Here is a 42703-nt window from a genome sequence, read left to right as displayed (position 1 = left end):
TGTGACTGTCGAAATTCAATTCTCGATAAGGCATTAGGTGTCTCCTTTGTGGGTCGTTGAAAACTCTAGGATACACCTTTTGTCTTTTACACACTTCTAAAGATATTACCCTTGCTTGGTGTGTCGTGGATGCCTATTGACAAACGACTATTGAGCCAGTAGATTTCTTTTCGAATGTAAAATAGTCGGCGGGCGTAATTCAGTGGTAGAATGCAAGCTTCCCAAGCTTGACGTCGGGAGTTCGAACCTCCTCGCCCGCTGTATTTTTATGGGTTGTACGAGATGAGAATTGTTGCCATAGATCGGTTATCACCACTGTTCGGACACATCGAGGTGGGAGACAAAGTAGTGGCTGTCAATGACCATGCTGTGTTCGATCCTATCGATTTTCAATTCCGTACCTCTGAGGAAGAAGTAACGATTCGATTTTCAGACCAGGATAATCTGGAATTGGAGTTCGAATTCGAGGATTTCGAAGCGTCCCAACTGGGACTAACCTTCGAACAACCGAAGGTCCGCACCTGCCAGTGTAATTGCATCTTCTGCTTTGTACATCAGCAGCCCAAAGGGATGCGGCGGTCGTTATATGTCAAGGACGAGGATTACCGGCTGTCTTTCACGCACGGTAACTTCGTTACTTTGGCCAATACGAGCGATAAGGAACTTAAACGGATAGCAGCCCAGCGTCTGTCCCCACTATATGTATCGGTACACACAACAGATGATGACCTGCGGCGTCGGATGCTGCGCAACCGTAAACTGGAACCGATTCTTTCGCGCCTGAAGTTTCTCGCTGAAAACAACATCACTCTGCATACACAAGTTGTCCTTTGCCCCGGCATCAATGATGGTGATAATCTGGAGGAGACAATTGTCGATCTGGCGAATCTTCATCCGGGCGTCTCGTCCCTGGCGGTGGTCCCGGTCGGCCTGACGAAGTATCGTGAGCGACTATCGCCGTTGGACCGTTATACGCCGCAACTGGCCGAGAAGGTTTTGGCGCAGGTAGACGATTTTCAAAGGTCTTTTCTGGATCGACTGGGAACGCGCTTTATCTGGGCGGCAGATGAATTTTATGTGCTGGCAGATCGGTCTTTCCCCAGACGATGTGAATATGAGGAGATGCCTCAGTTTGAGAACGGTGTTGGAATGGTTCGAGAGGCAATAACGATGTTTAATCGTCGCCGAGCGCAACTTAAGAATGTGAAATCCAGAAAGAGCGTCACATTCATGACGGGCCGATCAGCGATTTCCTCTCTTGTGTCACATGTACACAAGTATGTGAGGGAAGAAGTAGGTCTGGCTCTCGATATACTTCCAGTGGATAATCGATTCTGGGGCAAGGGTGTTACCGTATCCGGGCTATTGACAGGTCAGGATTTGTTGCGTGAAGCAAAAGCTGTTCAGAAGAAGTGTGACACAATTGTCTTGCCGCCGAATTGTCTTAATGAAGATGACCTTTTCCTCGACGATCTTACCCTGAGGCAGTTTCGCGAGTGTCTGGACCGACCGGTGCTGGTGGGACAGTACGATATCGCCGCCACCGTCAAGGAGGCTTTTTCATGAGTATGCCGATCGTCGCGATTGTAGGCCGACCCAATGTAGGCAAGTCGTCGTTATTTAACAGACTTCTGCAGAAGAGACTTGCGGTCGTCCATGAACAGCCGGGGGTCACGCGGGATCGTAACTATGCCGTCTGTGACTGGAACGGAATCAACTTTCGACTGGTTGACACTGGTGGAATGGTTCCCAATGCCGAGGCGGAGATGGATCGCTCGATATTCGATCAGGCTGAGTTTGCTTTGAATGAGGCCGATCTGATTATGTTCATGGTGGATGTTAAGACCGGGGTCGATGCGGCTGATCGGACTCTCGCCAACAGCCTGACCAGATCGGACAGAAACTGCATTTTGGTGGCTAACAAGGTCGATAGCGATTGGGACGAGGCGGAGATCTACGATTTCATGGCCCTTGGGATGGGGGAGCCTGTGCCTGTTTCGGCCACTGTGGGACGCGGTATCGGTGATCTTCTGGACATTGTCGTGAGCAAATTATCGACCGAGGATAGGATCGGGACGGAACAAGGGGAAGCTATCCGTGTGGCAGTTGTGGGACGGCCGAATGTTGGCAAGTCATCGTTTATTAACAAGCTCATCGGCCAGGAAAGACTCATTGTCACACCGATAGCGGGAACTACGCGCGATGCTGTTGATACACCGTTCGAGTATGATGGACAAGAGTATATTCTGGTGGACACGGCTGGTCTCAGACGGAGTTACAAGGTTCAGGAAAACATAGAGTTCTACACCACGTTACGAACCAGTCGAGCGATTGAAAACTGCGATGTGGCCATCGTTCTCATTGACGCTCAGGACAAAGTCACATCACAGGATCAGAGAGTGCTTGAGGAGGTTGTCTCCGCACGCCGACCAGCAATCCTGGCGGTTAACAAGTGGGACCTTATTGAGAAGGATTCCCGAACGGCCGATGAATTCACCGTCGCCATCAAAGATACACTTGCGAAGTACGCCTATCTACCGTTGGTATATATCTCAGCGCTTTCAGGCCAGCGTGTTCCCCGGGTGTTGTCTCTTGCCTCCGACACTCACCGCGAGAATCTGAAACGCGTTCCGACATCGGAACTCAATGTTTTTCTGCAGAAGATTGTCGGTCGTCAGCATCCGCCAGCTCGTCGCGGGAAATACATCAAGTTTAACTACATCACGCAATCCGAAGTGGCACCGCCGACTTTTATTATCTTCACTAACCAGCCCAAACTGATCGAAAAAGCATACATCAGGTATATTGCCAATCAGATACGCGCCGAATTTGGTTTTGAGGGTGTGTCGTTCCGACTCAAGTTCCTTCGCAAATAATTCCAACAGTTTAGAGTATATTTTCAAGCCACAGATGCGGTTGCGCCGACACAGTGGTGTGTGATAGCGTGTTAATTATTAGTGCTCGCTGACGATAACAGGGACGTATGTCTTATTCGTCAATAGTTAAGCGCGAGCTCGATTTGACGCCCGATGAACTCGAAGCAAAGCTTGCATCTAAGAAGGCCGAGCTAAGAGACCTGGCGACAATGGGAGCGGTGATCACGTCGATCCACGAGATAAATTCCGTTCTGTCGGTTGTCATGGATATGGCTATCAGATTAGCTGATGGCGAAGTCGGATTGATCATGCTGGAGGAGGAGGACAAACTTGTCCTGAAGATTTCCTGGGGTGTCCAGGAGAGTTTCGTGCGATCGCTCGTTTATCGTAACAACACTGATCTTCCAACCTACTGTTATCAGAATCGCGAGACAGTCATACTAAACGATCTGGGGGTCAGGGATGAAGGAGGTATTGCCATTGATTCCATCATCTGCCTTCCCATTCAAACTGCAGATCATTGTCATGGCGTGATGTTAATGATCAACAAGGCTAATGGCGGGGGATTTGACGACGAGAATCGGGAAAGCCTCGAAATGCTTCTAAACTTCGTGGCGGTTGCTATCGACAATTCACTCCTGCTGGAGGAACAGCTGGGTAGACAGAAGATCGAGCAAGAAATGACAATTGCTCGCGAGATTCAGGGGACAATCCTACCACACGATATTGCCGAAATCCCAGGTTGTGAGATAGGCGCTGTATATTTTCCGGCGCGGGAAGTTGGCGGCGATTTTTACCAGACTCATCAAATCGATGAAAAGAGATTCCTGGTAATACTTGGCGATGTTTCGAATAAGGGAGTACCTGCGGCGCTGGTGATGGCGGCCGCGGCGGGAATCATGAAATCAATCGTGACCGAACGCCCGTCGATTTCAATCAGCGGCCTGGCCATGCGGCTCAATGATTTGCTGGTGGAAGAGATTATCAAGGAACGAGAGATGTTCATCACGATGTTTTTCGCCAAGTTTGATTTGGAAGATATGAAGATCACATATTGCAATGGTGGACACCTTCCCGGTCTGTTTTGGAGTAATGATGAGCAGAAGATCGTCGAACTTTCCGAGGGAGGGCCGATTGTAGGCCAGTTTGGTGGGGTAACATTTAAGGAAGGTAGTCGGTCTATTGCGTCAGGTGACAGGCTTTTTCTTTTCACCGATGGTCTGACTGAAGCGGAAGATGCCGAGGGACGTATGTTTGGTCGGGAGCGAGCAGAGCAGGTATTTTCAGCTGAAGTAGGCCTTGAACCAGCCGAATTTTGCATGAAGGTGAAAGAGTGGGTAGATCGTTTCAATGTGGGATCATCGGAAGACTCGCACGATGATTTCACAATTCTCCAGGTGAAGGTGGAATAGAATGGCGCGATACTGCTATACATACAGTTCAATCGCCGAGTCAGAGGAGCAAATGCTTAACCAACTGGAGGCAACTCTGGCCAAACACCAGATCAGCAGAGATGTTGGCAACGCTGTCATGCAGACAACCTCTGAAGCGTTTATTAACGCTCTGATTCATGGCAACAGACTGGATCCCAACAAGATAATCACAATCGAAATTGAGATAAACACAACCCAAATCAAAATTAGTGTAACCGATCAGGGAGAGGGAGGCACTGGCTTCTCGCGCAGTCGCGTGGCACCAGACCCGATGGCGGAAAGTGGTCGGGGTATTGGCCTTATGGAGCACTTTGCTAACAATATTAAATTTCACTGCACGAAGACAGGGGGACTTAAGGTATCGGCTACATTCGACCGACAAGAAGATTACAGTAAGATTTTACAAAACTAAGTATATGTGGAGGATGTCATGGATACTACTATGAAAGAAGAGGGTGGGATCATCATCCTGAGTCTTGAGGGGCGCCTTGACCTTGCCAGCGGAACTGCTCTGAAGGAAGAGATCAAGAGTTGCTTCGGACAGAACAAGACCTCGATTCACCTCAATCTCAAAGGGGTGGAGTTCATTAACAGTTCCGGATTGGGTTCGCTGGTTTCAATAATGAAAGAAAGTCGGCTTATTAAGGGGCGTCTGACCCTGTCTAATCTGGCCAGCTATGTCCAGGAGATTTTCGACATCACTCAGTTATCTCACATTTTCGAAATATTTGCTACTGAAGAAGAAGCCCTGAATTCCTACAGTACAGTTTCGGCCAGCTGAGGACATTCACTATTAGGGGAGCATGATTCATGACAAATGGATTCGATAAAATAGTGGAGTTGTTGGCTCAGTTGCAGTCGCCGGATTTCTTTGAACGCGAGGATGCCGTCAAGAAACTGGGTGAGCACGATCAGGACGAGGCCATTGCTGGCCTGGTGACCGCCCTTGATGATCCTGATATGGGGATACGCGAGTTGGCAGCCGACATGTTGGTCCAGACGAAGAGCCAAACAGGAGCCCATCTCTTGATACGCTTCCTGGGCCATGAAGACATTGGTACCCGCAATCTGGCCTCTGAGATACTGATCAAGATAGGCCAACCGGCAGTGCAGCCCCTTATCGACAACCTGGCCGACGATGACTATGACATTAGAAAGTTCATAGTTGATATCCTCGGCCTGATCAAGGATGAAACTGCGGTTGACGCTCTTTGTAAGTCTCTCTGGGATGATAATTCTAATGTTGTTGTTTCAGCCACTGAGGCCTTGGGAGAAGTTGGATCACCGAAGTGTATCCCGGAGTTGATAAAAGTCTACGAGCGGGTTGAGGATGCCAGGCTCCAGGCCGTTGAGGCCATGGGGAAGATCGGTGACCCTGGTACTCTGGACACACTCTTTGGCTATCTTGAGACCGATGATCCGATGATCAAATATGCTTCGATTGAAGCCATTGGTTTCACCGGTATGTTGGGGTCAATCGAAAAGCTTGTACCCATTCTTGACGATAACGACACGACTATTGCTGAGGTAGCACTGATGGCGATCATCAATATTAGTGCTGCCAACAACGGACGACTGGACTACGACCTGCCTCTCGATCGTTTTGTCGAGCACCTATTTGATGGTGTCAAGCGCAAGGACAAGCGGATTACCGACTTCATTCTTGCTCGTCTTTCTTGCTGGTATGGCAAGAACGTCGTTGAGTCCATAGTGGACGTCCTTGACTCAGTGGACGAGGAAAACTCGTGTCGCTTCATTGAAGCTCTCGGGCAGGCTGGAGCTTCAGCTTCCAGCGTTCTTCTCCAGAAATTTCCGAAAGCAACACCGCAAGCCAAAGTGATCATCCTTGACATTCTTAAGCAATACGCTGACGAGAATATCGCGGCCAGTTTGATCAAGTATGCCGACGATGAGGCCCCCGAAGTCCGGGCCAGGATTGCAGGTGTCATGGGTGGCTCCGGCAGCGACAAAGTTCTGCCGACGTTGAAAAAAATGGCACGTGATGAAGTGGGACATGTTCGTTCGGCCGCCTTCAGGTCTGCAGGTTGGCTCTGTAGTGAACAAGATGTCGACTTTCTTCTGACCGGACTCGACGATCCCTATCCGGATGTTCGTGAGGCCGCTGTAGGTGCTCTTATTATAGTAGGTGGAACCAAGGTTGTAGCCAAGCTTACTGCCGATCTCTACCACGAGGACATTGAACGGCAGCGCCTGGCTGTTATTTCACTGGGAATGATCGGTGAAGCCGAGGTAGTGGAACCGCTGCTGAAGGCCGCCAGTCATCCCGAGGCCAGTGTTCGACGTTCGGCCATCTGTGCTCTTACAAAGATAGGTCACGACGTTGATACCGACCTGCTACTACAGGCTCTTAACGACGAGAATAGCGGTGTGCGCAAGGCTGCGGTATCAGCCTTGATAGCCCTCAAAGGAGAGTCTGCTGTCGACAATATTCGATTCCTGCTGGATGATGGCGATGTCTGGGTTAGGTATCACACGATAATCACTATTGCAGGAACAGGTCAAAGCCAGTTTGGTGAATATCTGCGCCCGTACCTGCGTGACGATCAGGATATCATCAAGATTGCAACCACAAAGGCGTTGGCACAACTGGGTTGCCGCGAGGCACTTTCTGATATCCGCGAGCTTGATGGCGAGAAGAATGAGGATCTCATTTCGGCCGTCCGGGAAGCCGTCTCATCATTAGAAGGAGTTAGCTGATGCCAGAGGGATCAATTCTAATAGTCGATGATGAGCTACTGATTCGAGATCTCCTTTACGATTTTTTCGTGAGTCAGGGGTGGCAGACATCGGTGGCCGAAAATGGCCAGAAGGCACTCGAAATTCTAGGTAATCGAAAAGTCGATCTGGTGCTGACTGATCTTCGGATGCCGGATATGGATGGATTGGCGCTCACTTCCGAGATGCGCTCGTCCTTTCCGGATATCCCGGTGATCATAATGACAGCGTATCCGTCGGTTGATTCAGCGGTAGAAGCGCTTCGGAGTCGGGTTGCGGACTATGTAACGAAGCCGTTCAATATCAATCGGTTATATAAAACGATTAAGGCGCAACTTGAGGGCTCAAAGGGAGCAGTTAACGAATCGTGATGTTCGACCCTACGAGCGCTCGATTTTGGCTGCACGGCAAATAAGGATCACTGATGCTGGATAATACGACCGAAGAACTGAAGATGACGGATGAAGAGTTCGAGCTGATTCGCGACTTTATTCACGAAAAAAGTGGTATGTTCTTCGCCTCAAACAAGATGTATCTGGTCAAGAATCGATTGGATAGGCGTATGGCTGAGCTTTCATTCAAGACCTACAAGGACTACTTCTACCACGTTAAATATGACACCTCAATGAAAGAATTCCATCACCTTATGGATCTCATGACTACTAATGAGACCAGTTTTTTCCGCAACGAACCGCAGTTGCGCTGCTTTGCCGAAGAAGTGCTGCCGTCGATTATCAAGGAGAAAACGGAGGAGGGTAGACCAAAGGTCATCAAGATCTGGTCGGCGGGATGTTCTACCGGCGAAGAGCCCTACACTCTGGGAATGATTTGCATGGAACAACTTGCGGCCAAACCAGGGTGGAAGGTGGAGATTATAGCCAATGATATCTCCGAAGAAGTGCTCCAGAAGGCACGCCGGGGAGAATATAGTGGGATCACTTTGCGTAATGTGCAGCCCCAGCAACTGACCAAATACTTCGACAAAATTGACGATCTCTATCGGGTGAAACCTGAGATCAAGGCCATGGTTAAATTTTCATTCGTCAATCTCAGCGAATCACGTATGATCTCGCTCAATTCCAATTGTGATACGATCTTTTGTCGGAACGTTATGATCTATTTCTCCGACGAAGTGAAGCGACAGATTGTACGTGGTTTTTACAATAGCCTGAGGCCCGGTGGTAACTTTTTCATAGGCCACTCGGAGACTCTCCACGGCATCTCCAAATCATTCAAGCTGGTATATTTGAAGAACGCGTTGGTTTATCGGAAGGAGGCGGTCGGTGTTACTACAACCAAGCCGTCCACCGGGGCCGGACTTACTGCTAAGCGGCTGCCGACGACATCCAAAATATCCAGCATGGGGGCAACTAGTGGTGCGTCAAAGGCGATAGATCTTCTCCGCAAGATTAAGCCGATGACGGTTAAGAAGTGACGAACGATTACTGAGATAGGATAAGCTAAATGGCACAGACAATCCTTGTTGTTGATGATTCTACGACTGTTGTGAAGTTCGTCTCGTTCTCTCTGAAGAACAAGGGCTACAATGTCCTGACGGCAGGCGACGGTATGGAGGCAATTGAGACAATATCAGGGGCTCAAGAAGAGATCGCGTTGGTTATAACTGATCTCAATATGCCCAATCTGGACGGGTATAGTCTCATCCACACATTAAGGGAGAGCGAGGAGCACGCCCAGACACCGATAATAATACTCTCGTCTGAAGACTCGGAAGAGGACCGTGTGCGTGGTTTGGAGGTAGGTGCAAGTTCGTACTTGGTCAAACCATTCAAGTCATCTCTGTTACTGGACGAAGTATCCAAGCATTTGAAATGAACATCAAGCAAATAAACATGCGGAGGTAACGTGGCAGATCTGAAAATCCTCGCAGTCGATGACAGTCCGACCATGCGCCGCATCATCATCAATACGCTCAAAAGAGCGGGCTATGCTGATGTGGTGGAGGCTGGCGACGGTAAAGATGCCCTTGCAAAACTGAAAGTTGAAGACGTAAACTTCATCATCACGGACTGGAATATGCCCGAGATGGACGGCCTGACCTTTGTCACAACCGTGAGGGGTATGGATAAGTATAAGACTCTGCCGATCCTGATGGTTACGACCCGGTCGGTTAAGGATGACATCGTCGAAGCGCTCAAAGCTGGCGTCAACAACTATATCGTAAAACCATTCACCCCGGACACGCTCAAAGAAAAAATTGAGCAGGTTCTTAAAGCCTGAGTGAAGGCAACAAGGAGGCACTAATGGCTATCAGTGAAAAACTATATCAGAAGATGCAGTCTGAAGTTGTCGCACTTGCGTCTTCAATCACCGAAGTTGTTGACAAGTTCCGGCAGCTACAGAATCCGTTGGCAGAATCCAGGGAGACCGTTCCCCGGGCGACTGAACAGCTCGACAAGATCAGCGAACAGACAGAAGCAGCTGCTCATCAGATGCTCGATAAGGTTGAAGGTATTTCCCAGCGAGAGGAAGAGGTGATTCAGGGTCTGAAGGCCATCAAGGTGAAAGTGGTAGACGGCGATCTAGGCGACTTTGCTCCATCTGTGGATGCTTTGATCAAGAAGGTTCAGACGAACTACGAGGATGCCTTTCTGATTATGGATGCGCTTCAGTTTCAGGATATCACAGCTCAGCAAATGAATCATGCGGCAAGTTTACTTGAGAGCCTTGAGACTCGTTTGAACTCAATCGTCAGTGTCATTCAAGGTTCCAATGATGTGGCTGAAGCGACAGTCGAACATAAGGAACGAGTGTTTGATCCGAATGCTGAGTTTACCAACACTAAGACAACCCAGGCGGACATAGACTCGCTCTTCTCCGGCAAGTAACGATACTCCGAATATAAACGAGGCTAAACAATGTCCGACGCTTTTGAATTGGACCAGGATGAGATGAAGGAAATCATTGATGATTTCCTGGTTGAAGCAGACGAACTCATCGCATCACTGGACACGAACCTCGTCAAGCTCGAGACTACTCCCGACGACCTTGATTTGCTCAACGAGATATTCCGGGCAGCACACACGATAAAAGGAACATCCAGTTTCCTTGGGTTTGAGCAGGTTACTTCACTGACCCACAAGATGGAAGATATTCTTAATAAGCTTCGTAAGTCCGAGATGGTCGTTACTCCGGAAGTAATGGACATCCTGCTCGAATCGCTCGATATATTGAAGGTGCTCCTTGAAAACGTTCGCGAAGGCAACAGCGAAGAACTTGATCTTACCGATGTTACTAAGCGTCTGATCGTAATAATGGAGGGTGGCACTGACGGCAACGCTGATTCGTTGACAATGAGTCCCGAAGATGCAGCTCCCGATGCGCCCACCTTCGAAATACCTGAGGAATCCACAACCGCTGAAGCTGTTGCCCCGCCAAACTTCGACACGGAGCCGGCGTTTGTAGCAGAAACACAGGAAGCGGTAGCAGTTTTGGAGGTGCCAACCAAGTCGGCCCCTTCAGCACCGGCCAAGAGCTCCGGTAAACCCTCTCCTTCTAAACCGTCCCGGAAGTCAGGCGATCAGACGATTCGAGTTGATGTCGGGCGAGTGGATACGCTGATGAATATGATGGGTGAACTGGTACTGGGTCGCAATAGCATGCAACAGTCCCTCGGGATACTGAACCGGGATCATGAGGGAGACCAAAATTTTGAGGGTATCAACAATGCGGCGACCGCGATCAACTTCATTACGACTGAATTGCAAATGGCCGTGATGAAGATGCGTATGCAACCCATTGGCAAAGTGTTTGGTCGTTTTCCGCGTTTGGTGCGAGATCTCTCCCGCGATTCCGGCAAGCAAATCGAACTGAAGATATCCGGCGAAAGTACTGAACTCGATCGCAGTGTGATTGAAGAGATTGGCGACCCACTGGTTCATATTATTCGCAATTCCTGTGACCATGGCCTCGAATCTGCCGAGGATCGTGTCGCGGCCGGAAAACCGGCCAAAGGATCGGTACATCTTGAGGCCTGCCAGGAAGGGTCTCATATCATTATCAAGATTACCGATGACGGTCGTGGGTTTGCTCTGCAGGCAATCAAGGACAAAGCTATCGAACGCGGATTGACTACTGAGGACGCTCTGGCCAGGATGTCTGAGCGTGAAATTGTCAGGTATGTTTTCGAGGCAGGTTTCTCAACGGCCAAAGTGGTGACTGATGTTTCCGGTCGGGGCGTGGGAATGGATGTCGTGCGTTCCAATATCGAGAAACTAAATGGATTGATCGAGCTTGATACGAAGGAGGGCAAGGGTTCTTCGATTACGATCAAGCTGCCGCTAACACTGGCTATCATTCAGGGCCTGTTGGTGGAGAGTGATGACGAAGTATTCATCCTGCCGTTGGCGTCGGTGTTGGAGACAGTTAAGACCGAGCAGGCCGAAGTGTTCTACATTAACAAACGGCCCGTTCTGCGGCTGCGAGACGAGATCATACCGATCATCAATTTGGCCGAGATCCTCCGCGCCAATTCCCACGGGTTCATTATGACAGAGAAACCGTACATTGTCATTGTGGGCTTGGCTGAGAAGAAACTCGGAATCATAGTAGATCGTTTCCTGGGTCAGGAAGAGGTGGTCATCAAGTCGTTGGGCAACTACCTCGGGGCAACAGAGGGAGTGGCAGGTGCGACGATCCTTGGCGACGGACGCATTCGGCTCATTGTAGATATTGCCGGGATGTTCAGCGTGGCCAGAAAGATAAGCTAATTAAGCGGGTTTCGATGACAGTTAAATTACAACAGATTCGCATCCTCGTCGTAGATGACTCCGCCTTTATGCGCAAAGCGATCTCTATGATGTTGGAGTCCGACCCCGCGATCAAGGTCGTCGGCACTGCTCGAGATGGTGAAGAGGGTATCCAGAAAGTCCGTCATCTCAAGCCGGATTTGGTCACCATGGATATTGAGATGCCGCGCATGGATGGTCTGACCGCTCTCCGTGAAATCATGGCTAAGCATCCCGTCCCGGTGATGATGATTTCATCACTGACCACCGATGGCGCTCGGGCTACACTTGACGCCCTCGAAATGGGGGCGGTCGATTTTATTCCCAAGGAACTTTCCTACGTCAGTCTTGATATTGTCAAGATCAGGGAAGAACTGGTGGCCAAGATCAAGAATATTGTCAAGCGCAAATCGCTGCTGATGGCTCGCTTCCGAGGAACCCGATCAGCCGGGCGCATGAAAACGTCGCCGGGCAGGAGTGGAGTTCCCAGAAAATCTGTCTCGGTTGTCAAAACTATACGAAAGCGTAACCATCAGGTAGGTATAATAGCAATTGGTTCCTCTACAGGTGGACCGCCAGCTCTGGCTGAAGTCATTCCTCGGTTGCCACGCAATCTTCCGGCCGGAATCGTGATTGCGCAACACATGCCGCCCAAGTTTACGAAATCATTAGCGGAGCGTCTTAATGGGCTTTCAGAATTGCACGTCAAAGAAGCTGCTGACGGCGATCCGGTGGAAGCTGGTACAGTGCTTATAGCCCCGGGCGGTCAACAAATGACCGTGAACAAAGCTGGTGCCAAGGCTTACGTTAGAGTCTCATCAGAACCTTCGGATACATTATACAAGCCGTGCGTCGATGTCATGCTGGACTCAGTGGCGGCGTCTTATCACCGCGCTATCCTTGGCGTGATTCTAACCGGTATGGGCAGCAATGGTGTTACTGGACTGCGTAAAGTGAAATCAGGCGGTGGTGTCATCATCGCTCAGGATGAACCAACCTGTATTGTCTACGGAATGCCCCGCGCGGCTGCCGAGGCTGGTGTTTGCGATCATATTGTACCGATTGAGCAGGTCGCGCAGGAAATCGTATCCTACTTCTAATCCAAGTTTTTGTTGAAAACAACTCCTCGCTCTCTATTGTTTTTATTTATGGTGAATGGGTTATGTTATGGATGACGAACGGAGTGCGGTTCTGAAGGAATCGAGTACGGCCAACGAAGTTTCACGCTTTACCGAGTCCTACGCATCGTTTACTCGAGTGATCAATACCCTCCAGCGCAAGTATATTGAGCTGGAAGAGGGATTTTCGGCACAGAACCAGGAACTTGCGGAGGCCAATACTCTACTTGTCGAGTTGACTGAACGTAATCTTCAGGCTACCGAGTTCCTCAACGGGATACTTCACTCAATCTCGGCCGGGGTCGTAGCGGTGGACCGAGACGGCCGCATTACCCACTTCAATCTGGCAGCGGAGCGTATTCTTGGTTTGAAGGCAGAGGATGTTCGAGGGAGTCTCTACCGGGATATGATCCCTCCTGGAACCCCGTCCGAGGCGAACGCATTGCGAACTTCGCAGCGTGCTCAACCGGTCGAGTCTACCGAGCGACAAATAGAGCTGACCAACGGCATCCGACGCTTCTTGTCGGTATCAACGGCGGTAATGCGCGACAATGAAGGGCAACCAGCGGGGGCGGTGGAAGTCTTTCAGGATATGACCAAGATGAAGAAGATGGAGCAGGAATTTGCGCGTCTTAACACCCTGGCTGCAATGGGGGAGATGGCAGCAACTATTGCGCACGAAGTGCGTAATCCACTTTCTGGAATTGGTGGCTTCGCGGCGTTGTTGACCCAGGACCTTGATAAATCCGATCCTCGGTTCCGATTGGCAGACAACATCCGTCGGGGCGTTGAAACGCTTAATCACACTGTTACAACCTTGTTGGACTATGCCCGGTCGGAGAAAACCAATCAGACCGAAGTAGTTCTGCGGGATTACCTTATTTCCACGATTCGGCAGTTTGGACAGGATAATCCGACGGTGTCTCAAGACGTTGATATTGTGCTTGGTGATATTCTGGCGGAAGTAGACGAGCCGATAGAGGTGAGTATCGATCCCATCCTGATGAAGCAGGTTTTTCGCAATCTTTTTGCCAACGCGATCGAGTCTTTTTCAGGCAACGGTTGTATTGAGATCAATGTTGAATATCTCCTTCAGGATGAAGGAGTGCGGCAATGGGGGGAGAAGCTGTTATTAGAGTCGGATGAAGGCGTTGTTGTGATCAATATTGCCGACGATGGCCCGGGGATTGAGAAAGACAATTTGGAGAAGATATTTGCACCATTTTTCACTACGCGAATGGATGGGAATGGACTTGGGCTGGCAATGGTCTGGAAGATAATGAAGGCGCACGGAGGAAATATTGTGGCAGAGAACCGGGACAGCGGAGGGGCTGTCTTTCGGTTGCTGCTACCTTTCAGGACGAATACTGATAACATGGAGCACAGAGCATGAAATTTTCGGTTCTGGTTGTTGATGATGATGTCCTCGTAAATGAGTTGATGGAGGAGACAATTCGTCGGACCGGTCACTATTGCAAGGCCGTGTTCTCCGGTGAAGAGGCAATGGCTGCATTCAATGATCGAACTTACGATATTGTTCTGACCGATCTGAAGATGAAAGCCATGGATGGGATAGAAGTGCTTGAGCGGATCAAGAAGGTCAGTCCGGAATCGGTGGTTGTGATTATGACTGCCTATGGCACTATTGATACTGCTGTCAGGGCCATCAAGAGTGGTGCATACGATTTCCTTATCAAGCCGGTGCTTCCGGAGACGGTGGCTCATGTATTGTCACGGATCACCGAGGTGCTGAGTCTGCGTTCCGAGAACCAGACCATGCGTCAGGACCTGGAACACAAATTTCAGAATATCATTGGCAAGTCCAGCGCTATGAGAGACATATTTGATTTGATTCGGTCAGTCGCCTCGGCCCGCTCAACCATCATGATTTCCGGCGACTCGGGTACAGGCAAGGAGATGGTGGCACGCGCCATTCACTATTCTTCCGACCGCAAAGATAAGCCGTTCGTTACGCTCAACTGTGCCGCTTTGCCTGAGAACCTTGTCGAGACTGAACTGTTTGGTCATGAGAAGGGCGCTTTCACTGATGCCAAACGAACCCACCGAGGTCGTTTTGAACTGGCCGATGGCGGAACCCTTCTCCTTGATGAAATATCGGAGATGCCCTTTAACCTGCAATCTAAATTGCTGCGCGTTATTCAGGAGCGTGAGTTTGAACGAGTGGGTTCGACCACGCCAATATCTGTAGATGTGCGACTTATTGCTACCTCGAATCGTGATCTGAAAAGACACATTGCCGATGGCAAGTTCCGTGAAGACCTTTTCTATCGCCTGAATGTGATTCCCATTCATCTTGCTCCGCTCGAGGAACGCCGCGAGGACATTAACCTCTTGGTGGATCACTTCATCGGAAAGTACAATCGGGAAAACGGGCGTTCGGTGAAGGGGGTTGATAAGTCCGCGTTGGCTTTATTGATGAGTTACCACTGGCCGGGAAATGTGAGAGAGCTGGAGAATCTGGTCGAGCGGGCGGTTGTGACGGGTCAATCAGATATTCTGACAAGTGATGATTTTCCTACCGAACTTGCTCTGGGAAGAGTGGCCGATGACTTACCTCAGTTGAAGGTTCCCATGAGGTTGGAGGAGGGATCCAAGTATCTTATCCTGAAAACCCTCGAGAAGTTCAATGGCAACAAAACCCAAGCAGCCGAAGCGTTGGGTGTGTCATCGCGGACAATTCGCAATAAGCTGGTCGAATACGGACTGGCCGGCAAAAGATAGCTGACTAAGTATTGCTGTGGCGCGTCGGGTCAAGGTTCCCGGCGTGCGATCGCTGACATACAGAATCACAAGCCATCGCATTCGTTTTCTAACCTCCCCGGTTAAATTATAGCTTTATTAATTATGCCATAAGAGTTGCTTCACATTTCCACCATCCTGCCGATACAAACAGCATGCGAAACTTAGCGCGTAATTGGAATGCGAGCTTGACTCTTAAATAGGTGGTGCCGAAGCATATGGATTTTGCGACATTACTTGGACTGGCTGTTGCTGTTGGCGCGGTGGGAGGTTCCTTTCTTCTCGAAGGGGGCCGGTTGGAGACGGTCTTCCTCACCGCACCCTTGCTGATCGTTGTCGGTGGCACGCTCGGTGCAACGACTATCACTACTTCGTTTGATACTGTTCGTCGGATTCCTCATTACATCAAAGTGGCCGCATTTAATCGATCCCTGGTTCTTACGGATACGATTGACCGGTTGGTGCGATTGGCGGAAAAGGCACGACGAGAAGGTATCCTCGGATTGGAGGCGGACCTGAAGACTATCCAGCATCCGTTCTTCAGGAAGGCGATTCGGCTGGTGATCGATGGAACCGATTTCGATTCACTGCGGGATATCCTTGACACGGAGATTGTCCAGATTGAGGAACGTCACAAGCGAGGTATTAATTTCTTTAAAAAAGCAGGTGGCTTCGCGCCTACAATGGGTATTCTCGGTACCGTGCTGGGACTGGTTCACACGCTTGGTTCAACTTCCGATGCCTCAAAAATGGCCAGCCACATAGCAGCCGCATTTATTGCCACTCTCTGGGGTGTTGGCCTTGCCAATCTCTTTTTCTTACCGTTGTCGGACAAACTTCGGATGCGCCACGAAGAAGAAATGACGCACCTGGAACTTATTACCGAAGGTGTTCTGGCTCTGCAGGGCGGCGACAACCCCCGCAATATCAGAACCAGACTGCTATCCTTCATTGCTCCGACCCATCGTTTCCACGAGGAATAGCAGATGCGCCGAAGTCGAAGGACAAACAAGACCGACGAAAATGATGAACACATTGAGCGTTGGCTACTAACTTACGCCGATCTGATCACGTTGTTGCTGGCGTTTTTTGTGGTCATGTATTCCATGTCGCAGATCGACGCCAAGAGATTCGGCGAAATGTCCGAAGCCCTGCATGGCATACTAAAGGGGGGCGATGGTATTCTTCGAGAAGTTGATCCTGACATTGCCACTCCCGGTCACGGGTTGCTCAAGCTGGGTAATCTACGCATGTTGCAAGAAAACGTGGAAAAGAAGGTCAGCGACAGCAATAAGCTCGAGGATGTTCAGATGGAATTAACTGAACGGGGGCTCGTAGTGCACATAGTGGAACGAGCTTTGTTTGCTGAAGGGTCGGCTGATTTGCAGTTGGGCGCGACCGGTGTACTGGACCTGATCTACTCCGAAATCGCCGATATTCCGAATCATATTCGAATCGAAGGGCATACCGATGATCGTTCCATAACTTCGTCCCGGTATCCATCAAACTGGGAACTGTCATCTGATCGTGCTACCCAGGTTGTACGCTATTTTGTTGAAGACCACGGGTGCTCGCCAGACCGCATTTCGGCGTTGGGTTATGGAAAGTACCGTCCGATTCGACCCAATAATTCGATCGAAAACCGGGCGCTTAATCGCCGTGTTGATATTGTTGTGCTTACGATGGAGTTGTCGGTCAAGGAACCTTCATCGGATATGTATAACCTGGCCAGTAAGTAATCTATTCCGACCTGTGTAGGAAATGATTTCCAGTATCACCCTGTGCAACCTCCCCTCGCATTCGACCCAACTAACATAACTCCCTGTCCTGTAATCGTGTAGCTTCGCATGGCGTCAATGGCACGCCTCTTGCTTTGTTGGGCCGTGAGGTAAAGCAAGTAGGTATGATTGATGTCGAATAAAATCACAGGATTTGTTTTTGAGAAGATCGGACTTCCGCAGTTTGAAGCCTTTCTCGATCTGTCAGCTTATAGCCACAAGCTCACGAGTGGTAATGTGGCCAATGTATCAACACCTGGTTATAGAGCGGAGAGTATTGATTTCCAAAAGGAGTTCAGTCGGTTGACCGGTGAATCGCGTCGGTTAGTCGGAACTCTGACTCGTCCCGATCACATTCCTCTCGGCCAGCATCAGCATCGGGGTCCAAAGGTGGATCAGGCTCGGACAACCCAGGGTGAACTGAATGCTGTAGATATTGATCATGAGATTTCCAATATGGCTCGTAATGAGCTGGAGTTTACAATTGCTGCCCAACTGTTGCAGCGCAAGTTTCAGGGTTTGAAGAAGGCTATCAATAGTAAGTAAAGGATTCGGAATGTCAGGAATACTTGGCGCTATAGACATATCATCGAAAGGGTTGACTGTTCAGAGATCCAAGATGGATACTACGGCGCGGAACATTGCCAACGCCGAGACAACCAGGACAGAAGAAGGCGGACCTTATCGGAGACGTCGGGTAGTAGTATCCGAAACTCAGGAGCAAACCAGCTTCAGCAAGATGGTCAAGCAGGCCGGAACACGTATGAGACGCACCAATCCCAAGCATCTTGGAGGACGATCCGTTGAGTTGCGTCAGGACGTTGAAGCGTCAGCAGTTACCCAGGAGGAAATGATAGATCCGGCGTCGAATTTCCGTGTTGTCCATGATCCAACTCATCCTGATGCCGATGCTGAGGGATATGTGAAGTATCCTGATATTGAAATAGTAACCGAGATGGTGGATATGATGGCTGCTGCTCGGGCATATGAAGCGAACACGGTGGCCATCGCAGCCGCCAAGCAAATGGCCAAAAGTGCTCTCGATATATAGGATTAACAAGGACTGAACTATGAAAATCAATCCCTTAGGATTACAATCCTACCAACAATTGACGGCTCGCAGACAACCCTCGGCGTCGCAGTCTGAGGACGCACGGGCGGTGGACAACACGCTGACAATCTCCCCTCAGGAGACCTCTGCACAATCCAATTTGGCGGTAAAGGCTCCCGAGGGCAACTATTCAAGTTTCCTCAGCCCGGAAGAGAACAGTGCGTTGGAGATGTTATTCCGACGGTACGCTGATTCCGGACGGTTCGGGTCCGCTTACAATAGGAGCGCCGACACTCGGGAAAATGAACAGCCAATAGGCAGAGTGATTGACGTTAAGGTGTAATCATGGCAGTAGTACCTGTAAATATCACACGCGTTTTGCCTGGACTGGCAACGCCAGAACTCACCCAATCCAAAGCACCCTCAGCAGACGGTGCCGGTTTTGGTGAGGTATTCTCAAATCTTCTCAACTCGGTGAATGAACTACAGCACGACTCTGCCGATATCCAAAAGGCCTTCTTGGCCGGAGAACCGGTTGAGCTGCACCAGGTAATGATAAAAGCTGAAGAGGCCGGTGTTGCGGTGGACCTGTTACTGGAAGTCCGCAACAAACTTCTAAGCGCATATACGGAGCTCATACGTATGCCGGTCTAATGATCGGAACACGCGACCATGGATGGTCGATGATACAACATAGGATGGAGCATGGAGCGACTGAAAGACTTAAGTAAACTAATTGGCGAATGGATCGGTCGGATGACCGCCAGCCAGGTTATGATGCTTTTCGGCATTGTGGCTGGCACGATTGTCGGGGCGGTTTTCATGGTCGGATGGATCAACGAAACGACCTACTCTCAACTCTATTCCGATCTGGATGAAAGCGAAGCTGGCGAGGTTGTAAAATACCTTGGCGAAAACAACATCCCTTTCCGTCTAAGCGATGGCGGACGGGCCGTAATGGTCCCCTCGGATGATGTCTACCATGCTCGTCTATCGCTGGCTTCGGAAGGCCTCCCGCGACAGGGTAATATAGGCTATTCCATTTTTGACCAGAACAATCTGGGCATGACAGATTTCCTGCAGAAGCTGAATTTCCGTCGTGCTCTGGAGGGGGAATTAACCCGCACCATTATGCAACTCTCTGAGGTGCAGGCTGCCCGTGTACATATCGTGATGCCTAAGGAACGCCTGTTCAAGGAGGATCGAAAAAGCGCCACCGCCTCAATCGTACTCAAGCTCAAGGGCGGAGGGTTGTCAAAACGTCAGATCAACGGTATCTCCCACCTTGTGGCTTCGTCGGTCGAGGGGTTGGAGCCGGGGAGCATCTCGATAGTTGACTACGACGGCAACCTATTATCGTCCGGACAAGAGTCCGATATTGTGGCGGGTCTGACAGCGTCTCAACTCGATGTTCGCAAACAGGTCGAATCGTATCTTGAACAAAAAGCGCAATCCATGCTGGACGATGTGCTCGGTGCTGACAAATCTGCAATAAGGGTCACCGCCGATCTCAATTTCCAGCAACTGGAGCGGACGTCAGAGTCATACGATCCGAACTCGCCATCGATTCGTAGCGAGGAGCGCTCTAAAACATCATCAAGCGTCAGTGATAAGGATGAGGAGACTAGTGAAAGTAGTGAGGATGGCAGTAGTGAAACTACCATTACGAACTATGAACTCAATAAGACCAGCGAACACATGGTGGAAGCGGTCGGCTCGATCAGCAGGTTATCACTGGCGGTGCTCGTGGATGGGACTTATTCCCCTCAGGAAACTGAGAACGGCGAGACGACGATGATTTATCAGCCGCGTCCCCAGGACGAGTTGGATCGATTGGCCTCAATAGTCAAGAATGCGGTTGGCTTCGATGCTCAGCGTAACGACCAAATTGAAATGGTCAATCTGGCCTTTGACAGGCAGAACCTGGTCGAAGATCGTAGGGCATTGGATGCCGTGTACCAACAGGAGTTCTACATGGATATTGCCAAGAAAGTAGGCTATTTCCTACTTCTGGCGTTCATATTCCTGTATGTCAAGAAGAAGGCCTCGAAACTACTTGCGACACTGGGCACACTCATGCCAGCCCCTGCCAAGTCGTCCAAGCCAGTGGCGCGTGTCGTTGAGGAGGAGGAAGAAGTCTTGCCACCGATCAATATGGAGGCGAGAAAGACGCGCCTGGTTGACCAGATGCAAGAGACAGCCAAGAGTGAGCCCGAGGAACTTGCTCGGGTCATCAAAACTATGATGGTAGATTAAGCCATGTTGAACTACTCTGAAATGTCGCCGATTCAGAAGGCGGCCGTAGCTTTGGTTGCGTTCGGATCAGAAGTGTCTGCGCTGGTGCTGAAAGGACTTTCCGAGGTCGATCTCGAAGCCATTACGATTGAGATTGCCAATCTGCGCGATGTACCCCCGGAGGTTGAAGACAAAGTCATTGAAGAAGTCCACCAGATATTCATGGCTCGCCAGTACATTTCGCAGGGTGGTGTTGATTTCGCTCAATCGGTACTTGAAAAGGCAGTTGGAGCCGGCAAGGCACGTGAGATAATGACGCGGCTTGAGTCGTCACTCGTTACGACTGGCTTCTCGCTCTTGAAGGACATTGATCCCAAGCAATTGACCGGTTTCCTGCAGAACGAACATCCGCAAACGATTTCACTGATCCTGACCCAACTCACTCAGCAGCACGCGGCGGCGGTTCTGTCCGAGCTTGCTCCCGAGTTGCAGTCCGAAGTGTCCCTGCGGATCGCCACCATGGAGAAAATCGCTCCTGAGATTCTTAAAGAGATCGAGCAAACTCTCACCAGCCATTTCGACCAGTCCGCCGCCGGGGCGATGTCCGCATCAGGCGGCGCCAAGGCGATAGCTGAAATTCTTAACCTGATCGATACGACCGCAGAGAAAAACATTCTGCAGTCACTTGAAGCTGACGACCCGGATCTGGCAGCCGAAGTAAAGAACATGATGTTCGTCTTCGATGATCTCATTCTACTGGACGACCGTTCTATCCAACGTCTGCTGAAGGAAGTCGAGACCAAGGATCTGGCCATAGCTTTGAAAGCAGCCAGTGATGACGTCAAACAGAAGATTTTTGCCAATGTCTCAGAACGCGTAGCAGTCATGATCCGCGAGGAGATGGAGTTCATGGGACCAACCCGACTCTCCGATGTCGAGGCTGCACAGGGACGGATAGTAGAGTCTGTCAGACGCCTTGAGGAAGAGGGTCAGATTATTATCTCCGGTCGTGGCGGTAAAGAGGAAATAATTGTCTAAACTGATTCGTAATGCCAGTGTTGGCGCCACTGTCTATGTGGGTGACAGACATGTCGACTGGGATCGCGAACGCCAGGCCGAGCAGCACCTGGCGAAGATGTTCCCGGTCGTTGCCATAATGACCGACGCGGATGGTGTCAAGTTCATACCTATTGAAGAAGTGTTCAAGATGGAGAAGTTGCACAACCAGGCTCTCGCTAATGCCAAAGAAGAAGGGCGAAAGCTTGGGCACAAAGCCGGGCTGTCGGAGGGTCTGATCAAGGCTGAGAAAGTTTTGCATCAGTTCGAGACCGCTGTCATGGATTCCATCAGTCAGAGGGAAAGCCTGCTGGAGGAGGCCAGGCAAAATGTCCTGGAACTCGTATTCCAGATGGCCAGGAAGGTGACATATGATGCAATCAAGCTCGACCCCGAAGTGAACTGTGAGATAATTTCAGGAGTGATTGACTCACTGGTAGATCGCTCGCGATTAAAGATTCGCGTCAATCCCGATCATCTGCCCATTGTCGAACAGAACATTGATGCGTTCTTGAAGGGGGCGACCTCAATCAAGGAAATATCGATAGCCCCCGATCCTCGCGTACGATATGGTGGTTGTTTCATTGAAACGCCCAACGGCGATATTGATGCTCGATTAGAATCACAGTTCGAAGTACTCGAGGATGCCCTTCTGTCAGACCGGGAGGAGTCGTGAACACGCTGCCCTATGACGTCTATGCCAACCGTGTCACTAACGCCAGGACAGTCACCCATTACGGCAAAGTAACCCAGGTTGTTGGGCTGGTGATTGAATCGGCCGGGCCAGCGGTTTCCATCGGTCGGTTGTGTTTGATTGAAAACCGTGATGACGGATCCAGAATCAAGGCAGAAGTGGTAGGTTTTCGCGATGACCGCATATTGCTGATGCCATTGGGATCAGTCGAAGGAATTACGCCGGGCGCTATTGTTACATCTACTTCCGAGCAGCTGCGTATTCCTGTGGGTGCAAACCTGATTGGACGGGTAATTGGTGGTTTGGGTGAACCCATAGATGGCAAAGCCCCTCTTGAAACGTGCACTCTGCGCCCCATAAATTCGGACCCGATTCCGGCTCTGATGCGGGAGCGAATCACTCAACCCCTGCGAACGGGTATCGGCGTCGTCGATCTTACAGCCGCAGTAGGTAAAGGGCAGAGGATGGGCATCTTTGCCGGTTCGGGTGTCGGCAAATCGGTGATGTTGGGAATGATGGCACGTGGAACCTCGGCCGATGTCAATGTTGTGGCGCTGGTCGGTGAGCGGGGGAGAGAGGTCCGTGAGTTTATCGAGTCTGACCTTGGGCCGGAAGGAATGGCCAAGACCGTGGTAGTGGCAGTTACCTCGGACCAGCCACCCTTGATAAGGATCAAAGGGGCGCTCGTGGCAACTACTATCGCCGAGTATTTCCGCGATCAGGGCAAGGATGTTTTGCTAATGATGGACTCGCTTACTCGAATTGCGATGGCTCAGCGAGAGATCGGCATTGCTGTTGGTGAACCTCCGACAACAAAAGGATACACGCCGTCCGTATTTGGACTGCTGCCAAAGATTCTGGAGCGAGCCGGGATTAATCGTACTGGCTCCATCACGGGGTTGTACACTATCCTGGTAGAAGGTGATGACTTCAACGAGCCGATCTCGGACGCAGTGAGATCGATCCTTGATGGTCATGTAACTCTGTCGCGGAAAATGGCGGCGAGGAATTATTATCCGGCCGTCGATGTTCTGGATTCAATCAGTCGGCTCATGAAGGAAGTTTGCACCGAAGAAGAACTGAATGTTTCGGCCGGTGTGCGTCAACTTCTGTCAATCTACCGCGAAAACGAAGACCTGATAAATATCGGCGCTTATGCCAAGGGTTCTAATCCTGAGATTGACGACGCCATCTCGAAGATTGGCGCAATCGAGGATCTGTTTCGGCAGCGAATATCCGAACTGGTCGATCACCCAAAATCGTTACAGCAACTCAAAGTTGTTTTGTCCGGCGAAACAAGTCCGGTGGTGAATGATGAAAAAATTCCGGTTCCGCCTTCAAGCTCTGCTTAGGGTCAGAGAGCATATAGAGAAGCAAAAACAGAAGAAACTAGCCGAGGCCACACAGGCAGTACTCAGGCAGACTGGTGAACTCGACCGCATATGCGGTCAAAATATCGCCACTATGGACAACAAACGCCAGAAACATACGGGTGCTGTCTCTGTTGCTGAGATGCTCATCTATTCCAGGTACTTGTTGAAATTGCGTAAGGATAATCTCACTGGCCGGGAAGTGCTTTCCGCTCTGCGGTCAGAGGAAGGCAAGAGGCGCCAGAAATTGCTGGAAGCGTCCAGGGATCGCAAGATATATGAGAAACTCCGCGAACATGATAAGGAACGATTCAACAAGAATGCCGCCACGCTGGCTCGCAAGGAGGCTGACGAAATCGGTATCAACACTTTTCGCCTGAAGCAGAAGCAACAAGCTCGACGCAGATCGTCTGATTCTACCTGACAATTGAAGCTGGTGCCATACTGGTTGACACTATCGTCGTGGACAACGTTATTGATGATATGTCAATTCCGTCTCAAGCAATAATATCGGAGTTGGAGAAACTTCGTCGGCAGATAGAGCATCACAACCGCCTCTATTATGTTCAGGACCAGCCTTCCATAAGTGATGCCGAGTATGATCGGTTGTTTGATCGTCTGCTCGAAATTGAGCGGGAGTTCCCTGAGTTGATTGTGCCTGATTCGCCCTCCCAGAGGGTAGGGGCCGAACCATCGAAGAAATTCGAGCCAGCCACTCATCGGGTGCCGATGTTATCTCTTCAGAAAGTTACATCGCCTGAGGAGTTTCTGGAGTTTGATCGTCGTGTACGCGAAGGACTGGAGACATCTGAAGAGGTAGTCTACATCACTGAACCAAAGCTTGACGGGCTGGCGGTGGAGTTGGTCTATCGAGAAGGGATCTTTACGGAAGGTTCTACGAGGGGAGACGGTAACACGGGTGAGAATATCACACCCAACCTGCGAACGATCAGAACTATCCCACTGAGATTATTGGATAGTACCGCCGACCAATACCCGCTGCTTGAAGTGCGGGGTGAAGTTGTCATGCATCGTAGTGCGTTTGAGCACCTCAACCGAGAGTTGCGCGAAGGCGACAAGCCGATGCTGGCTAACCCTCGCAATGGTGCCGCTGGCTCATTACGGCAATTAGATCCATCAATCACCGCTTCTCGACCTCTCGTGTTCTACGCCTATGCGATATCCGACACCGATATCAAGGACCTTGATTCGCAGTCAAAGGCGATTTCGTTACTGAAGAATGAGGGGTTCCAGATCAACGAGCTCATAAAGGAAGTCCGAGGAACATCGGCGATCGAGAAGGAATTTGCCGACCTTGACGGAATCAGGCAAACGCTTGACTATGACATCGACGGTCTGGTAGTCAAGGTCAACAGCTTTGCTGACCAAAACATCCTGGGGCAAATATCCCGTGCTCCTCGATGGGCAGTGGCATGGAAATTTGCAGCCGAACAGGCTACAACGATTCTGGAAGGTGTTGAGTTTCAGACCGGTCGTACCGGGGTCGTGACGCCGGTTGCGAAGTTGGCACCGGTTTTTGTCGGTGGGGCAAATGTTTCCAACGCAACATTACACAACGAGGATGAGTTATTCCGGCTGGATGTCCACATTGGCGATACAGTGACGATTCAACGAGCCGGGGATGTCATCCCGGATGTGGTATCGGTTGACAAGGAGATGCGACCAAAGGGGGCTAAACGAGTGACTTTTCCAAAAGTTTGTCCGTCCTGCGGTCAAACGATAACAAGAGCCGCAGGCGAGGCGGCGTTTAGATGTCTCAACACATCCTGCCCTGCCCAACTGGAGGGACAGCTTTTTCACTTTGCCTCCAAAGGTGGGTTTGATATTGAGGGTCTTGGCGGCAAACTGGCGGCGCAACTAATCGCAAAAGGCTTGGTTACGAGTTCTGCTGATCTGTTTCGTCTGACAAAAGAACAGCTTCTACCATTGGAGCTAATGGCTGACAAACGGGCTGAGAATCTTTTGGCTGCTATTGATCACTCTCGTTCCACCGAGTTGCCCAGGGCCGTTTATGCGTTGGGCATAATCGGTGTTGGTGAGTCGGTGGCTCGGCTACTCGCGCAGGAACTGGGTTCGATGGAGGTCTTGGAAAAGGTAGCGATTGAGATACTGGAAGGGATTGACGGCGTTGGACCGGTCATCGCGTGTAATATCCGGGAGTTCTTTGATAACGATAGTAATGCCGAGATGCTGCGTCGTATGCGAGAGGCAGGAGTGTTGTTCCCTGACTACACAGGGTCGGGATCGGTGGCTCATCTGGCCGGGAAGAAATTTGTAATAACGGGTACTCTGTCCAAGCCACGAAGGTATTTCAAGAATCTTGTTGAGGACAATGGAGGGAAGGTAGCGGGCTCGCTCTCAAAGAAGACAGATTACCTTCTATGCGGGGCCGATCCCGGCTCTAAACTGGACAAAGCGCGCAAGCTCGGTGTTGAAGTTATTGATGAAAACCGCTTGCAGCGATTGCTGGATGGCTGACCGGAGGTTCCTATGCCTCGTATTGGCCTGAAGTCGTTCCTGATAGCGGCAGTATGCTACCTGACACTGGCGGCTATCTCTGCTGTTATTTCTCATTACTCTTCGGCTAGTGCTGCAAGCGCATTCGCGCGAACTCATTTCCATCTGTTGGGCTTTGTCGCTATGCTCATCTACGGCTTGGGTTATTCTATCGCACCAAAGTTGGGCCGTCGACCTCTTCGGTTTCCACGATGGGTGCCGATTCACTTCTGGCTGGGCAATGTCTCGTTGGTAGCAATGGTCATCTCGCGGGCGTACGGAGCCCCGATCGGGATTTCACAGTCAGTCATCATTTTCTATCTGTCTGTTGCCGTGCAGGTCTTGTTAATATTGGCCTTTGTGGTCAATCTGTGGCTGACTCTGATGTCGTCGAAGAGATCGTGATTATGGCAGTGGGTTTTCATCGGAAAAATACCGGCCCCAATGGAACCGGCATTTCCAATATATTCGTAGCTATCGTATCTCAGGTTCAAGGCGTGCAGGGGAGAGGGGCGGGGCCGCCAGTGAACAGGTAGCTTACCAGGTAAGTCAGGTCGGCAATATTGGCATCAGGTCCCTCCTGTGCATCCAGGTCGGCCTCCTCAGGACAATCCGGCGGAGCGCCACCTGTAAACAAGTATGCTACCAGGTAGGTCAGATCGGCTATGTTGGCATCTAAGCCGCCATCATTATCAACGTCACCGCGTACCTCTACACAGCATCCAAATGCTTGTTGAATGTCGAGATAGCCAAGAATGAAGTCAGGGGTGAAGAACCCTTTGCTCGGCTCCATGAATCGGGTGGAATAATCGACATCGGGTGGAACAATGACGGTGACCGTGTCGATGGTCATCACTTGGGGGATAATGTCCAGACTGTAGGAAAAATGCAGGTGACCGAAAAGACCCGTGCCCGGTGTAATCAACGGCTCACCTGAGAACGGAATGGCATAGATGCTGACAGTGTCGCCCATCACCAGAGACCCTTTTAGTGTGGCGAACTCGACACGTCCATCAGCAAAGGAAAAGGAATCAATCTGTACTTCAGGTAGATCCCACCAGACAGACATTTCAATACCGGCCAGGTCGACGTCATTGGTAAAAGTGACGGGCACTTTCCCGGTCTGGTTCGTGAAGGTGACCACAGAATCGATTGTGATACTGTTCTCTGCCAAGGCTGACACAGCCGGCAGAAGTATGATCATAGTAATGGCTGTAATAATCCACGTACGCATATTAGTTTCCTTATTCATAAGGGTCCTATGAGCAAAAACAGTGCTACGTGAACAAAAAACGATGTAATACCCTATGGTATCGAAGTTATGTCCTGAATATTCCATGTAAGTACTTGTTGAAACATCCGTTGGACGTACCTAATATATACTGCTCGGACATTTTAAGCAACCCCTTTTTTCTCCTGTTAATCCATTTGTCGTTGTCCGTTTGCACCCTGTTTTCGCAACGAATTGCGTACCTGACACACCAAAACGACCAAATATGCTACACCATTTGGTATATTCTCCGATAGAGGTAATATGTCTAGTTCTAATATGCCCCGGAAGGCTGAAAGATGTGCCTATATCCGTGCCTGTTATCTCGCCGAAGGTTTGAAATGTTTTGGCTACAAGACCGACTGTCCACTTTACCAGAAGTCAAACGGGGACTTCTGCAGCAAGGGTCGCTTTGATCAGGCTATGGACGAGTTAATTGACAAGACTCGGGCCAAGTTCGAGAATCTGCCCAGCTAGGCACCCATTTTCTCCCCAGGTATCTTTATAACAATCTGGAAATATCCTCCGCCACCAGGGGGAAATAGCTTCCACCTTCGTGCCTGATAGTCATTGGCGACGCTGCCGTAAGTTGTTGTCCTTGTACCTCTTACGATATAGACGTGAACTTGGCACAGGGGCTGCATAGGGGATAGGTGGAGGATTCTATGATTAAGGGAATTTACACATCCGCTTCGGGCATGTTGCCCAACATTAAGCGGCAGGAATTAACGGCTCATAATGTCGCTAATGCTGCCACGCCAGGATACAAGAAGGATTCACTGTTTACTCGGGAGTTATCCCGGGCTGAGCAACGACAGAAAGTAACCCGCTCCGACTGGGAGCGTCCACTCGAAGATGTGATCTATACTGATTACGCGGCCGGTATGTTTGACCGAACCGGCAATCCTCTCGATCTGGCGATAGATGGCGACGGTTTCTTCTCCCTGGAATTGGAGGACGGTTCCACCGCTTTAACCCGCAATGGGTCTTTCTCGGTCAACAAAGAGGGAATGCTGGCTGCTCCGGGTGGGGGCATCGTGGTCTCCGAGGGCGGCGCAATTGAGATTGGAAATGGAAAGGTGTCTGTTTCCCACACTGGAGAAGTGCAGGTTGATGGTGTCGTCATGGGGCAGATCACTCCGGTAACGGTTGAGGATGTTCAGCAACTGGAAAAGATCGGCCGGGGAATGTTACTGGCTCCCGAGGACGCAGAATTGTTGACGGTCGACCATGCTGTAATACGGCAGGGGTATGTGGAATCATCGAACGTGGATATTGTTGGGGAGATGGTCGACATGATCATCGCCTATCGATCATATGAAGCCAACTCCAAATCGGTGCAGTCCCAGGATGATTCTCTGGATAAGCTGTTCAGACGAGTTGGCTCGAATGGATAAGATAATAGTACTTCGACTCAGGAGACAGATATGATTAAGGCTATGCGAACTGCGGCCAGTGGAATGATTGCCCAGCAAATGAATGTGGACAATATCGCCAACAACCTGGCCAACGTAAACACTACCGGCTTCAAGCGTAGTAAGATCGAGTTCCAGGATGTGCTGTACCAGAACTTGCGTAAGGCTGGTACCGCCTCGGCGCTCGGATCGGAAGTTCCGACCGGATTGGCTATCGGCTATGGTACGCGTGCGGCGGCTTCTTCTCGTCAGTTCACGGAAGGAAATCTCACTCGGACCGGCAATCCGCTCGACCTGGCAATCAGCGGCGACGGCTTTTTCCAGATCCAGCACCCCGATGGCACTACCGCATACACTCGAGATGGTGCCTTCAAGATTTCTGGTGACGGACGAATTGTCAATGTCGATGGATACATTCTTGACCCCGAGATAACGATTCCCCAGAACGCTACAGCCATTTCTGTCGGCACCGACGGGACAATAGAGGTGTCTATCCCCGGTCAATCCGATCCGACCAATTTGGGACAGATTGAACTGGCACGGTTCGTCAACCCGGCCGGTCTTGAGGCGCTCGGACGTAACTTGCTGGTGGCGACACGAGCCTCGGGCGATCCGCTCACCGACATTCCAACCCAGAGTGGTTTGGGCTCGCTCGATCAAGGCTATCTCGAGATGTCTAACGTCGAAGTCGTTGATGAAATGGTCAATATGATTGTCGCCCAACGTGCCTACGAGATGAACTCGAAGGCTATACAAACGGCCGATGATATGGCCAGTATCGCCAATAGCCTGAAGAGGTAATTAGCATAATGTCTAAGTATTTGATCAGAAGTTTATTACCGATCCTCTTGTTATTAGGGGTGTCAAGCCCCGAAGCTGCCACGCCCGATCGGGTCATCATTGATCGACTGGTCGATATGTATCAGCTGGATACAACCGAGTATAGAGTTGAAGTTGTGTCCAGTCGGCTTAAGATCGCCGATATCCAACTGGAGGAGTTGTCCCTTCGACCTTTGACGCAGAAGGAGCCGTTGGGACTATTTTCCGTCAAGGTTGACATAGAAATCGATGGCCAGGTTGTCGAGAGCGGACAGGTTAGACTCAAGATCAGGAAATTTGCCGAGGTAGTGGTCACGGCCGACAAGATCAGGCGCAAGGATATTTTCCATGACGACAACGTTGCAACTCGTCGCATGGAAGTGACCTCACTCAGAGAACGACCAGTTCAATCCCTCGCAGTTCTGGAAGGACATCGCGCCAAACGGAATCTCAGAAACGGTGCAATCCTCACTACAGCCTGCATCGAGGCTATCCCGGACATGGAGTCCGGGCGAGCCGTTAAGATTGTTTATGTCGATGGCCTTTGCCAGGTTACTGCGCCCGGAGTGGCAATGGAGCAGGGTATGGCCGGTGACTATGTGAAAGTGAAGAATAAAGCTTCAGGGAAGATTATTGTAGCGCGCATCGTCGATAACGGCGCTGTCGCGGTTGACCCCTAAAATAGGAGTTAAGGGGAAAATGACAACGAGAAGAGTTCTATTCATTTTATTGGTGTTGCTGCTGCTACCGTTCTCCCTGAAACTACGGGGAGATGATTTCGGTCAGGCTCAGTCACTGTTTACCGACATCAAGGCTCATAAGGTGGGGGATATCTTGACGGTGCTGATCTATGAGCAGAGCCGCGCTACTCAGAAAGCGGAATCCAAGTCGGAGAAAAGTACATCCTTATCGGCCGATGGTGGACCCGGGGTCGGCCCTCTTGATTTTATCCCATTGTTCAACATGAGCGCCAAGAATGGTAGTTCCTTTGATGGCAAAGGTGAAAACGTTCGCAACGGGATGCTGCGGGCGAGGATGTCGGTCACGGTTGTGAGTGTTCTGCCCAACGGCGACCTCGTCATAGAGGGCTCACGAACGGTCGGCATATCAGGGGATCGAGAAACTCTCCAGTTGACTGGAGTGGTGCGCCAAAAAGACATTTCACCCGGCAATACCATTGATTCTTATCTCATTGCCGATGCAGAAATTCACTACACCGGCAAAGGTAATGCAACAACGGCCAGTCGGCCGGGTTTTTTCACCCGGTTGGTAGGCTGGTTGTTTTAGGGAGATAATATGAACTCGATTCTTACGAGAACCCTTGCTACACCGACGGGACTGCTCCTGATCTGTTGGCTTGTGTTAGCCATGGTTTCCGTAGCGGAAGCTGGTAAAGTCCGGGTTAAGGACATCTGTAGTTTTCAGAATGAGCAGCAGGAAGACTTGATCGGCTATGGTCTGGTCATTGGTCTCGATGGGAGTGGCGATGGCACGGGAACTCAGTTTACGGTCCAATCACTGGTCAATATGATGGAGCGCATGGGTCTGACCGTCGATCAAACCAAGGTTAAGGTCAAAAATATCGCTGCCGTTATGGTAACCGCCAAGCTCTCCAGTCACAATGCCAAGGGTACGTTTGTTGATGTGACGGTGTCGTCGGTTGGAGACGCCTCGTCATTGCAGGGTGGAACGCTGCTGATGACGCCACTTTCGACACTCGATGGCGTCCAAAGGGCGGTGGCTCAGGGAGCAATTTCGATTGGTGGCTTTAACGTGCAAGTAGATGATGGCAATAAGATAGTAAACAACTATACGCTGGTTGGCAGAGTGCCGGGTGGGGCCAAGGTAATTGCTCCCTTGACGGTAGAGCCTTCCGAAAAACGGGAGTTGATGCTGACTCTTCGTGATCCCAATTTCACCACCACCCATCGGGTGGCCGAGCGGATCAATATCAAATATGGGTTGCTGGCATACCCGCTGGATGCTGGTACTATTAAGCTGGTGATTCCGGATTCGCTGTCGCATCCAAACAGCCGCATTGAGTTTATCTCCGATGTGGGCCTCCTTCAGGTAGTGCCGGACACACCGGCACGGGTAGTGATCAACGAAAAAACCGGTACCATTGTCGTCGGTCAGCATGTGACAATCGATCCGGTGGCAATTGCTCATGGGACAATAACAGTCCATGTTCAGTCAACTCCGATTATTTCGCAGCCGGAGCCGTTCAGCGACGGCCACACGGTAGTTTCCCAGGATTCACGAATCAGCGTTAAGGATGATAAGGCGCGTGTCATTCATCTCAAGAGAGTAGTATACCTCTCCGATGTTGCCAATGCTCTGAACCGAATCGGAGCTACACCGCGCGATATCATTGCAATATTCCAGGCTCTCAAGCAGGCCGGAGCGCTGCACTCCGAGTTGATCATTTTATAATGAGTACTTTGCTGCCCATATCTACTCCCGGATTGATAAATCCCTCGGGTCCGGAACAGCCCGCCCGGGTGGAGTCTCAAGACCTCGATAAGAAAAAAGATAACCTACGGAAAGCGACCAAACAGTTCGAGTCGCTTTTTATGTACCAGATGCTTCAAGCGATGCGCAAGACGGTCGAGGAAAACCCGCTCACAGAGGGGGGGGCTTTCTCGGACAGTTTTGGCAAAGACACCTTTATGGACATGTTTGATATGCACCTGGCGGAGAAGATGTCGGGCAACAAGCGTTCCATTTCGGAATTGCTCTACGATTCGCTGGTGAAAACGATCGATCCCAGTGCCGGGACTACTGTGCCGAGCGGTGACGTTGGATCGTTGTCCAAAGGAGATCGCCAGACCATGCCGCTGTCTTTGGAGCGGCTTGAGGTAGACAGCCGCCCCTCACGACCAGCGATCCCGGTCAAGGTCAGGCCTCTGCGGGCTCTGGATCGGACTGCTGTCACTGAGTCGCCCGTCCAGGATAGCATCGTTACCCGTTTCGGTGATATTATCGAGGATGCGGCGGTAGCCAACAAGATCGACTCGGCGTTGATCTGTGCGGTCATTAAGACCGAATCTGGCGGCAATCCGCGGGCGGTGTCGCCAGCTGGAGCCAAGGGATTAATGCAATTGATGGATGGGACGGCGGCCGAGCTGGGTGTGACCAGGGTTTTTGATCCTCGGCAGAATATCAATAGCGGGACAGAGTATCTGCGGAAACAAATGGATCGCTTCGGAGATCCACGACTGGCCCTGGCCGCCTACAATGCAGGCCCCGGATCTGTCGAACGCCACAATGGCATTCCGCCGTTTCCTGAAACCGAAGCATATGTGAGCCGTGTGATGGATGCCTACGCATCGTATCGCGAGCAAATTGGAGGTGGGAAAGCTAAAGCGATATCGCATTCGGGTCGATAGATTGATCGAAGCCTTCTGACGAAAGAATAGGATATGGTGGACCGATTAATAGACATACTTGGCAGGGAAGCCGCACTCTTCGAGTCATTCCTTCAACTACTTGAACGCCAGCAACGCGCTCTGGTGGATAATGACGCTGAAGAACTTGGTAGGATTACTGAGCTGCAACGCGAGAAACTTTCAGAAAGTACGTTGCTACATCGCGAGCGCGAGAGTGTGATTGGGGCTATCAAGGAGAACAACGCCATTGAAGGTGATCTCACCGTCTCCCGACTGGTGGAAATAGTGGACAAGTCACAGGCTGAAGTGTTGACCCGATTGCGCGATGCGATCCTGAACGTCAACGAACGAATTCTTAACACACGCAATCAGAACGCGATGCTACTGAATAAATCACGCGAATATATTAACCGTATGATGAAAATGCTGTCGGCGGTGGGAGATCCAACTCCTGAGTATACTGCTGGCGGAGCTGAACGGAACAGCGGACGCAATGTCGCTGTTGATTGGAGGGTGTGATGGCGGGCTTATTCCAAGCACTGGAAGTTGGCAAGCGAGCACTACTGTCCAGTCAAGTATACCTTCAGACCATCGGGCATAATATTGCCAACGTAAATACGCCCGGCTATTCCCGGCAGCGAGTACACATTAGTGCCACTCGCCCGTCAGACAGTCCGTATGGACCAATCGGTACCGGGATGGGCGTTGATAGCATCAGGCACGTTCGCGATCTCTTCCTGGGAGAGCAGTTTCGGCAGACAAGTCAGTCAGTTGGAGAGTGGACTTACAAGGAGAAGGTACTTTCCCAGTTAGAGACTGTTTTTGCCGAGCCGGCTGACAATACGCTCAACGAACGATTAAACGAGTTCTGGAATTCGTGGGATACTCTTTCTCAGCATGCCGAATCCATGACCAGCCGCAAGGCAGTACTGGGTGCGGCGGAGAGACTTGTCACCGACTTCAGGGAGCTTTCCCGGCAACTTACTGATCTGCGTGACTCGATTGATGGTGATCTCACGGCGATGACGCAGGAGGTCAACCGTCTGAGTACGGAAGTCGCCATGCTCAATCAGCAAATTGTCACCCAGGAACTGGACGGTTCCTCATCCAATGATCTTCGTGATATCAGAGATCAACTCATCGATGAACTCTCCTTGCTGGTTAATACCAACACGATTGAAGATGCCCGTGGCGGGGTCAGAGTGCTTATCGGGTCTCTTGAGATTGTCAACGGATCCAATGCGACAGCTATCGACACTGAAACCCATCTGGTAGAGGGCGGCATCAGGCATCGTCTCATCTGGGAAGGAACTTCGGTTGAACTTACTTGCGGCTCAGGGGAACTCAGAGGGTTGCTTGACTCTCGGGATATTCTGATTCCGAAGTATCTGGAGGAACTCGATGCGTTGGCAGCGTCGGTTGTATACCAGGTCAACAGCATTCACTCCACTGGATACGGGTTGGATGGAATAGACGGTCGTGATTTCTTTGACTCGACTTATACTACAGCATCCTCCATGCGGATCAACCAGGAATTGGAACTGGCTCCTGAAAAACTTGCAGCATCTGCCTCGGGCGAAACGGGCGATGGCACGATAGCTCTTAACATGCAGGGTTTGCGTAATGAACGGGTCATGGTCAACGGCACATCGACAATAAACGACTACTATAATTCAATGATCGGTGACCTTGGACTTGAGTCTCACCAGGCCATGTCCTTTGCCAGTAATTATAAACTTCTCGTCCATCAGGTTGAAAACTCCCGACAATCGATCCAGGGAGTCTCGCTTGACGAGGAAATGGCCAGCATGATAAAACACCAGCATGCCTATGAGGCAGCGGCAAGAGTCATCACCGTTATGGACGAGGCGTTGGATGTTGTGATCTCCAGGATGGGGATCGTAGGACGATAGGCTGGATGCCTAAGCAACGTAACTAACATGCACCACGGAGGGTAGCTTGCTTATTCTAACAAGGAGGTTGGGCGAATCTATTACAATCGGAGACAATATAAAAATCTCCGTTCTCGGGATCCACGGACGTCAGGTGCGTATAGGCATCGAGGCACCGCCCGAAGTAGTCGTCCATCGCGAAGAGATCTATGTCAAGATACAAGAAGAGAACCGTCGAGCATCAAAACCGGTCAAGGGTGATTTGTTTGGTGTCGTCGGAATGCTCCGAGACAAGCTGAAAAGGAAGGATCGCAAAGCGAACGATCAACGCCCGGCCAAAATTGAGTACAAAAATGAACGACCGCCACGGCGGCCGGGCAACGGACCGGGGATGCCCTAGTCCGATGATTTAGCCCCGATATGAGGCAGTAAGACCATGCGAATTACAAACGGCATGATTGCCGATAGAGTAGTGTTCAACATGCAGCGATCAATTAGTCGCTATATGAACCTGCAGACTCGATTATCCACGGGCAGGATACTCAATAAACCGTCGGATGACCCGATTGGCGTTCAACGAGCTCTCGTGTATCGTACCGAGTTGGCCAAGAACGAGCAATACAGCAAGACCGTGCATCAGGCTCAGTCCTGGATGGGGACGTATGACATGGTCCTGAGCGATCTCAAGAACCTCGTTTCCAATGCCAAGGAGATTGCGGTGGCCATGGCCAACGGCAACTACGATGACGTTACCCGGCAAGGATCGGCCGAAGAGGTGTCCTCAATTCTTGAGCGTCTCGTGCAGCTTGGTAATAGCGAACTTGAAGGTAGGTTCGTATTCTCCGGGCATCGCACCCAACAGAAGGCACTCTCGGTTTCCGCCAATGGAGTCGTTTACGACGGCAACGACGGTTTGATTGAGTATCAGATAGAATCGTCATCTCGCATGGGGATCAACCTGGTTGGCTCAGATGTATTCCTGGCTCAAGTCAGTACACTGGGAGAGGATGCCGACCTCGGCGCGGGTGTAACCGATGCCACTCTCCTGAGTGATCTACACAATGCTGCTGGTATTGACCAGGATGTAGGCACGTTTACCGTTATCGACGAAAACCTGGGCCTGTCGGTTAACGTTGATGTCAGCGCCATGGTGACAGTGGGCGACCTGTTCGATCCCGTTACCGGAGTAAACGCCCAGCTTGTGGCTGGAGGAATCACCAATGTCGAGTTAAAACTGGGGGCCGAAGGAAACAACCTCCTGCTGGATACTCTTGGTAATGGAACGATTTCGACTACTACCGAACTTGACAGGATCAACAATGGGCATGGTCTGGATTTACTACCGGGTAACTTCATCGTAACTGATGGTGCGGCAGTTAACATCCAGATTGATGTGAGCGGAGCGACCTCGATTGGTGATGTCATCACCGCATTCAATACGCAGATGGCTGCGGCTGGCTATGCCACCGTGACAATGAGCATCAACGCCGGTAACACCGGTCTTGATATAACAGACAGCACTGGCACGCTGGGGTTCTCTGTTGATGATGTTTCCCCCGAGCGGGCGACCGCTCTTGGTCTGGGAATTCGCGGTACTATTGATCCGGTTCTGTCGGGTACCGACCTGGAGCCGATACCGAGCATCGTCATCGAGGAAACCACTGGAACTACAGCCTCTGATTTGGGAATATTGGGAACTCACACCGGGGATTTCTCCGGTAATGATCTGGACCCTCGAATGCTGGCCACCACTAATATCGCTGATCTCCAGAACGGCAACGGGATGGAATTCGGACGGCTGGTTATACATCAGGGAGAAACCACAAGAACGATAGACCTGTCTTCTTCAGCTCTAGTGACAATTCAGGATGTTCTGGATGTGCTTAATAACTCTGGTATTGACATCACCGCCTCGATCAACTCCTCGAGTCGCGGGATTCAGATTGTCAGTAATGACACCGATGCCTCCTTCATCATTGATTGCGACACAACGGACGAAACGGCGAAACAGATGCAGCTTTGGGGATCGAGTGATACTATGGGGTCGATGATTCTTCTGCATACTGCCCTTGAGAACAACGATCAAGAGGGCGTCGGAATGCTTCTGGCCAATATGGATGACTCTATGCAGCACCTGCTCAATCTCCGAGCAGGAGTTGGATCCAAGTCCATCAGGCTGGAAGGGACCCTGAGCCGGATCACCGATTTGGAATTGAATTTCACGAGTCTTCTAAGTGATACTGAAGATGCAGACATTACCGAGCTGGTGACTCAACTGGCTGTATATGAAAATAATTACCAGGCAGCGCTGATGGCAACCGCAAGAATTGTACAGCCGTCGCTGATGGATTTCTTACGATAGGACTTTAACTGAGGATATGTCTATGTTGGTGCAGAGTGATCGTTTTGGGTCGCTGGAGATCCCTGAGAACAAGATAATCACGACTAAGAAACCAATTCTTGGCTTTGAGAAGCTAACGAAGTACTGCTTGATTGAGCAGGAGGATTTTCTTCCTTTCAGGTGGTTTCAGTCAATTGAAGATCCACGCATCGCGTTTATCGTGGTCAACCCGACTGTGTTTTTCGCGGACTATAAAATTCGTGTTCATTCCAAGGAGGTGGCCGATCTTGGAGTGCAGTCGCCAGAAAACGTGGAAACCTATGTGATCGTAACAGTGCCCGAAAATCCCAAGGAAATGTCGGTTAATCTACAGGGACCGATCCTTATTAACACTGAGAACAATCTGGGCAAGCAACTGGTGTTGGTCAACTCGGACTATCACGTTCAACATCCGCTGCTCGACGCGAGCGAGACTGATCCCCAGGTGGAGCAGCCAGAAGTCGAAGAGCCGGTGGGCGTGTAGTACACACATCAGGGCTTCCTGGCGTACCCCTTGTTGCGTAGGCTCGCCGCAGAGGAAAACACAAATCCCCAGTGTCTCATGGGGCAGGTAGCTGCTGACAGATGGGTGAGCCGGAAACACAAAATGGAGCATCGTGATGGCTCGCAAGCAGAAGAATCAAAAAACATCGTCCAATAAATCACGGCGTCAACAAACGACAACCCCACAAACAGTTCTGGAAAAGGCTGTAAAGGCAAATCCAGATGACGTTGCTGCCCGGCTATGTCTGGGTGAGTGGTATCTGAAGAACGATCAAGCGGAAAGCATCCTCGAAACGATCGAGCCAATTGAACAGCAGTGCCCGATTTCTGATGTCGATCTTCGAGTGGATTATAACCGTCTGAGGGCCTATGGGCTGACTAACAAGGGACAGTACCCAGACGCGGAGAAGGCTGTGTGCCGTCTGATGGAAGATGTCCCCGATTCTCTGGATGCCTGGTACTTGTTGGCCTATGTTCATCTCGCTATGCGCGAGTACGACCCGTCCGAAAGGGCGGCTCGGAAATTCCTTTCACTTTATGCCGACAACACGGCTAGCACAACGAGGCAATCCTTTGCATCTACTCCGGGTCATCTTTCTCAGGTTCACAATACGCTGGGATCGGTTCATCAGGCTCGGGAAGCGATCTCCGAGGCGCGTAAGGCTTTCGAAAACGCGATAGAGGCTGACGAGCGTAACCATCTGCCATATCTTAATCTGGCGAAAATCTACGAGAGATCACATAAACTTGGGCAGGCACGTGAGGTAATCAAACGAGGCATTCGCAACTGTCCTCAGGTTCAGGAATTACGTCTTGTGGCTCGATCTCTGGAGCGGGGTGCAACCGTTTCGGCTTGTATGATCGTTAAGAACGAAGAAGAACTGCTGCCGGACTGTCTTGCCTCCATCCGAGACTGGGTTGATGAGATCATTGTTGTAGACACCGGTTCAACGGATAGCACGGTCGAGATTGCAAAATCCTATGGAGCCAAACTATTTCATCAGAAATGGGAAGGGGACTTCTCCAAACATCGTAACTACTCCACAGATCAGGCAACCAGTGATTGGATCTTTGTTATAGATGCCGATGAGCGTTTTGTCGAGGACGATCTTGATATAATCCGTCGTCACATGAATGCAGGGAAACACAGAGCAATCGCAGTCAATGTGTTGAATCACAGTGGCAAATTCGACGAGAACGTGACTTCACTTACCTCGATCCGACTTTTCAAGCGAGAACTCGGACTCACCTATGAGGGTATTGTACACAATCAGCTGGTTATTGATTCCGAGGAACCGATTGCGCATACTTCAGCCCGGATCAAGCATTTGGGATATGGTCTCACTGAGGAGCGGATGGCGACCAAAACCAAACGAACTATCGATCTCCTTGAGAAACAACTTCAGGATAATCCCGACAATGCTTTTGCCCATTTCAACTACGCACAGGTGCTACTGGGGCAGGATACTGCAAAGCACCCTGAGAATGCCCGCCATATAATTGATGCCGCCCGGCGTGCAGTCGAATTGACCAATCCTGATGAAGGCAGCCATGACGACCGTAACGTCCATTTGATGGCTCTCTATCAACTGGCGATGACCCATTTCATTATAGGCGAGGATGCCGCAGGGGAGAGTTATGCTCTTCGGGCACTGGAACTGACCCCGGATTATCTCGATCCAATTCTTCTGTTGGGGAATATCTGTGTCCGGAGCAACCGCTTCGATGAGGCCGAGCGGTATTACAACCGTTACCTTGAGACCCAGGCTAGAGTGGCACAAACTGCTGGCATGGAAGAGATGTTGTTGATGCACCCGTGTAGTTTCCAGTACGCCTACTATGGGCTGGGACTGGTCACAGAGTACCGCCGGGATTGGTCAGCAACAACCCGATATTTGCAGAAGGCACTCGATCAGAATCCCGAGTTACTCGATGCCAACGCCCGGTTAGGCAGAGTCTGTCTGGAGCTTAAGCAATACGAAGAGGCGGAACAGTCATTTGAGAAACAGCTTAAAATCGAAAGTTCATCACATCAAGCTGCGGTCGGATTAGCTTGTGTGTTTCAGGCCACACAACGACAAGAAGAGGCTGACAATTGGTTGGTTAAGGCGCTTGACATGCTTCCCGGCGATCATCCAGCCCTCATCGAATATGCCCTCATGCTCGAAGAAGCCGATCTTACCGGGCAGGCATGTGCGTTTATCGACAAGATGACAACCTCTGAGGCAGTACCGACTGAAACACAACGTCGTCTGGCACAATGTTGTTTCCGATTGGAAAAATACGATCATGCGGCTATGCTTTATGAGTTATTGGTTCAAACTGAAACAACGGATGCCGACCTTCTGAACGATCTGGCTGGTTGCTATTTCAAGACCGAAGATTATTCCAGGGCAGAAGAACTTTATCAGAAGGCAACCGAAATACCTCAGGCACCGGCGGTCACATTCCGCAATCTTGGCTTGGCTCGGATCAATCTCGAAAAGATAGATGCGGCCGCAGTTGCCCTGGCAACATATTACGAACTTGCCCCCGACCAGTACGAAATAGCACGCCTGCTGGGCGATTTGAACCTGCAGCTGAAAGATTACAACACCGCCCTTACATACTATGAACGGTTCTTACAGGTCAATCCCCAGGACCCACTGGCATTGTTTGGCCTTTCCGAATGCTATCTGCTGATGGGGCATAGAGAATCAGCTATAATGGGCTATGAGCGCGTACTCCAGTGGGATCCCGACTTTACCCCCGCACTGGAGCGCCTTGCCCAGGCTCGCGAGATGGTTCAGAAGGCTTGATTTGGTGCTTTTTTACCCTTTTTTCAAAGCCTTAGAAAACTCCCATTCAGCTCGTTAAGTAAAATAGTGGTCTGCCGATTAAACCTCTATGGAAATGTGAGAAGGAATTTGAAGCCAACATGAGCGACTATAATATGGAGAAACATGGAAGAAAGGGGTTGCATAGGAAAACAGCCCTCGAATGTTATGACATAGGAAGTGACTATCCTGAGAATTTGATCGAACTTAATAAACTGGGTAAGGATACCCTAAACGATCCAAGGAGGATGACACATGTCACTTCGTATTAACCACAACCTGGCGGCACTCAATGCTCACCGTAATCTGGTGAACACTACTGCTGCGTTGTCGAAGTCGATGCAGAAACTGTCTTCAGGTTTCCGCATCAACCAGGGTGCTGATAACCCTGCCGGTCTGGTTATTAGTGAGCAGTTCCGTGCTCAGATTGCCGGACTTAACCGAGCCATTGAAAACTCGGAAGGATCGATCAGCATGATTCAGACGGCTGAGGGTGCTCTTAACGAGGTCAACAACCTGTTGATTTCGATGAGAGAACTGGCCATTCACGCGGCCAACGAAGGCTTCAACGACGCCGATCAGCTTGCTGCTGACCAGGCGGAAATTGAAAACGCCATCGCCACCATCGACCGTATCGCTGCCAACACGCAGTTTGGCACCAAGAAGTTGCTGGATGGTTCCCGCGAGAACACCGCGACCATCACCAGCACCAACACTTCTGACTTGTCTGTTCTTCAGTCTGGTCTGTCGACCGGTACTCATTCCATCACGGCGACCAAGACAGCCGATGCTTCGTCAACGTTGAATACTATTGCCACCGGTCTCTCGCTGGCTAATACCGACGGTGATCCAAGCAATCTGACTGCTGGTGTTCACAACATTCAAGTCATCCAGGCGTCTGACACTGCCAAGACAACCTCAGATGCGTTTTTGATCAACGACCCATTTGCTGAAACCAATGCTTTTGTGGTCGGTGCTGCTGCTGTCGGTCAGGTAGATTCCGATGCTAACCTCGCAGCCGCTGTCGCTGGCGATGTTGGTACATACAATGTTACTTTGCAATATTGGAATGCCACAACCGGGAATACGGCTGAGCATGCTATCAGCTTTGACGTTGCGTTGAATGATGTAGGGACACAAGTAGCGGCTGCAATAAACACTGAGATTGCCGCTATTTCAGAATTGGCTGGTAAGATCACGGCGGTGGGAGGTGCAACTGGCAACCTGCTTAACATCACTACTGTTGACAATGGTGCCCAGAATGCTGTGAGAGTGTCCGGTTTTGTAGACAATCCGGGCAATGGCTATTTCAACTTCACAACCGGTAGCAACCGGGGAACCTCGAACGGTGATCTGAGTATCACTGCGACTACGGCCGCAAATTCCTCTGGCACAACGGCAACAGTCGCGGTTGCTGACGGTACGTACGCGACTCTCTCTTCGCTCGTGGACGCGATAAACGTAGGAATAGACAACCAGGCCACTTTCAATGACGTTGATGGTGCCAGCACCGACAATGACCTTGTGGCTTCCATATTCGATTCGAACAAGATCCAGATCACAACTCGCGACGAAGGTTCGACCTACAGTATCCAGATGGCCGCAATGGGCGTTGATGCTGGCGATCTCGAGTTTGCCCTGGGTATGGGTGTGGAGTCAGTTGCGAACAGTGGTACTGATGCCAGAGTCAGTTTTGACGAATATGTCAACTCTATCAACGACGTCAAGTATGATGGTACTTCGACGGTTACCATTGAAAACGCAGTAGCTGGGGAAGCTAACCGCGGTACAGTTTCTATGATTGTCGCCACCGGTGCCACCACTGGTGTTGACCTCGGTGGTGCCC

Annotated in this window: 43 protein-coding genes and 1 tRNA gene; 43 read left to right on the top strand and 1 reads right to left on the bottom strand. The window is 50.6% G+C overall.

Annotated elements, in window-relative coordinates; all coding sequences use genetic code 11:
• The first annotated feature begins 188 nt into the window (after window positions 1-188).
• From KOO62_11385 to KOO62_11245, 29 genes are all read left to right on the top strand, one after another.
• Window positions 189-260 (top strand) — tRNA-Gly (locus tag KOO62_11385).
• 22 nt (window positions 261-282) lie between these two features.
• On the top strand, window positions 283-1566 hold the full coding sequence (locus tag KOO62_11380; protein ID MBU8934591.1) for a DUF512 domain-containing protein: 1284 nt from the start codon (window positions 283-285) through the stop codon (window positions 1564-1566).
• A 2-nt stretch (window positions 1567-1568) separates the two neighbouring features.
• Window positions 1569-2876 (top strand): ribosome biogenesis GTPase Der, encoded by a 1308-nt coding sequence (der, locus tag KOO62_11375; protein MBU8934590.1) that lies wholly within the window; start codon window positions 1569-1571, stop codon window positions 2874-2876.
• Window positions 2877-2983: 107 nt separating this feature from the next.
• A complete protein-coding gene (locus KOO62_11370; protein ID MBU8934589.1) occupies window positions 2984-4288 on the top strand; it encodes a SpoIIE family protein phosphatase in 1305 nt (434 codons plus the stop codon).
• Between the two features lies 1 nt (window position 4289).
• Complete coding sequence (locus KOO62_11365; protein ID MBU8934588.1) at window positions 4290-4721, top strand: ATP-binding protein; 432 nt, start codon at window positions 4290-4292, stop codon at window positions 4719-4721.
• An 18-nt stretch (window positions 4722-4739) separates the two neighbouring features.
• On the top strand, window positions 4740-5090 hold the full coding sequence (locus tag KOO62_11360) for an STAS domain-containing protein (protein ID MBU8934587.1): 351 nt from the start codon (window positions 4740-4742) through the stop codon (window positions 5088-5090).
• Between the two features lie 29 nt (window positions 5091-5119).
• Complete coding sequence (locus KOO62_11355; protein ID MBU8934586.1) at window positions 5120-7027, top strand: HEAT repeat domain-containing protein; 1908 nt, start codon at window positions 5120-5122, stop codon at window positions 7025-7027.
• Window positions 7027-7416 (top strand): response regulator, encoded by a 390-nt coding sequence (locus KOO62_11350; GenBank protein ID MBU8934585.1) that lies wholly within the window; start codon window positions 7027-7029, stop codon window positions 7414-7416. Before KOO62_11355 ends, KOO62_11350 begins: the two co-directional genes overlap by 1 nt.
• Window positions 7417-7469: 53 nt before the next feature.
• Complete coding sequence (locus KOO62_11345; GenBank protein MBU8934584.1) at window positions 7470-8480, top strand: protein-glutamate O-methyltransferase CheR; 1011 nt, start codon at window positions 7470-7472, stop codon at window positions 8478-8480.
• Window positions 8481-8509: 29 nt separating this feature from the next.
• Window positions 8510-8881 carry a response regulator gene (locus KOO62_11340; protein MBU8934583.1) on the top strand — a complete coding sequence of 124 codons (372 nt, stop codon included), beginning with the start codon at window positions 8510-8512 and terminating at the stop codon, window positions 8879-8881.
• Between the two features lie 39 nt (window positions 8882-8920).
• On the top strand, window positions 8921-9286 hold the full coding sequence (locus KOO62_11335) for a response regulator (protein MBU8934582.1): 366 nt from the start codon (window positions 8921-8923) through the stop codon (window positions 9284-9286).
• A 23-nt stretch (window positions 9287-9309) separates the two neighbouring features.
• Window positions 9310-9894: a protein phosphatase CheZ gene (locus KOO62_11330; protein ID MBU8934581.1), complete on the top strand. Its 585-nt coding sequence runs from the start codon at window positions 9310-9312 to the stop codon at window positions 9892-9894.
• Window positions 9895-9957: 63 nt separating this feature from the next.
• On the top strand, window positions 9958-11775 hold the full coding sequence (locus tag KOO62_11325; protein ID MBU8934580.1) for a chemotaxis protein CheA: 1818 nt from the start codon (window positions 9958-9960) through the stop codon (window positions 11773-11775).
• Window positions 11776-11789: 14 nt separating this feature from the next.
• Entirely contained in the window at window positions 11790-12893 is a 1104-nt protein-coding gene (locus tag KOO62_11320) for a chemotaxis response regulator protein-glutamate methylesterase (GenBank protein MBU8934579.1), read from the top strand.
• A gap of 67 nt (window positions 12894-12960) precedes the next feature.
• Window positions 12961-14304, top strand: coding sequence for a PAS domain S-box protein (locus KOO62_11315; GenBank protein MBU8934578.1), 1344 nt, complete (start codon window positions 12961-12963; stop codon window positions 14302-14304).
• Window positions 14301-15653 carry a sigma-54 dependent transcriptional regulator gene (locus KOO62_11310; GenBank protein ID MBU8934577.1) on the top strand — a complete coding sequence of 451 codons (1353 nt, stop codon included), beginning with the start codon at window positions 14301-14303 and terminating at the stop codon, window positions 15651-15653. The genes KOO62_11315 and KOO62_11310 overlap by 4 nt, the downstream gene beginning before the upstream one ends.
• 236 nt (window positions 15654-15889) lie before the next feature.
• Window positions 15890-16654, top strand: a complete 765-nt coding sequence (locus tag KOO62_11305) for a motility protein A (protein ID MBU8934576.1) — start codon at window positions 15890-15892, stop codon at window positions 16652-16654.
• Window positions 16655-16657: 3 nt separating this feature from the next.
• Entirely contained in the window at window positions 16658-17410 is a 753-nt protein-coding gene (locus KOO62_11300; GenBank protein ID MBU8934575.1) for a flagellar motor protein MotB, read from the top strand.
• Between the two features lie 171 nt (window positions 17411-17581).
• Window positions 17582-17995, top strand: a complete 414-nt coding sequence (gene flgB / locus KOO62_11295; GenBank protein MBU8934574.1) for a flagellar basal body rod protein FlgB — start codon at window positions 17582-17584, stop codon at window positions 17993-17995.
• A gap of 10 nt (window positions 17996-18005) precedes the next feature.
• The gene (gene flgC, locus KOO62_11290) at window positions 18006-18500 is read left to right on the top strand and encodes a flagellar basal body rod protein FlgC (protein MBU8934573.1); all 495 of its coding nucleotides are present in this window, start codon (window positions 18006-18008) and stop codon (window positions 18498-18500) included.
• 19 nt (window positions 18501-18519) lie between these two features.
• Complete coding sequence (locus KOO62_11285; GenBank protein MBU8934572.1) at window positions 18520-18843, top strand: hypothetical protein; 324 nt, start codon at window positions 18520-18522, stop codon at window positions 18841-18843.
• Window positions 18844-18845: 2 nt separating this feature from the next.
• Window positions 18846-19154 (top strand): flagellar hook-basal body complex protein FliE, encoded by a 309-nt coding sequence (gene fliE / locus KOO62_11280; GenBank protein ID MBU8934571.1) that lies wholly within the window; start codon window positions 18846-18848, stop codon window positions 19152-19154.
• Window positions 19155-19205: 51 nt separating this feature from the next.
• Window positions 19206-20756 (top strand): flagellar M-ring protein FliF, encoded by a 1551-nt coding sequence (gene fliF, locus KOO62_11275; protein MBU8934570.1) that lies wholly within the window; start codon window positions 19206-19208, stop codon window positions 20754-20756.
• A 21-nt stretch (window positions 20757-20777) separates the two neighbouring features.
• The gene (gene fliG, locus KOO62_11270) at window positions 20778-21773 is read left to right on the top strand and encodes a flagellar motor switch protein FliG (protein ID MBU8934569.1); all 996 of its coding nucleotides are present in this window, start codon (window positions 20778-20780) and stop codon (window positions 21771-21773) included.
• The gene (locus tag KOO62_11265; GenBank protein MBU8934568.1) at window positions 21766-22467 is read left to right on the top strand and encodes a hypothetical protein; all 702 of its coding nucleotides are present in this window, start codon (window positions 21766-21768) and stop codon (window positions 22465-22467) included. The genes fliG and KOO62_11265 overlap by 8 nt, the downstream gene beginning before the upstream one ends.
• Window positions 22468-22472: 5 nt before the next feature.
• Complete coding sequence (locus KOO62_11260; GenBank protein MBU8934567.1) at window positions 22473-23837, top strand: FliI/YscN family ATPase; 1365 nt, start codon at window positions 22473-22475, stop codon at window positions 23835-23837.
• Window positions 23797-24279, top strand: a complete 483-nt coding sequence (gene fliJ, locus KOO62_11255; GenBank protein ID MBU8934566.1) for a flagellar export protein FliJ — start codon at window positions 23797-23799, stop codon at window positions 24277-24279. Before KOO62_11260 ends, fliJ begins: the two co-directional genes overlap by 41 nt.
• A 59-nt stretch (window positions 24280-24338) precedes the next feature.
• Complete coding sequence (ligA, locus tag KOO62_11250; GenBank protein ID MBU8934565.1) at window positions 24339-26354, top strand: NAD-dependent DNA ligase LigA; 2016 nt, start codon at window positions 24339-24341, stop codon at window positions 26352-26354.
• 12 nt (window positions 26355-26366) lie between these two features.
• A complete protein-coding gene (locus KOO62_11245; GenBank protein ID MBU8934564.1) occupies window positions 26367-26777 on the top strand; it encodes a hypothetical protein in 411 nt (136 codons plus the stop codon).
• Between the two features lie 85 nt (window positions 26778-26862).
• Here KOO62_11245 and KOO62_11240 read toward each other — a convergent pair whose 3' ends face one another.
• Window positions 26863-27606 carry a hypothetical protein gene (locus KOO62_11240; protein MBU8934563.1) on the bottom strand — a complete coding sequence of 248 codons (744 nt, stop codon included), beginning with the start codon at window positions 27604-27606 and terminating at the stop codon, window positions 26863-26865.
• A 300-nt stretch (window positions 27607-27906) separates the two neighbouring features.
• Here KOO62_11240 and KOO62_11235 point away from each other — a divergent pair, with 300 nt between their 5' ends.
• From KOO62_11235 to KOO62_11170, 14 genes are all read left to right on the top strand, one after another.
• Window positions 27907-28119, top strand: a complete 213-nt coding sequence (locus tag KOO62_11235; protein MBU8934562.1) for a hypothetical protein — start codon at window positions 27907-27909, stop codon at window positions 28117-28119.
• A 188-nt stretch (window positions 28120-28307) separates the two neighbouring features.
• The gene (locus KOO62_11230) at window positions 28308-29039 is read left to right on the top strand and encodes a flagellar hook-basal body protein (GenBank protein ID MBU8934561.1); all 732 of its coding nucleotides are present in this window, start codon (window positions 28308-28310) and stop codon (window positions 29037-29039) included.
• A 30-nt stretch (window positions 29040-29069) separates the two neighbouring features.
• Window positions 29070-29858, top strand: a complete 789-nt coding sequence (flgG, locus tag KOO62_11225; GenBank protein MBU8934560.1) for a flagellar basal-body rod protein FlgG — start codon at window positions 29070-29072, stop codon at window positions 29856-29858.
• 59 nt (window positions 29859-29917) lie between these two features.
• Entirely contained in the window at window positions 29918-30556 is a 639-nt protein-coding gene (gene flgA / locus KOO62_11220; GenBank protein ID MBU8934559.1) for a flagellar basal body P-ring formation chaperone FlgA, read from the top strand.
• A gap of 19 nt (window positions 30557-30575) precedes the next feature.
• Window positions 30576-31163 carry a flagellar basal body L-ring protein FlgH gene (locus tag KOO62_11215; protein ID MBU8934558.1) on the top strand — a complete coding sequence of 196 codons (588 nt, stop codon included), beginning with the start codon at window positions 30576-30578 and terminating at the stop codon, window positions 31161-31163.
• A 9-nt stretch (window positions 31164-31172) separates the two neighbouring features.
• Window positions 31173-32309, top strand: coding sequence for a flagellar basal body P-ring protein FlgI (locus tag KOO62_11210; protein MBU8934557.1), 1137 nt, complete (start codon window positions 31173-31175; stop codon window positions 32307-32309).
• 236 nt (window positions 32310-32545) lie between these two features.
• A complete protein-coding gene (locus KOO62_11205) occupies window positions 32546-33265 on the top strand; it encodes a lytic transglycosylase domain-containing protein (protein ID MBU8934556.1) in 720 nt (239 codons plus the stop codon).
• Between the two features lie 33 nt (window positions 33266-33298).
• On the top strand, window positions 33299-33784 hold the full coding sequence (locus KOO62_11200; GenBank protein MBU8934555.1) for a flagellar protein FlgN: 486 nt from the start codon (window positions 33299-33301) through the stop codon (window positions 33782-33784).
• Window positions 33784-35178 carry a flagellar hook-associated protein FlgK gene (flgK, locus tag KOO62_11195; protein MBU8934554.1) on the top strand — a complete coding sequence of 465 codons (1395 nt, stop codon included), beginning with the start codon at window positions 33784-33786 and terminating at the stop codon, window positions 35176-35178. The genes KOO62_11200 and flgK overlap by 1 nt, the downstream gene beginning before the upstream one ends.
• A 46-nt stretch (window positions 35179-35224) precedes the next feature.
• Window positions 35225-35557: a carbon storage regulator CsrA gene (gene csrA / locus KOO62_11190; GenBank protein ID MBU8934553.1), complete on the top strand. Its 333-nt coding sequence runs from the start codon at window positions 35225-35227 to the stop codon at window positions 35555-35557.
• A 36-nt stretch (window positions 35558-35593) separates the two neighbouring features.
• The gene (flgL, locus tag KOO62_11185) at window positions 35594-37519 is read left to right on the top strand and encodes a flagellar hook-associated protein FlgL (protein ID MBU8934552.1); all 1926 of its coding nucleotides are present in this window, start codon (window positions 35594-35596) and stop codon (window positions 37517-37519) included.
• 22 nt (window positions 37520-37541) lie between these two features.
• Window positions 37542-38021: a flagellar assembly protein FliW gene (locus KOO62_11180; protein MBU8934551.1), complete on the top strand. Its 480-nt coding sequence runs from the start codon at window positions 37542-37544 to the stop codon at window positions 38019-38021.
• 136 nt (window positions 38022-38157) lie between these two features.
• Window positions 38158-40839, top strand: a complete 2682-nt coding sequence (locus KOO62_11175) for a tetratricopeptide repeat protein (GenBank protein ID MBU8934550.1) — start codon at window positions 38158-38160, stop codon at window positions 40837-40839.
• 273 nt (window positions 40840-41112) lie between these two features.
• On the top strand, window positions 41113-42703 hold a 1591-nt coding region (locus KOO62_11170), incomplete at its 3' end, for a hypothetical protein (protein MBU8934549.1).

The organism is Candidatus Zixiibacteriota bacterium, from assembly GCA_019038695.1.
Lineage (GTDB): Bacteria > Zixibacteria > MSB-5A5 > GN15 > FEB-12 > B120-G9.
The sequence above is the reverse complement of the archived record's forward strand: the minus strand, read 5'-3'. Positions and strand labels throughout refer to the sequence as shown.

Excerpts from the sequence above, each read along its gene's own strand:
- KOO62_11380 (MBU8934591.1), top strand. The coding sequence starts at position 283 with ATGAGAATTGTTGCCATAGATCGGTTATCACCACTGTTCGGACACATC.
- der (MBU8934590.1), top strand. The coding sequence starts at position 1,569 with ATGCCGATCGTCGCGATTGTAGGCCGACCCAATGTAGGCAAGTCGTCG.
- KOO62_11370 (MBU8934589.1), top strand. The coding sequence starts at position 2,984 with ATGTCTTATTCGTCAATAGTTAAGCGCGAGCTCGATTTGACGCCCGAT.
- KOO62_11365 (MBU8934588.1), top strand. The coding sequence starts at position 4,290 with ATGGCGCGATACTGCTATACATACAGTTCAATCGCCGAGTCAGAGGAG.
- KOO62_11360 (MBU8934587.1), top strand. The coding sequence starts at position 4,740 with ATGGATACTACTATGAAAGAAGAGGGTGGGATCATCATCCTGAGTCTT.
- KOO62_11355 (MBU8934586.1), top strand. The coding sequence starts at position 5,120 with ATGACAAATGGATTCGATAAAATAGTGGAGTTGTTGGCTCAGTTGCAG.
- KOO62_11350 (MBU8934585.1), top strand. The coding sequence starts at position 7,027 with ATGCCAGAGGGATCAATTCTAATAGTCGATGATGAGCTACTGATTCGA.
- KOO62_11345 (MBU8934584.1), top strand. The coding sequence starts at position 7,470 with ATGCTGGATAATACGACCGAAGAACTGAAGATGACGGATGAAGAGTTC.
- KOO62_11340 (MBU8934583.1), top strand. The coding sequence starts at position 8,510 with ATGGCACAGACAATCCTTGTTGTTGATGATTCTACGACTGTTGTGAAG.
- KOO62_11330 (MBU8934581.1), top strand. The coding sequence starts at position 9,310 with ATGGCTATCAGTGAAAAACTATATCAGAAGATGCAGTCTGAAGTTGTC.
- KOO62_11325 (MBU8934580.1), top strand. The coding sequence starts at position 9,958 with ATGAAGGAAATCATTGATGATTTCCTGGTTGAAGCAGACGAACTCATC.
- KOO62_11320 (MBU8934579.1), top strand. The coding sequence starts at position 11,790 with ATGACAGTTAAATTACAACAGATTCGCATCCTCGTCGTAGATGACTCC.
- KOO62_11315 (MBU8934578.1), top strand. The coding sequence starts at position 12,961 with ATGGATGACGAACGGAGTGCGGTTCTGAAGGAATCGAGTACGGCCAAC.
- KOO62_11310 (MBU8934577.1), top strand. The coding sequence starts at position 14,301 with ATGAAATTTTCGGTTCTGGTTGTTGATGATGATGTCCTCGTAAATGAG.
- KOO62_11305 (MBU8934576.1), top strand. The coding sequence starts at position 15,890 with ATGGATTTTGCGACATTACTTGGACTGGCTGTTGCTGTTGGCGCGGTG.
- KOO62_11300 (MBU8934575.1), top strand. The coding sequence starts at position 16,658 with ATGCGCCGAAGTCGAAGGACAAACAAGACCGACGAAAATGATGAACAC.
- flgB (MBU8934574.1), top strand. The coding sequence starts at position 17,582 with ATGTCGAATAAAATCACAGGATTTGTTTTTGAGAAGATCGGACTTCCG.
- flgC (MBU8934573.1), top strand. The coding sequence starts at position 18,006 with ATGTCAGGAATACTTGGCGCTATAGACATATCATCGAAAGGGTTGACT.
- KOO62_11285 (MBU8934572.1), top strand. The coding sequence starts at position 18,520 with ATGAAAATCAATCCCTTAGGATTACAATCCTACCAACAATTGACGGCT.
- fliE (MBU8934571.1), top strand. The coding sequence starts at position 18,846 with ATGGCAGTAGTACCTGTAAATATCACACGCGTTTTGCCTGGACTGGCA.
- fliF (MBU8934570.1), top strand. The coding sequence starts at position 19,206 with ATGGAGCGACTGAAAGACTTAAGTAAACTAATTGGCGAATGGATCGGT.
- fliG (MBU8934569.1), top strand. The coding sequence starts at position 20,778 with ATGTCGCCGATTCAGAAGGCGGCCGTAGCTTTGGTTGCGTTCGGATCA.
- fliJ (MBU8934566.1), top strand. The coding sequence starts at position 23,797 with ATGATGAAAAAATTCCGGTTCCGCCTTCAAGCTCTGCTTAGGGTCAGA.
- ligA (MBU8934565.1), top strand. The coding sequence starts at position 24,339 with ATGTCAATTCCGTCTCAAGCAATAATATCGGAGTTGGAGAAACTTCGT.
- KOO62_11245 (MBU8934564.1), top strand. The coding sequence starts at position 26,367 with ATGCCTCGTATTGGCCTGAAGTCGTTCCTGATAGCGGCAGTATGCTAC.
- KOO62_11240 (MBU8934563.1), bottom strand. The coding sequence starts at position 27,606 with ATGCGTACGTGGATTATTACAGCCATTACTATGATCATACTTCTGCCG.
- KOO62_11235 (MBU8934562.1), top strand. The coding sequence starts at position 27,907 with ATGTCTAGTTCTAATATGCCCCGGAAGGCTGAAAGATGTGCCTATATC.
- KOO62_11230 (MBU8934561.1), top strand. The coding sequence starts at position 28,308 with ATGATTAAGGGAATTTACACATCCGCTTCGGGCATGTTGCCCAACATT.
- flgG (MBU8934560.1), top strand. The coding sequence starts at position 29,070 with ATGATTAAGGCTATGCGAACTGCGGCCAGTGGAATGATTGCCCAGCAA.
- KOO62_11215 (MBU8934558.1), top strand. The coding sequence starts at position 30,576 with ATGACAACGAGAAGAGTTCTATTCATTTTATTGGTGTTGCTGCTGCTA.
- KOO62_11210 (MBU8934557.1), top strand. The coding sequence starts at position 31,173 with ATGAACTCGATTCTTACGAGAACCCTTGCTACACCGACGGGACTGCTC.
- KOO62_11205 (MBU8934556.1), top strand. The coding sequence starts at position 32,546 with ATGGACATGTTTGATATGCACCTGGCGGAGAAGATGTCGGGCAACAAG.
- KOO62_11200 (MBU8934555.1), top strand. The coding sequence starts at position 33,299 with ATGGTGGACCGATTAATAGACATACTTGGCAGGGAAGCCGCACTCTTC.
- flgK (MBU8934554.1), top strand. The coding sequence starts at position 33,784 with ATGGCGGGCTTATTCCAAGCACTGGAAGTTGGCAAGCGAGCACTACTG.
- flgL (MBU8934552.1), top strand. The coding sequence starts at position 35,594 with ATGCGAATTACAAACGGCATGATTGCCGATAGAGTAGTGTTCAACATG.
- KOO62_11180 (MBU8934551.1), top strand. The coding sequence starts at position 37,542 with ATGTTGGTGCAGAGTGATCGTTTTGGGTCGCTGGAGATCCCTGAGAAC.
- KOO62_11175 (MBU8934550.1), top strand. The coding sequence starts at position 38,158 with ATGGCTCGCAAGCAGAAGAATCAAAAAACATCGTCCAATAAATCACGG.